This window comes from Aureimonas phyllosphaerae (assembly GCF_047943035.1).
Lineage (GTDB): Bacteria > Pseudomonadota > Alphaproteobacteria > Rhizobiales > Rhizobiaceae > Aureimonas > Aureimonas phyllosphaerae.
The window spans coordinates 2,293,256-2,349,434 of the sequence record NZ_CP181348.1; the positions used below are offsets into that span (position 1 = coordinate 2,293,256).

Consider the following 56,179-nt stretch of genomic DNA (forward strand, 5'->3'; position numbering starts at 1 on the left):
ATGCTGTAAGCATTCAACGGCCTGACACGCGTCGGTCACGTAGCTTCTAAAATCGGTCGATAAGGACGATTTATAGGCTTTCGACGTGGATTTGACGGAGATTGAAACTATCTTCTCCGTAAACTCGACCAACGGGGATCGATAGGAATAGAAAAAGTCTATCCCATGGGTTTGACGCGTGCTGCCTTCCTTCTGGGCGTGCCTAGCAGGGCGCGCGCAATTGATCGTTAGGTTCGATTCAACTGGTGTCCACCCCATAACGTCGAGCAAACGGCGGACAAGTTTTTCGCCCTGTTCGCCTGTTTCCCGAGATTTTTCGCCCATGAAGTTTCCAGCCCATTTGGGGTAATCGGTCGATTCTAACTAAGCTGGATCATTCCGCATATATTTCACCGCACTTTCCTGTGGATGGATGCTGATGCGATCTTCATCGCCCCGGCCGCCCCGTCTTCGCCTTCCTCCTCCCGCGCTTCTTTTCGTCGACCGGGTCCTCGTAGCTCCCCAGCCCGATCTTCTCGCGGCGGATGGGTTTGAGGTCGTCGCCGGGCTTCGGGGGGAGGGGGCCTGAGGCGCGGGGCTTTTCCGTGCGGCCGACGGTCATCTCGTCGAGCGTGTTCTTGCGGAAGAGGGTGCGGTTGGGCGTCGCCGTGTCGGTGCCGGGGCCCATGTCGTCGAGGCTCGGCTTGGCGAAGTAGGAGGCGCCGTCGCCCCGGTCGGATCGGAGCCCTCGCACCTCGCCGATGGCGGCGTGGCCGCGCGCGACGGGCGGCTTGATGCGGGCGGCAAGGGGCTCGCCGTTGGGGCCGAAGCGCGGGTTCTGGTGGTTCGCGCCCTTCTTGCGGCCGCCGCGCGACTTGGCGCTGCCGCCGCCCTCGGAGAACATGTCGACGTCGAGGTCGCGCGCCATCGGGTCGTCGGCGACGGCGAGCTCCGTCGCCTGGAGGCGCTTGATCTCGTCGCGCAGGCGCGCGGCCGTCTCGAAGTCGAGATCGGCGGCGGCGTGCCGCATTTCCTTCTCCAGATGCTCCAGATGGCTCTTGAGGTTGCTGCCGACGAGCGCGCCCTCGGCCGCGTGGGCGCCGGTCGGCATGCGCACGTGGTCCTTCTCGTAGTAGCTGTCGAGAATGTCGGCGATCTTGGCCTTCACCGATTCCGGCGTGATGCCGTGCTCGCGGTTGTAGGCCTCCTGCTTGTCGCGGCGGCGGTTGGTCTCGGCGATGGCGCGCTCCATCGAGCCCGTCACCTGGTCGGCATAGAGGATGACCTTGCCGTCGACGTTGCGCGCCGCGCGGCCGATCGTCTGGATCAGCGAGGTCTCGGAGCGGAGAAAACCCTCCTTGTCGGCATCGAGGATGGCGACGAGGCCGCACTCGGGGATGTCGAGGCCCTCGCGCAGGAGGTTGATGCCGACGAGCACGTCGAAGGCGCCGAGGCGGAGATCCCGGATGATCTCGATGCGCTCGAGCGTGTCGATGTCCGAGTGCATGTAGCGCACGCGCACGCCCTGCTCGTGGAGGTATTCGGTGAGGTCCTCGGCCATGCGCTTGGTGAGCACGGTGACGAGCGCGCGGTAGCCGTTGGCGGCGACCTCGCGGATCTCGCCGAGGAGATCGTCGACCTGGGATTTCGCCGGACGGATGTCGATCGGGGGATCGGTGAGGCCGGTCGGGCGGATGACCTGCTCGGCGAAGACGCCGCCGGCCTCCTCCAGCTCCCACTTGCCGGGCGTCGCCGAGACCGCGACGGTGGGCGGGCGCATGGCGTTCCACTCCTCGAAGCGGAGCGGGCGGTTGTCCATGCAGGAGGGCAGGCGGAAGCCGTATTCGGCCAGCGTCGCCTTGCGGCGGAAGTCGCCCCGGTACATCGCGCCGATCTGCGGGATGGTGACGTGGCTCTCGTCGATGAAGACGAGGGCGTTGTCGGGCAGGTATTCGAAGAGCGTCGGCGGCGGGTGGCCGGGCTGGCGGCCGGTGAGGTAGCGCGAGTAGTTCTCGATGCCGTTGCACGAGCCCGTCGCCTCGATCATCTCGATGTCGAAGGTGACGCGCTGCTCCAGCCGCTGGGCCTCGAGGAGGCGGCCGGCCTTGTTCAGCTCGACGAGGCGGCCTGCCAGCTCAGCCTTGATGGACTTCACCGCCTGCTGCAGCGTCGGGCGCGGCGTGACGTAGTGCGAGTTGGCGTAGATCTTCACCGACTTGAGGTCGTCGGTCTTGGAGCCCGTCAGCGGGTCGAACTCGTGGATCGCCTCGATCTCGTCGCCGAAGAGCGAGATGCGCCAGGCGCGGTCCTCCAGGTGGGCGGGGAAGATTTCGATCGTGTCGCCGCGCACGCGGAAACTGCCGCGCACGAAATCCATGTCGCGGCGCTTGTATTGCTGGGCGACGAGGTCGGCGAGGAGCTGGCGCTGGTCGAGCCGGTCGCCGACGCTCATCTGAAAGGTCATCGCGGTGTAGGTCTCGACCGAGCCGATACCGTAGATGCAGGAGACCGAGGCCACGATGATGACGTCGTCGCGCTCGAGCAGCGCGCGCGTCGCGGCGTGGCGCATGCGGTCGATCTGCTCGTTGATCGAGGATTCCTTCTCGATGAACGTGTCGGAGCGCGGGACGTAGGCTTCCGGCTGATAGTAGTCGTAGTAGGAGACGAAGTACTCGACGGCGTTGTCGGGGAAGAAGTTCTTGAACTCGCCGTAGAGCTGGGCCGCGAGCGTCTTGTTGGGCGCGAGGATCAACGCCGGGCGCTGGGTGCGCTCGATGACGTTGGCAACCGTGAAGGTCTTGCCCGAGCCGGTGACGCCGAGAAGCACCTGCGTCTGGTCGTTCTGCTCGGTGATGCCGGACACGAGGTCGGCGATGGCTGTGGGCTGGTCGCCCTTCGGCTCGTATTCCGAGGCGATGCGGAAGGCATGGCCGCCTTCGGACTTCGAGGGACGCTCGGGCCGGTGGGGGATCCATAGCTCGCCGTTCTTGAACAGCGGGTTGCCGGAGGTGATGAGGTCCTGCAGCGCCTGGACGGTGGCGGTGACGCCGCTCTCGGGGAGGGCGGCCGCGTCCTCGAGGCTGACATTCATTCCGGAGACGGGGTTGAGGCCCGCGCGGGCGCGCTCGGCGGGCGAGGTGGCGACGCCCATCGACGTGCCGCGCGCGGTCTTGCCGGGCTTGGCCTTGGGCGCGTCCGCCGGGGCCGAGGGCTTCTTCGCCTTCTTCGCGGGCGCGGCGGCCTTGCGCTCGGCCTCCTCCTCGAGGTTCTGCGCGATCTGGTCCGCCCAGCCGGCCAACGGGCCGGTCAGCGGCGTGCCGTCGAGTTCGGGCTGCGGCGCCTCACCGAAGCCCGGATGCAGGCGCTCGGAGGCGTCGGAATAATCGAGGAGCGGCGAGCGCTTGGGGGACTTCTTGGGATCGGCCATGCGGCCGAATATGGGCCGGGAGCGGGGCGGAATAAAGGGGGAACGGAGGGGAAGGCGACCCGGCTCGGCGATCGGGCATCGCTAGGCGGAACAGGGGTCGTGAGCTACGCAGGGTATGGGCGAACCTTCCGCTGCGTCATGAGGATCGAGGTCGATGGACTACAGGCTGTTGTTTCTCGATTTCTACGGACGCATCGCGCGGAAACGGTACTGGTATGCGACGTTGATCGCCGCCCTTATCAGCTTCGTGCTCAACTTTCTGATCGGTCTCTTCCAGCAATACGAGACGACCACCGTGACCGTCGTGCGCGATGGCGTGGAGGTTTCGGAGGCCGTCATGGCGACGCCACTTTCCAACCCGGTCAACCTGTCTCTATTCGTGGTCCAACTTCTTTTCGGTCGGGCGTTTCTCTACGCGACATTCGCGATCCAGACGAAGCGTCTGCACGATCGGGGAAAGTCGGGCTGGCGGAACCTGATCGGTTTCGTGCCCGTCGTCGGCGCGATCTGCCTTCTCATCGTCTGCGGTTTCCTGCAAGGCGATGCCGGGCCCAATCGATATGGCTCGGACCCTTTGGTCGATCCTGTCTCGGCGCTGGACGGAAATCCCGTGGTCGAGCTCTAAGAGCCCGTCCGATAAGTCCGCCGGGTCGGCTCGGCGGTGCCTTCCTCCCCCATTTCGTTACCGATCCTCGCCGATGCCACCCGCATCGACTGCGTTCGGCGCATCATGCGTGACAAAAAGGCTCAGCCGATTCTCCGCCGCAGACGCGCCGGACGGTCTTTAAAGCGAATGCCGGCCCGCCCGTTCATCATTCGTTGACCAAGCCGACCCTATCCTCCGTCTTGTCCGCTCGAGTTTCGCGGAACTGAGGGCCAGCCGGATGGTATCGAGTCGAACCGGATGGCGTATCGTCACGCTCGCCGTCGCCGTGTCCGCGGCGGCGAGCGCCGATCGCCCGCTGCGGGCCATGGATTTCAAGCCGGTTCCCCCCGCCGACATTCCGGGCGAACTGCCCGTCGCGCGCGATCCGCAGACCGGCGCGCGCCTCGTCTGGGGCGGGCCGGTGCCGCCGGCGCCGGTGCCGGGCGCCGATCTTCCGGCCTACGCCCCGAGCCCGGCCGCCGTCGATCCCGTGCCCGAGCCCGTCTACGCCGCGCCGGAGCCGAGCGCCGAGCGCGGGCCGGGCGACTACGGACGCACCTATCCCGTCCAGGAGGCGGCGCCGCCGGCGATGGAGGAGGCCGCGCTGCAGCCGCTCGCCGCGCCGCGGGTCATCGACGACGGCGGCGCGCTGCCCGAGGCGGAGCTGCCCGAAAGCGGCTTCGATCCTTGGGAGGGGCTGACGGACCCCGAGGTCGAACCGCCGCCCGAGCCGAAACCCCGGCGGCCGGCGGCGCGTCAGAGCACGGTGCCGAGCTGGGCCTCGCTCGGCGGCGACCGCCCGCTGTCGCCGATCGCCCGCCCGCCGCGCGGCGCGCTGGAGAGCGAGACGCCGAGCGGCTATCGCCCGGTGGCGCGCTCCGAGGCGATGTGCCGGCGCGAGCTCCAGAAGCTCGGCGTGCGCTTCACCGACATCTCGCCTGTGTCCTCCGGGCGCGCCTGCGGGATCGAGGATCCGGTGCGCGTGACCGTGGCGGTGAAGGGCATCGCCATGTCGCCGCCAGCGACGCTCAACTGCCAGACCGCCCTGAATGTCGCGCGCTGGCTGCGGGACGACGTGAAGCCCGCCGCGCGCTGGAAGCTCTGGAAACAGCCGACGGCGCTGATCAACCTCTCGTCCTACCGCTGTTCGCGCATTGCCGGCTCGCGCACGATCTCGGAGCATGCCGGCGGCAACGCGCTCGATGTCGGGGGCTTCCGGTTCGCGGACGGATCGGTGGTGAAGGTCGAACCGAAGGGCGTGTTCGCCTGGCGCGAGAAGCCGTTCCAGACCCAGATCCGCCAGGCGAGCTGCCGGCATTTCGGCACGGTGCTCGGGCCCGGATACAACCGCGCCCATGCCGACCACCTGCATCTCGATTCCAAGACGCGGCTGCGCCCGATCTGCAAGTAGGTGGGAAGCCGGAATTAGTTTCCGCAACGTAATGTCGCGTCGCAGGCAACGAAACACGACGACTCACGTTTCAGCCGGCGTGCGGTATGCCGCCGCACGCCCGGCATAGGACAGGTTGATGCTGAAGCCCTTGACCCTTGTGGCCGTCTTGATGGCCACCACGGCGCCCATGGCGCACGCTCAGGACATGGACGATTACGGCGACCGCTTCGAGCGCGTCGAGCGTGGTGACGACCGTGGCGATCCGCCGATCCGCGACGTGCGCCGCGGCGATCGCTGGGCGATGGATCGAGAAGACCGCGAGGATGACCGCGGTCCGCGCGAGCGCGATCGTGACGAAGATCGCGACCGCAAGAAGGACGATGACAAGGACAAGGGCCGGGACCGCGACCGCGCCGAGATGCGCGACCGTGAGGATCGGGGTCCGCGCGACCGGGACGACCGTGGCCCCCGCATGCGCGGCCCGGATGGTCCGGAAGGCCGCCGTGGCCCGCCGCCCCCGCCGCCGCCGCGCGCCGGGTTCGAGATCAGCCTCGGCGGCGGTCAGACGATCCGCGTCGACTGCGGCGACGAGCCCTTCGCAAGCTGCATTGAGGCGGCGAAGCCGATCATCGATTCCGCGCGCGACATGGCCCGCGGCGGCCCCGCCGCCGGTGGCCCGGAGGCTCCGGTGACGCAGGTTCCTCCGCCGCCGGCCGATCTCGTGACGCCGCCGGCCGGCGAGACCCCGCCGCCGCCCGCGCCGGCCCCCGCAAACTGACCTCGACAGCCTTTCGACAGGACGCCCTCCCTTCGCGGAGGGCGTTTTCGTTCCTGGATCTGCGCGTTGGGCGGGTCAGTCGAGTTCCGGCGGGACCGGGGTCGGCTGCCCCGCCGCGTCGAGTGCCACCATCACGAAGCTGCCTTCGGTGACGAGCTCGCGCCGCTGTGAGAGATAGCGCCGGGCCCAGGCCTCGACATGCAGCGTCACCGACGTGCGGCCGACCTTCTCGATCCGCGCGTAGACGCAGAGCGTGTCGCCGATCTTCACCGGCTTGCGGAAGGCGAGCGACTGGACCGCTGCCGTCACCACGCGACCGCCGACCCGCTCGGCGCCGCGGACGCCGGCCGCAAGATCCATCTGCGACATGACCCAGCCGCCGAAGATATCGCCGGCCGCATTGCTGTCGGCGGGCATGGCCTGAACCCGGATGATCAGGTCGCCGGTCGGCTTGTCGGGCGAATCGGACATCGTGCGGTCGCTCCTCTCGTTTGAACCGACACTACAAAGATCGAGCGGGCTTGCCGACCGCCTTGTCATCGGGCGTGCGGACTGCGCACCCTGCGGCGGGCTCGTCGGGAGGACGCGGATGAGATCGAGACTAAGCTTGCTTGCCTGCGCCGCACTTGGGACCGGCCTCGTGCCGGCCGCCGCCGAGACCGGCGGCACGTTTCGCGACTGGACTGTGACGTGCACGCCGGGGCTCAGCTGCACGGCGACGACCTTCGCGGCCGGTGGCGCCTCGATCTACGGGCTGGGCCTGGAGCGCGCGGCGGCGGCCGATGCGCCGCTCGGTCTCGTCCTGTCGATCCCGTTCGATGCGGCGCTTCGCGGTCCTGTCACGCTCGCCATCGATGGCGGCCGGTCCGTCTCGCTTCCTCAAACCTCGTTCAAGGCCGACGCGGCGGGCCGCATCCGCAGTTCCGATCCAGCCGTCGCCGGCGACCTCCTCGCCGGAATGCGGGATGCCGGATCGGTGCGCGCCTCGGTGGAGACCTCGGCGGGCCGATTGGAGCAGGTGTTCTCGCTGTCGGGCCTCGTAGCCTCGCTCCGCCGGATCGACGAGGACCAGGGACGGATCGGAACGGCAACGGCCCTCACCGATCGCGGCGACAAGCCGTTGCCCGACCGTACCGGCCTGCCTGCCGACATCGCATCGCCGGACGAGCTTCCGGCCCCGGTCCGTACGCTTTGGGAGGCCGCGGGCGACTGCGCCGATCGGGGCGACTTCGCCGACCTCGCCGAACTCGGCTTCTCCATGCCGGCCGGTCCGGGATCGCGGCTCTACGTGATCGCCTGCGGCATGCCGGGTGCCTACAATTTCCCGTCCAGGCTCTATCAGTATTCGGACGACGACAAGCGTGCGGACGCGGTGCCGCTGGTCTGGATGACCACGCAGGGGCCGACCGCCGACCTCTCGATCTGGAACGTCGATTTCGACGGCGGTGTCCTGTCGTCCTTCTTCAAGGGCCGCGGGATCGGCGACTGCGGGCGCTATTCCACGTGGCGCGTGGAGCCCGACACGGGACAGGTCGTGCTCGTCGAAGCCCGCGAGAAGGAGGACTGCGACGGCGAGGCGGGCGACGGGCCCGACACGTGGCCGCTCCTCTGGCCGCGGAGATGACAGGTTCGCGATCGGGTCCCGGGGTGTGGGAACCGATCGCGACGAGCCGCCTTTAGCTGACACGCGCCGGGCCCATGCGGGCTTTGGTCGCAGATATCAGCCAAGAGGTTTGTTCATGAAGTCCTTCGTCCTCGCCGCCGGCGTTGCCACCCTGATGACCGGCACCGCGCTCGCGCAGACCTCCACCACCACGACGACGGGTGGCACGATGGCCCCGGCCGCGACCACCACGACGACGCCCGCGACGGCCGCTGCCGGCGGTCCGTTCTACACGGTGCAGGCGCCGGCCAGCGGCCAGATGGCGATGAGCCACCTCGCCAGCGACCTCGACGACAAGGACGTCTACGGCGCCAACAACGAGAAGATCGGCGAGATCGAGGACTTCGTCATCAACTCGGACGGCACCGTAGCGGCGGCCGTGATCGAGGTCGGTGGCTTCCTCGGCATCGGCGAGAAGGACGTGCTCGTCAACTTCTCCGAACTGCAGATGGCGATGGACGGCAACAACATGCGCATCAGCGCCCCGACGCTGACGCGCGAGGCGCTGACCAGCGCGCCGGACACTGATCTCGACACCGTGTTCCCCGACCACGACTGATCCCCGATCCTCGGATCGAGCGGGCCCGCATCGGAGACGATGCGGGCCTTTTTCGTGCGCGCAAGACCCCGCCGCGCGGAAGACGGTGGGGTTCGGCCTGCACCGCATCCTTTCATCTTGCGCCGCACACGGTGCGCGACTAGGGTCCGCCCGCCTCGGTCGGCAGCGGGTCCGGCCGGGCTCGCGATCCCTTTCCGACCCGCTTCGCCAGTTCAGAACGGAGCCGTTCCATGGCCTTCCTCGCCGCTTCCCTCGACCGCGTGAAGCCTTCCGCCACGATCGCCGTGTCGCAGAAGGCGCGGGAGCTGAAAGCGAAAGGAATGGATGTCATCGGCCTGGGCGCCGGCGAACCGGACTTCGACACGCCCGACAACATCAAGCAGGCGGCCGTCGAGGCCATCGCGCGCGGCGAGACCAAGTACACCCCGATCTCGGGCATCCCGCAGCTGCGCGAGGCGATCTCCCAGAAGTTCAAGCGCGAGAACGGCCTCGACTACAAGCCGGAGCAGACGATCGTCTCGACCGGTGGCAAGCATGTCCTGTTCAACGCCTTCATGGCGACGCTGAACCCGGGCGACGAGGTCATCATCCCCGCGCCCTACTGGGTGAGCTATCCCGAGATGGTGTCGCTGTGCGGCGGCACGCCCGTCATCGTCGAGACGCGCCAGGAGGACGGCTTCAAGCTGACGGCGGAAGCGCTGGAGCGTGCGATCACGCCGAAGACCAAATGGTTCCTGTTCAATTCGCCCTCGAACCCGACGGGCGCGGCCTACACCCATGACGAGCTGAAGCGCCTGACGGACGTCCTCATGCGCCACGAGCATGTGTGGGTGATGACCGACGACATGTACGAGCACCTCGTCTACGGCGACTTCACCTTCGCCACGCCCGCGCAGGTCGAGCCGGCGCTCTACGATCGCACCATCACGATCAACGGCGTCTCGAAGGCCTATGCGATGACCGGCTGGCGCATCGGCTATGCCGGTGGGCCGCTGAAGCTGATCAAGGCGATGGACATGATCCAGGGCCAGCAGACCTCGGGCGCCTGCTCGATCGCGCAGTGGGCGGCGGTCGAGGCGCTGAACGGCACCCAGGATTTCATCCCGAAGAACCGCGTCATGTTCGAGCGCCGCCGCGACCTCGTCGTGTCGATGCTGAACCAGGCAAGCGGCATCGAGTGCCCGTCGCCGGAGGGGGCGTTCTACGTCTATCCGTCGGTCAAGGGCACGATCGGCATGAAGACCAAGGCCGGCAAGGTGATCGAGACCGACGAGGATTTCGTCACCGCGCTTCTGGAGCAGGAGGGCGTCGCGGTCGTCCACGGCACGGCGTTCGGCCTCGGCCCGAACTTCCGCCTGTCTTACGCGACCTCGGACGAGCTGCTCGAGGAAGCCTGCTCGCGCATCCAGCGCTTCTGCGGCAGCCTGCAGCGCTGAGCGCATCGACGACTTGAGTTCGGGAGGGGCGGCGGAGCGATCCGCCGCCCTTTTTCATGCGAGAAACTGGGCGACCAGCGCGGCACCCGCACTTGCCGCGACGACGAGAAGCGGCGGCAGTCGGGCGACATGGAGCGCGGCGAAGGCGAGCGCGACGATCAGCCCGTCCGCGAGGGATGCGATCGTGCCACCGAAGACCAGTCCGACGAGGGCGGCCGCGAGCAGGCCGACCACGGCGGCATTGGCGCCGGCGAGCGCGGCACGGGCGGCCGGCGAGGCGCGAAGCCGGGTCCAGGCGGGCAGGGCCGCGAGGAGAAGCAGGAAGCCCGGCAGAAAGATCGCGGCGAGCGCGACCGCCGCACCGACAGCGGGCGAGGGGGCGGGCGCCGAGAGCGCGCCGAGGAAGGCCGCGACGGTGAAAAGCGGACCCGGCATCGCCTGCGCCGCGCCATAACCGGCAAGAAAGGTGGACATGTCGAGCCAGCCGGGCGCGACAAGCTCGGCTTCCAGAAGCGGCAGGACGACATGGCCACCACCGAACACCAGCGAGCCGCTGCGGAAGAAGGCGTCGAAGAGGTCCAACAACGGATGCCCGCCGTCCGCGGCAAGGAGCGGCGGCACGATCGCGAGCGCGGCAAAGAGCGCGATGGCGACGAAGGCGGCGCGGGGGTGGATGCCGACGTCGCGGGTCGGCGTCGCGGGCGGAAGGGCGGCGGGGTGGCCGAGCAGGCGGTAGGCAAGCGCGCCGAAGGCGATCGCCAGAACCTGTGCGAAGGCGCTTGCGACGAGAAGCACGATCGCCGCGGCGAGGAGCGCGATCACGCGGCGGGGCAGATCGGGTGTCAGCGTCCGCGCCATGCCGAGCACCGCGTCGGCGACGACCGCGACCGCCGCGAGCTTCAACCCGTGGAGGAGCGCCGCGCCGAACGGACCCTCGATGTTGGCTGCGCCGAGCGCGGCGGCGAACATGAGAAGCGCCGACGGGAGCGTGAAGCCGGAGAAGGCGGCGAGCGCGCCAAGCGGGCCGGCGCGAGCGAGGCCGATGGCAAAGCCCACCTGGCTCGACGTCGGCCCCGGCAGGAACTGGCAGAGCGCGACGAGATCGGCATAGGACGCATCGTCCAGCCAGCGTCGCTTCTCGACGAAGGCGCGGCGGAAGTAGCCGAGATGGGCGATCGGGCCGCCGAACGAGGTGAGGCCGAGAACGAGGAACGCGCCGAAGACGGCGCCGACGCTGTTCGGCCGGTCGAGCGTTTGCGTGGTCATGGCGCGGTCTTACGACGGTTCGACGAAAGGCCGGTGACGATCGTGCGATGCTTGGATGCGGGCAAGAAAAAAGCCGGGCTCACGAAGAACCCGGCCGAAAAATAAGGGGCTTTCGAAAAAGCAAACCCTTGGGAGGAAACAGTCGGGAGCGAAGCAGCTTGGGAGGAGGTAAGCCCTCCGCGACCCGACTGATAAGAGTTATAGAGGAGCGATGACGCAGGACCATCGTTCATTCGACATGTCAGGCATGCGGTGAGCGCATGCAACACTTCGAAGCCTTGTGCCTTCACGCGAGCGGACGGCCGGGGCCTGTCAGCCGTCAGTAGGACCAAGTGCGCGCCTTGCCGATCAGGAAGTCGCGGAAGACCTTCAGCTTGGCGGCGTCGCGCAGCTGCTCGGGATAGCAGAGGTAGGTGTCGAAGGACGCGAGATCGAGGTCCGGCAGGACCTGAACCAGCTTGGTGTCCTTGTCGATCATATAGTCGGGCAGAAGCGCGAGGCCGATGCCGCGCTCGATCGCCGACTTCATCGCCATCAGGTTGTTGATCTGCAGGATCGGCGCGCGGCTCTGGCCTTCGGGAAGCCCTGCGGTCTCCAGCGCGTTGAGGTTGCGCAGGTAGTTCGGCGCCGGTTCGCCGAAGGTGATGATCCGGTGCCGGTCGAGATCGTCGCTCGTCTCCGGCGTGCCGTAGCGCGCGAGGTAGCTCGGCGCGGCGTAGACGTGGAGATGCACCGTGAAGAGGCGGCGCTGGATGAGATCGGGCTGCTGCGGCTGGCGCAGGCGGATCGCCGCGTCCGCCTTGCGCATCGTGAGGTCGATCTCCTCGTTGTCGAAGACGAGCTGGAGCTCGAGTTCGGGGTAGAGCTCCAAAAACTCCTGCGCGCGCTGCGTCAGCCAGCCGGAGCCAAGGCCGACCGTCGTGGTGACGCGCAACTTGCCCTGCGGCTTCTCGCGCGTTTCCGTCAGCTGCATGCGCACCGTTTCCAGGCGCTTCAGGACGTCGGTCGCGGTCTGGTAGAGCAGCTCACCCGGCTCGGAGAGGACGAGGCCGCGCGCGTGCCGGTGGAAGAGCGGCGCGCCGATCTCCTGCTCCAGTGCCGCCACCTGACGCGAGATCGCGGACTGCGACAGGTTCAGGACGTTCGCGGCATGGGTGAACGACCCGGCTTCGGCGGCTGCGTGAAAGATCCGCAGCTTGTCCCAGTCGAGCGCCATTGATCCCCAGCCTCCCCCGAAGCCTCAAGAGTTCGTCGTTATTCGGCGGCTTGCCGTGTTTCGGTCACGGCCTGTGCGGTCAGCCAGCGCTCGGCCTCGAGCGCCGCCATGCAGCCGAGCCCGGCCGCGGTGACCGCCTGCCGGAACACGTCGTCCGCGACGTCGCCGGCCGCGAACACGCCCTCGATCGAGGTGCGGGTCGTGCCCGGCTCGACCCAGAGATAGCCGCCGTCCTTCTGGCGGAGCTGGTTGCCGAAGACCTCGGTCGCCGGCGCATGGCCGATGGCGACGAAGACGCCGTCGGTCGCGATGTCGTGCGTTTCCCCCGAAACGCGGTCGCGCAGGCGCACGCCCGTCACCGACTTCATCGGCTTGAGGTTGCCAAGGACCTCGGCGACCTCCGCGTTCCAGACGACCTTGACGTTGTCCTTGGCGAACAGGCGGTTCTGCAGGATGCGCTCGGCACGGAACCCGTCGCGACGGTGCACGACGGTGACGGACCTGGCGATGTTCGAAAGATATAGCGCTTCCTCGACGGCCGTGTTGCCGCCGCCGACCACAACCACGTCCTTGCCGCGATAGAAGAAGCCGTCGCACGTGGCGCAGGCCGAGACGCCGAAGCCCTGGAAGGCGGCTTCCGACTCGAGGCCGAGCCAGCGGGCCTGCGCGCCGGTCGCGATGATGACGGCATCCGCCGTATAGGTCGTGCCGCTGTCGCCCCGGAACGAGAACGGGCGGCGCGACAGGTCGGCCTCGACGATCAGGTCGGACGCCATTTCGGCGCCGACGTTGAGCGCCTGCTGCTTCATCTCCTCCATCAGGAACGGGCCGGCGATCGGGTCGCGATAGCCGGGATAGTTCTCGACGTCGGAGGTGATGGTGAGCTGTCCGCCCTCCTGCAGGCCGGCGACGAGAAGCGGCTTCATCATGGCGCGCGCGGCATAGATTGCGGCCGTGTATCCGGCCGGGCCGGAGCCGATGACGAGAATTTCCGCGTGGCGCTGGGTCATGACGAGACTCTGGCTTCCGTTACCGCGCCGGACATGGGCGCAACCCCTGTCGTCTTCAATAGATCACCGGCGGCAAGCCCACAACACGATCCGTTGCGCCGGCGCAACACATCCCCATCGAACGCCGCGCGGGCTGGACGCGATTCGGCCCCGTCGCTATGGTCCCCGCTCTTTCCGCGACGAACCCGAAGGGAGGGCGCATGAACATCCATCCGTCGATCCTTCGCCCTGCCGGACTGCGACCGCTCCCGCCTCAGGCCTGAGCGCTCCTCCGCCACCCGTCGCGCCGGCTCCGCCGGCCACTTTCTTTCGATCGAACGCCCCGAGGCGCCCTTGATGCGCCGCGTGGGGCAGGGACGGCATCCGTTGCCGTAGTCGAGCCATGTCCGTGACCACCAAGGCCGATCGCGCGGGCGCGATTCGCAGAACGCTATCCTTCACCGTCTCCAACTGGCGGGACGAGTGCCCGCTGGCCTTCTCGGTCGCCGGCTGCATCACGCTGGCGACGCTCGCCGACATCCTCATTCCGTTCTACGCCGGGCGTCTCGTCGATGCGCTGTCGGCGACCGGGGAGACGCGCGAGCTCGGCTCGGCGCTACACGCCTTGGGCGCGATGGCCGCGCTCGGCATCGTCTTCGTCGTCGCCCGCCACTGCGCCTGGGCGAGCGTCGTGCCGATGACGCTGCGCATCATGCGGCGCGTCGGGGAGGGGACGTTCGGCCGAGTGCAGCACTTCTCAGCCAGCTGGCACGCCAACAGCTTCTCCGGCTCGGTGGTGCGGCAGATCACGCGCGGCATGTGGGCGCTCGACCTCCTGCACGACATCCTGCTCCTCGCGCTCCTGCCCTCGATGGTGGTGCTGGTGGGGACCGTCGCGCTTCTCAGCGTGCAGTGGCCGGTGATGGGGCTCGCGATGGGAACCGGCGCCGTCCTCTACGTCGCGATGACCGTCGTCCTGTCGACGCGCTGGGTCGCGCCGATCTCGCGCATCTCCAACCGGCTCGACACGCGGGTCGGCGGCGTCATCGCCGACGCGCTTGCCTGCAACGGCGTCGTCAAGGCGTTCGGCGCGGAGGCGCGCGAGGAGGCGCGGCTCGGCGATGCGCTCGGCGCCTGGGCGATCGGCACGCGTCGCACCTGGATGCGCGGCACCTGGCTCGGCACGCTGCAGACCGTGGTGCTCTGGGGCATCCGAGTCGGCATCGCGGGCGTCGCCGTTCTCCTGTGGTGGCGCGGCGAGGCTTCGCCCGGCGACGTCACCTACATCCTGACGACCTACTTCGTGCTGCACGGCTACCTCCGCGACATCGGCATGCACGTCAACAACCTCCAGCGCTCGGTCAACGAACTGGAGGAGCTGGTCGATCTGAACGACGAACGGCCGGAGGTGCGCGATGCCCCGAACGCGCCCGCCATCGTGCTGGGGCCGGGCGCCATCCGCTTCGAGGACGTGCGCTTCCACTACGGCGCCCACGCGACGCCGCTCTACGACGGGCTGTCGGTCGCGATCCCCGCCGGACAGCGCGTCGGGCTGGTCGGGCCCTCGGGCTCCGGCAAGACGACCTTCGTCAAGCTCATCCAGCGGCTGCACGACGTGGCGGGCGGCCGGGTGCTCGTCGATGGGCAGGACGTGGCCGCGGTCGCTCAGGTCTCGCTGCGGCGGCGGATCGCGGTGGTGCCGCAGGAATCGATTCTGTTTCACCGGACGCTCGCCGAGAACATCGCCTATGCCCGGCCGGAGGCGACGCGCGGCGAGATCGAGGCGGCGGCGCGGCTCGCCCATGCCGACGCCTTCATCGCCCGGATGCCCGATGGCTACGACACGCTGGTCGGCGAACGGGGCGTGAAGCTCTCGGGCGGCGAGCGCCAGCGGATCGCGCTCGCCCGCGCCTTCCTGGCGGATGCGCCGATCCTCGTCCTCGACGAGGCGACCTCGGCGCTGGATTCGCAGTCCGAGCACCTCATCCAGGCGGCGACCGAGCGGCTGATGACCGGGCGAACCGCTTTGGTCATCGCGCATCGGCTGTCGACCGTGCGCTCGCTCGACCGCATCCTGGTCTTCGACCGGGGGCGGATCGTCGAGGACGGCGCGCCGGCCGAGCTGATGCTGCGCTCCGGCGGCCTCTACCGCGCGCTGGTCGAGCAGCAGTCGGCCGGCATGATCGGGGGATGATCGCGGCGGCGCGGGGGGACGGCTTGTCTCCCCCGCGCCCCGACCTCTAGAAGCAGGGAAGGTTCGGCCGGCGGGGCGGCGCGGCCGCTCGTCGGGGAAGCAGGGCCATCGTCAGGACCATCAGCCATGTGGCCGCGATCTTCGGGCTGATCCTGTCGGGAGCGATGCTTCTGCCGGCGCTGGTCGACCTGTCCGACGGCAACCGCGACTGGGTCGTCTTCGTCGGCACCGGCGGGGTCGTCGGTGCGGTCTGTACGCTGATCGCCGTCGCGACGCGGGGCGCGAGCGTGCGCCCGACACCGCGTTTCGGGTTCCTGCTGGTGACGACGATCTGGCTGGTCTCGACCGTCACGGCGTCGCTGCCGCTCTACTTCGCCGAGACGGAACTGTCGTTTGCGGCTGCCGTGTTCGAGGCCATGTCGGGGCTGACCACGACCGGCGCGACGGCGCTGTCCGGCCTCGACGCCCTGCCGCGCGGGCTGCTCCTCTGGCGCTCGCTCCTCAATCTCCTCGGCGGCATCGGGATCATCGGCATGGCGCTCCTGATCCTGCCGTCGCTTCGCGTCGGCGGGATGGCACTCTTCCAGCTGGAAAGTTCCGACCGCTCCGGCAAGCTCCTGCCGCGCGTCAGCCAGCTCGCGTCGGGCATCGTCGCCGTCTACGGCGTGATGACGCTGGTCTGCGCGATGCTCTATTTCGCGCTCGGCATGAGCCTCTTCGACGCGTTCAACCATGCGATGTCGACGCTGGCGACGGGCGGTTTCTCCACCCACGACGAGAGCCTCGGCTTCTTCCAGAGCGACGCGATCCTGATGGTGGCGACGGTGTTCATGATCGCCGGCTCGCTGCCCTTCGTGCTCTACATCCGCATCTTCCTGCCTAGGCGCTTCCAGCGCTGGCGCGATCCGCAGGTGGCGTTGTTCCTCGTCCTGTGCGTGGTCCTGTCGCTGGCGCTGGCGGTGACGCGCGTCGTGATCAACGAGGTGCCGCTCCGTGAGGCGCTTCTGTCGTCCACCTTCAACCTCGTGTCGGTCATCACCACCACCGGCTTCGTGTCGGAGGACTTCACGCTCTGGTCGAACGCGGCGATCGGCATCTTCTTCCTCGCCATGTTCATCGGCGGCTGCGCGGGGTCGACGGCCGGCGGCATCAAGGTCAACCGGATCATCATCCTCTATGCGCTGATGCGGGCGAACTTCGCGCGCGTGATCCGCCCCCATTCCGTCCAGCGGCTGAAATACGGCCACGACGACATCTCGATCGAGACGCTGCAGAGCGTCACGATCTTCATCTTCCTGTTCTTCCTGTCGCTGCTTCTCGGCACCACGGCGCTGTCGATCTGCGGGCTCGAACTCCTGACCGCCTTCTCCGCCTCGCTGACGGCGGTCGGCAATGTCGGACCGGGCTTCGGGCAGGTCGTCGGGCCCGCGGGCAACTTCTCCTCGCTGTCGGCGCCCGCGCTCTGGATCCTGTCGTTCCTGATGCTGATTGGGCGGCTCGAGATCGTCACCGTGCTCGTGATCCTGTCGCCGGGTTTTTGGAGGGACTGATGCGGGCGGTGTTCATCAATCTCGACCGGGCGGTGGAGCGCCGCGCCTTCATGGAGCGCCAGGGGGCGCGGCTCGGCCTCCCGCTGGAGCGTGTGCGGGCGGTGGAGATGGGGGATATCTCCGCCGACGTGGACGCGCGACTGAACGGGCGCTGGGAGCGGCCCCTGAGCGGGCCGGAGCTCGGCTGTTTCCTGTCGCACCACGCGATCTGGGGGGAGGTTGCGCGGGCGAGCGGGCCGGTGTTGGTGCTGGAGGACGACGCGGTGCTGTCGCGACGGATCGGGGCCGCGCTGCCGGTGCTGGCATCGTTCGCGGGCGCGGACTTTCTCAATCTCGAGAGCTTCGACCGCAGGCGCTTCGCCGCGCGGCGGGCGACGGTGCTCGGCGACGGCGTCGCGGTGCGTCGCATGTTCCGCGACAAGTCGGGCTCGGCCGGCTACCTCCTCTGGCCGTCGGGGGCGGTCAAGCTGCTGGATCGAACGGCGCGGCGCGGCGCGGCGCCGGTGGACGCCTTCCTGCACGGCTTCGCGGGGCTCGCCTCCTGGCAGGCGGAGCCGGCGCTCGTCGTGCAGGCGCATATCCTGGAGGCGCGAGGGCTGAAGGCCGGCGTCGATCCGGCGACCTCGATCCAGGCCGGCCGCAAGCGCTCCAGCCTCCGCCGCGAGAACTGGCCGTTTCTCCTGCGCAGGATCGGCACGCAGGTCGGGCTCGCGCGCTATCACATGATGCGGCTGGGCATGGCGCGGTACGAGCGGACGACGTTAGACTGGAACGACTTTGTTTAAGGGCGTGTTGGATCGATGGAGTTGAGGTCGCGGGAGGTCGATATTCTCCCTATTGGAGAGGACACATACCTGATCCAGTTCTTCCGCTCCGAAGGCATTCCGGATCATGTCGAATTCGACCAGTATCGTCATGTGGAATGCCGGATCGACACAAGAAATGGAGTTTCTCACTCCTTAAGGGGAACGATCTACAGGCCAAAGAACAGACGTAATGTCGTGGGCGTTCGGAACGAGAAGCATCTTATGCTGCTGCTGGATGTCGATCTCAGCGCGGAGCAGATGTTGGCAGCCAGGATCGAAGTGAACGCGTTCGGAACGGTTCTCTCGGAGGGCGAGATCCGGGAACGAAACCAGCACGTTCGAAATCAACTGGCGGCCCACAAGCTCTCATAGACGGCGATGATCTCGTCGGCTTCGCGGGCGAGGGCGAACTCGGCGCGGGACTTGGCGAGGGCGGTGTCGGCCGCCTGCGCGCGGCTCGGCTCGTCGTCGAGGAAGGGTTCGATGGCGGCCGCGAGCGCCGGCAGGTCATCCGGCGGAACGATCGTGCCGCAGCCGTCCGTCACGACGTCGGAGAAGACGCCGACATCGGCGGCCACCACCGGCACGCCGCAGGACATGGCCTCCATCGGCGTCAGGCCGAAGCCCTCCCAGCGCTGGGGCGCGACGAAGAGGTCGAGCGCGCGGTACCAGCGCTCGATGTCGCGATGCTCGCCGACGAAGAGGATGCGGTCCGACAGGCCGGCGGCTGCGATTTTGCGCTTCAGTTCGGTCTCGAACGCGACATGTTCCGCGGTCGCTCGGCCGGCGACGACGGCCTGCCAGTCGGGGCGGCGAGGCAGGAGCGCGATCATGGCATCGACGAAGAGATCGGTGCCCTTCTGATGCCGCACGCGGCCGAAGCAGCCGATGGTCTGCCGGGCCGGGTCGAGGCCAAGCTCGCCGCGCGCGCCCGCCCCGCCTTCGGGATAGGGGCTGAAGCGATTGAGGTCGATGCCGTGGTGGATCACGGTATGGGGCACGATGAGATAGGCACCCGACCGCGCCGAGGTCGCGATCACCGCGTCCATCCGGTCGATCAGCCAGCGGGTGTAGCCGGTGTGGCGCCGCTGCGAGGCGGAGGTGAAGACGAGGCGCAGCGGCATGCGTAGAAGGTCGCGCAGAACGATGCCGGGCAGCATCTCGACGTTGCGGCGGGCATGCCAGATGCGGAAGGGCTTATGGGCGGGACGTCGCCAGAGGAGCGGCAGGTCGCGCCAGCGCAGCCTCGGCAGATGGGCAGGCAGGCCAGGGCCGAGCGCTGCGATGGGCAGGCGCTTGGCTTGTTCGGGGACCAGCTGGACGATGGTGGAGGTGACGCCGGACAGACGGCGCTTGAAGTTGGGGGCGACGACGAGGATGTCAGAAGCGCTCACGAGGTCTGGCTCGACGTTCATCCATCCGCCGTTTCTGAGAAGCGGCATCCTCGGCGGACGCAATCGCTTAGGAGAGCTTTTCCGCGATCCAGAGCTTGATGAGATCTTCAGACTTCACGCCGAGCGTTTTCGCCCGACGATCGAGCCCTTCCACCATCCATCGCGGGAATTCAACTTCCAGCCTTTGGGGATCGAGGTTCGGACGATAGCCCGTCGACCAATCGACATAGGCTTCGATGTCGTCACCGTCGTCGAAGGCTCGGTCGAAATCACTGGCCTTCATAGCGTTCCACCTCCAACTTGCGCGACCGCCTTACCGATATAAGGCGTATGCCTCCGTTTCGCGGCGTAAAGATCGCCGACCAATCAAGATCGCCGATCCGTCCGATGCCTATGAGGCGAAGTTCGTTTTCTGTCTGGACCTTGAACACGAACAGACGGGGGTCATCCCAGAGGCGCTTCGCTTCGTCGAAGTCGATCCCATGCTTGGCAAGGTTCGAGATGCTTTTTTCGGGATCGTACTCGAATCGCATCGCGAACGACCCCGTCAGCTCAGACCCAACGCAGTTCGAGGATCTCGTAGGAGCGCGCGCCGCCGGGGGCGGCGACTTCCACGGTGTCGCCTTCGCCCTTGCCGATCAGGGCGCGGGCGATGGGGGAGGAGATCGAGATGCGGCCCTGCTTCACGTCGGCTTCCTGGTCGCCGACGATTTGGTAGACCTTCTCCTCCTCGGTGTCCTCGTCGACGAGCTTGACCGTCGCGCCGAACTTCACCCGGTCGCCCGAAAGCTTGGAGACGTCGATCACCTCGGCGCGGGCCGTCAGGTCCTCGAGTTCGGAAATCCGGCCCTCGTTCAGGCTCTGCGCTTCCTTGGCGGAATGGTACTCGGCGTTCTCCGACAGGTCGCCATGGGCGCGCGCCTCGGAGATGGCCTCGACGATGCGCGGACGCTCCTCCTGCTGACGGCGGCGGAGTTCCTCCTTCAGGGACTCGAAGCCGGCACTCGTCATCGGGACCTTTTCCATGCCCTCAACCCTTACCTGTCGCGGCATCCGGCCTAGAGCCGGACGCTCTCTCGTGAAGACCGACCCGGACGCACGTGCACCGGGCAGGACATAAGAACGGCCGGACCCCAGCGGGGACCAGCCGGAACACATGCATGAGGCCTGAGCCGGAAGGCTGCGGGCCTCCCTGAAATCAGGCTGCCGAGAAGTAGGATTGCAGGGACCGAACTTCAAGGCTGCCGGCCTTCAGGGCCGCGATCGCCTCGGCGGCAGCCTCCATGCCGGCCAGCGTCGTATAGTACGGCACCTTGTGCATGAGGGCGGCGCGACGCAGCGACCGGGAGTCCGACAGAGCCTTGGCGCCCTCCGTCGTGTTGAGCACCACCTGCACCTGCCGGTTGCGGATAGCATCCTCGATATGCGGGCGGCCTTCAAGCACCTTGTTGACCTTCTCGGCCTCGATCCCGTGGCCGGCAAGGAACCTGTGCGTGCCCTCGGTCGCCGAGATGCGGAAGCCGAGTTCGGCCATCCGGCGCACGGTCGGCAGCATCTTCTCCTTGTCGCCGTTGCGCACTGAGACGAACAGCGTGCCGTCGCGCGGCAGGTCGACCGACGCGCCGAGCTGGGACTTGGCAAACGCCAGCGCGTAGCCGCGATCGAGGCCCATGACCTCGCCCGTCGAGCGCATCTCGGGGCCGAGCAGCGTGTCGACGCCGGGGAAGCGCGCGAAGGGAAAGACGGCTTCCTTGACCGCGATGTGTTGCAAGTTCTTTACGTCCGGCTTGCCGCCGTAGGCCGCGAAGGCCGCATCCAGCGTCTCGCCCGCCATGATGCGCGCGGCGATCTTGGCGATCGGCGAACCGACCGTCTTGGCGACGAAGGGCACGGTGCGCGAGGCGCGCGGGTTTACCTCGAGGACGTAGATGTCACCGTCCTTGATGGCGAACTGCACGTTCATCAGGCCGCCGACCTTGAGGGCGAGAGCCATTTCGCGGGTCTGGCGCTCCAGCTCGTCGGTGATCTCCCGGCTGAGCGAGTGGACCGGGAGCGAGCAGGCCGAGTCGCCCGAGTGGATGCCAGCCTCCTCGATATGCTCCATGATGCCGGCGACGAACGTGTCGGTGCCGTCGGAAAGGCAGTCGACGTCGACCTCGGTCGCGTCCGACAGGTAGCTGTCGATCAGCACCGGCGACTTGCCGGAGACGACGACGGCCTCCTTCATGTAGCGCTCGAACTGCGTGTCGCCGCGCACGATCTCCATCGCGCGCCCGCCGAGCACGTAGGACGGGCGGATGACGACGGGATAGCCGATCCGCTCGACGATCGTGCGCGCCTCCTCGACCGAGCGGGCGATGCCGTTGTTGGGCTGGCGCAGGTTCAGGTCGTGCAGGAGCTTCTGGAAGCGGTCGCGGTCCTCGGCAAGGTCGATCGCGTCCGGCGAGGTGCCGAGGATGGGAATGCCGGCCTCTTCGAGCGCTTCCGCGAGCTTCAGCGGCGTCTGGCCGCCGAACTGAACGATGACGCCGTGCAGCGTGCCGCGCGACTTCTCGACGCGCAGGATCTCCAGGACATCCTCGGCCGTCAGCGGCTCGAAGTAGAGGCGGTCCGACGTGTCGTAGTCGGTCGAGACCGTCTCGGGATTGCAGTTGACCATAATGGCTTCGAGGCCGGCGTCGCGCAGCGCGAACGCGGCGTGGCAGCAGCAGTAGTCGAACTCGATGCCCTGACCGATGCGGTTCGGGCCGCCGCCGAGAATGACGACCTTCTTGCGGTCCGACACGCCGGCTTCGGAGCGCACCTCGCCCGCGAAGGGCCGCTCGTAGGTCGAGTACATGTAGGGGGTGGGCGAGGCGAACTCGGCCGCACAGGTGTCGATGCGCTTGAAGACGGGGTGCACGCCCTGCCGCTCGCGCAGCGCCTTCACCTCGGCCTCGGACTGGCCCGACAGCTTGGCAAGGCGCGCGTCGGAGAAGCCCGCCGACTTCAGGAAGCGCAGGTTGTCGACGTCCTGGGGCAGGCCGTGCTCACGGACGCGGGTTTCGAGGTCGATGATCGCCTGGAAGCGGTCGATGAACCACGGATCGATCTTGGAGGAGCGGTGGACCTGCTCCTTGGTCGCGCCTTCGCGCAACGCCTGGGCGACCATGCGCAGCCGGTCCGGCGTCGGGACGCCGAGCGCGGCGCGGATCGCGTTCTTGTCGTCGCCCTCGCCGAGGCCCGGAATCTCGATCTCATCGAGGCCGTCGAGGCCGGTCTCGAGACCGCGCAGCGCCTTCTGCAGAGATTCCTCGAAGGTCCGGCCGATCGCCATCACTTCGCCGACCGACTTCATCGCGGTGGTCAGGACCGGCGAGGCGCCCGGGAACTTCTCGAAGGCGAAGCGCGGGATCTTGGTGACGACGTAGTCGATCGTCGGCTCGAACGAGGCCGGGGTCGCGCCGCCGGTGATGTCGTTCTTCAGTTCGTCCAGCGTATAGCCGACCGCGAGCTTGGCGGCGATCTTGGCGATCGGGAAACCGGTCGCCTTGGAGGCCAGCGCCGACGAGCGCGAGACGCGCGGGTTCATCTCGATGACGACGAGGCGGCCGTTCTCCGGATTCACCGCGAACTGGACGTTGGAGCCGCCCGTCTCGACGCCGATCTCGCGCAGGACCGCGATCGAGGCGTTGCGCATGATCTGGTATTCTTTGTCGGTCAGCGTGAGCGCCGGCGCGACGGTGATCGAGTCGCCCGTGTGGACGCCCATCGGATCGACGTTCTCGATGGAGCAGACGATGATGCAGTTGTCCGCGCGGTCGCGGACGACTTCCATCTCGTATTCCTTCCAGCCGAGCACCGACTCCTCGATCAGCACCTCGGTCGTCGGCGAGGCGTCGAGGCCGCCCTCGATGATCTCGAAGAACTCCGAGCGGTTGTAGGCGATGCCGCCGCCCGTGCCGCCCATCGTGAAGGACGGGCGGATAATGGCGGGCAGGCCAACATGCTCCAGCGCCTCGGCCGCGGCGCCCATCGCGCGCGCCATGTAGCGCTGCTTGCGGTCGGTCTCGCCGAGGTTCCATTCGGTCTCGAGCTGGCTGAGCGCCTCGTCGCGCGCAGGGCCGGCTTCGGTCGAGCGGATCGTCTCGGCGCGCTTCTCCTCGTGCGCGAGGCGGTCGGCCTGCTTGGCCTCCGTCGCGTTGGCGAGATAGCTTTTGGGCGTCTCCAGCCCGATCTTGGCCATCGCCTCGCGGAACAGGGCCCGGTCCTCGGCCTTGTCGATCGCCGTCGCATCGGCGCCGATCATCTCGACATTGTACTTGTCGAGGACACCCATGCGCTTCAGCGACAGCGCGGTGTTGAGCGCGGTCTGGCCGCCCATCGTCGGCAGGATCGCGTCCGGCCGCTCCTTGGCGATGATCTTGGCGACGACGTCGGGCGTGATCGGCTCGATATAGGTGGCGTCGGCGAGATCGGGATCGGTCATGATCGTCGCCGGGTTCGAATTGACCAGGACGATCCGGTAGCCCTCGTCGCGCAGCGCCTTGCAGGCCTGCGTGCCGGAATAGTCGAACTCGCACGCCTGACCGATGATGATCGGACCCGCGCCGATGATGAGGATCGTCTTGAGGTCGTCGCGTTTGGGCATGGCGGTCCGTCTTTGTTTCGTGCGCGCGGATGGCCCCGGCCGCGGGGAGCGGACGAGGGTCTGGGGCGAGGCATTCTTCAGGCTAAGGCCGGCTTATAGGCAAACCCGTCGCGCTGCGAAAGGGTGAACCGTCAGTCGATCGACGCGATTGTGGATGGATCGGCGGCAGGGCGTGCGCGGCCCGCAAGATCGGCGGCGCTCCGGGGCAGGGGGCGGCCGTCGTAATGGCGCACGCCCATCGACAGCGCGAGGCAGGCAAGCTCGACGGTCAGCGGGATCTCCACGCGCTTTCCGTCGCGGTCGCCCTTCTCGTAGTACTGGATGACCCGCTTCTTCAGGCCGAGACGGTCCGCGGCGTCCTTCTGCTTCCAGCCCATGGACCGGCGCCAGTCGCGGAAGCTTTCGGAATCCATCATCGAATCCATTCGATTTCGGCCGTTCAGCCCGGCTTAAACTTCGAAGCGCATGATTCGTCATGCCGGCTCCGACCCGTAACCAGAACAGTCAGACGGCACAAGAAAAATGCACATCGTGCGCCTTTCGCATATTCCAAAAGCGCACAGAGTGCATATCTTAACATCGTGAAGGCCCGTTCGACCTTCGATCAGCGAGGACTGACAACCCGAAAGGAATAGACCCGATGCTTGCCGACCTCATCGTCAGCCGCTCCGCCCTCGGCGCCGACCGCGGCCGCGACGATCTCCACCGCCACGCCACGTTCAGCTGCGGCATCCATGCGATGGTCCGCCGCGTTCTCCACTTGTTCAAGGCTGCATGACGTCCAGCACGAGACCATCGTCCAAGGGGGGCGAAAACGAGTAAGGGCGCCGGATCCACTCCGGCGCCCTTATTCGTTTCTGGCTCTTTGTCTGCGGTCAGGCCGCGGTCTTCGTCCGGTGCCCGTCGATCATCTCGAAGAAGCGGGCGAAGAGGTAGTGCGAGTCCTGCGGGCCCGGCGAGGCTTCCGGGTGATGCTGCACCGAGAACACCGGGGCGTCCTTCATGCGCAGGCCGCAATTGGTGCCGTCGAAGAGCGAGACATGCGTTTCCTCGACGCTGTCGGGCAGCGTGTCCGCCGCGACCGCGAAGCCGTGGTTCATCGACACGATCTCGACCTTGCCGGTCGTGAAGTCCTTCACCGGATGGTTCGCGCCGTGATGGCCCTGGTGCATCTTCTCTGTGCGCCCGCCGAGCGCCAGCGCGAGGAGCTGGTGGCCGAGGCAGATGCCGAACATCGGGATGCCGGACTTGGCGAGTTCCCGGATCACCGGCACGGCGTATTGGCCGGTCGCCGCCGGGTCGCCCGGGCCGTTCGACAGGAAGATGCCGTCCGGCTCGTGCTTCAGGACGTCGGCGGCCGAGGCCGTCGGCGGCACGATCACGACGCGCGCACCGTGGCCCGACATCAGGCGCAGGATGTTGCGCTTGGCGCCGTAGTCGATCGCGACGATCGTGTAGGCCGGCTCGCGGCCCGCATCGTAGCCCCGGTTCCACGACCAGGGACCCTCGACCCAGGCGTCCTCCTGCTTCGATCCGGCGTCCTGCGCGAGGTCGAGGCCAACGAGCCCGCTCCAGGCGGCGGCCTTGGCGCGCAGCGCCTCGATGTCGAAGACGCCGTCCGGGTTGTGCGCAATCACGGCGTTGGGCATGCCCTTGTCGCGGATGAGCGCAGTGAGCGCGCGCGTGTCGACGCCCGACAGCGCGACGACGCCGCGCTTCTTCAGCCAAGCGTCGAGGCCGCCGGCCGAGCGATAGTTCGACGGCGCCGACACCTCGGCCCGGAAGATCGCGCCGACCGCGCCGATCGTGTTGTCGGGCACGAGGTCTTCGATGTCCTCGTCGTTGGCGCCGACATTGCCGATGTGGGGGAAGGTGAAGGTGACGATCTGCTTGGCGTAGGAGGGATCGGTGAGGATCTCCTGGTAGCCGGTGAGCGACGTGTTGAAGCAGACCTCGCCGAGCGCCTCGCCCACCGCGCCGATGCCGTCGCCCTCGACCACCGTGCCGTCGGCCAGCACGAGCAGGGCCGTGGGCTTCCTCTGCGTCCAGGCGTCGCTCATCGTCTCTACTCCTTGAGGTCCTTCGGGGGCCATCGGCGCATGGAGCGCGGGCGCACCCTTCCGGAGCGTCCATATCGCGCCATCGGCCTTCGGGCGCAACCCTTCCCGTCGCCGGAAGGTGCCTCCAAGCATGACTGTGGAGCATGGCACGCATGCGCTTGCCAAAGCCCGCAGCCGTCATTAATCCTTCATCAACCTTGATCGCGGCGGCCGGCAGAGCCGCGCGATGATCGGTGAACGGCTCGAGTTATCCACGGGATTCAACAGGCGCCAAGGCTGCGGACCGCTTCCGGTCATCCGAAAACACACCATTTTCCCACAAGCTGACACGATCATTCTCGTCCGTCTCGGACGGGAGGGGATCGATCCGCGCAGGAGAGCGCCGCAAAGGCGCCCGCGTGGACGAACAGGACGAGTTGGAATGCGCGACCAGATCGCAGACGCATTGCAGGCGGCCATGACCAGCGGCGACAAACGCCGCATCGCGACGCTTCGGCTGGTCGCGGCTGGTCTCAAGGACAAGGAGGCCGCGTTCCGCGAGGCCGGCAAGGGCCGCCCCGAGGACGCCGACATCGTGGGCTTCCTCCACTGCATGATCCGCCACCGCGAGAGCGCCGAGACGACGCTGCGCGAGGCGGGGCGGATCGACGAGGCCAATGCCGAACAGGCCACCGCCGCGATGATCCGCAGCCTGCTTCCGGCGCCCGTGCCGAGCGGCGAGATCGAGGCGGCGTGTCGGCAGATCGTGTCCGACACCGGCTCCAAGGGGCTGCGCGACGTCGGCCGCTGCATGAACGCCCTGAAGGAGCGCTATCAGGACAAGCTGAACCTCATCGAGGCCGGCAGCGTGATGCGCGGGCTCCTCAGCTAGCCGCGCGCCGCGAGCACCTTTTCCCAGTCCGCCTTCGCGAGCCGATGGCACTGCCAGTCCGTCGGCTGGCCCGACAGGTCGAGCCGCGCGTCGTAGGCGTGCACCGCCCCGAGCTTGGCGGTCGCCTTCTGCGAGCGGATGTTGCTCGGCGCGATGTGGAACCAGACCTCGCCGAAATGCCGGAAGGCGTGGGTCAGCATCAGCGTCTTCAGCTCGAAGTTCGCCGGGCCGCCCCAATGGCTGCGGTCGAGGAAGGTAAAGCCGATCGCGATCGAGCCGGGCTGGTCGGGCGGCACGTAAAACCGCGATCCGCCGACGATCCGGCCCTCCTGGCGGTCCTCCACCGCGACCGCGCCGCCGAGCGCGACGAGCGTCGCGAAGAACGGCTCGAACACCTCGCGCTTCCAGCGGTCCTTTGCGGGATGTCCCGCCCAGATTTCGGGATCGGACGCTGCCGCGTGGAGGCCGTCGAGGTCGCCCGGCACGAGCTTTCGCACGGTCAGGTGCGGCCCGGTGAGCGTCGCACCGGGGTCGAAGGTCTCGGCGCTCATACCGCGGACTTCTCCGCAAGTTCTCGCGCCGCCGCCTCGTGGTAGCGGATCACCTCGCGCACCACGAAGGCGAGGTACTTCTCGGCGAAATCCGGGTCGAGCTGGGCCGAGGCCGCAAGCTCGCGCAGCCGCGCCACCTGCCGCTTCTCGCGCGCCGGGTCGGCCGGCGGCAGGTCGTTTTCCGCCTTCAGGACGCCGACGCGCTGGGTGCAGCGGAAGCGCTCGGCCAGCATGTGGACGATCGCCGCGTCGATGTTGTCGATCGAGTTCCGCAGCGACTGCAGCTCGGGCAGGATGGCGGGGGTCTGGTCCATGGGCTCTGGTGTCCGGCGTTTCTCTCCGGCCTCTGGATTAAGCGCCCGGCCACGATCCGTCAAAGCCGGACGGCGCCTGTGGAACGAGGTGGACAAGCGGCGGATCACGCGAAACCTATGGCATTCGGCGCCGCGTGAGCCGATATGAACCCCATGCGCTTTCCGCCCCCGTTCCTCGACGAGATCCGTGCCCGCATTCCGATCTCGGACGTGATCGGCCGGCGCGTCGTCTGGGATCGCCGCAAGACGCAGTCATCGAAGGGCGACTGGTGGGCGTGCTGCCCCTTCCACGGCGAAAAGTCGCCCTCGTTCCACTGCGAGGACGTCAAGGGGCGCTACCACTGCTTCGGCTGCGGCGTGTCGGGCGACCATTTCCGCTTTCTCACCGAACTCGAGGGCATGAGCTTCCCCGAGGCCGTCGAGCGGCTGGCCGGCGAGGCGGGCCTGCCGATGCCCGCGCGCGATCGCGAGGAGGAGAAGCGCCAGGACGCCCAGGCGACGCTTCTCGACGCGCTGCGCCTGTCGGCCGAGTTCTTCCGGCAGACGCTTCAGGAGGCGGACGGCGCCAAGGCGCGCGCCTACCTGCGCGACCGGGGTCTCAATCCGGTCGTCCAAAAGACGTTCGGCATCGGTTACGCGCCCGACAGCCGCAACCGGCTGAAGGAGTTCCTCGCGGGCCGGGGCGTCGGCAAGGCCGAGATCGAGGGCGCCGGCATGGTGGTGCACGGCGAGGGGATCGCGGTCTCTTATGACCGGTTCCGCGATCGCGTGATGTTTCCGATCCTCGACGTCCGCGAGCGGCCAATCGCCTTCGGGGGGCGGGCGCTGGCCGCCGGCGTTCCCGCCAAGTACCTCAACTCGCCGGAGACCGACGTCTTTCACAAGGGGCAGGTGCTCTACAACCTCGCCTCCGCCCGGCGGGCGTCCAAGGGTTCGAACACGCTGATCGTGGCCGAAGGCTACATGGACGTGATCGCGTTGCACCAGGGCGGCTTCGAGAACGCGGTCGCCCCGCTCGGCACGGCACTGACCGAGCGCCAGCTCGACCTTCTCTGGCGCACGGTGCCCGAGCCGATCCTCTGCTTCGACGGCGACGCGGCGGGCCTGAAGGCGGCCAACCGCGCGGCGGAACTGGCGCTGCCTCTCCTGCGTCCCGGCCGCTCCCTGCGCTTCGCGCTTCTGCCGGAGGGCAAGGATCCCGACGATCTCCTGCGCGCATCGGGCCCGGAAGCGATGCGCGAGGTGCTCGACCGCGCCCGACCGCTCGCCGACCTCGTCTGGATGCGCGAGACCGGGGGCGGCAGCTTCGACACGCCCGAGCGCCGCGCCGAGCTGGAAGGCCGCCTGAAGGCGATGATGCGCCAGATCGGCGACGAGAGCGTGCGTCGCCATTACCTGCAGGACGTCGAGGAGCGTCTGGCCGGTTTCTTCGGCCCCGCGCCATCGCGCGGCGGCGGCGGGCGAGGGGACTGGAACAACCGGCGGCGCGAGGACGGACGCGGCGGCGGGGGTGGGGGCGCGCGCCGGAGCGCGGCGCCCGGGGCCGGTCGCCGGTCGCCGGTGTCGGACCGTCTGGCGCGCAGCGCGCTGCTCGGTGGCGGCGCGCGGGCGAGCGCCGCGCCGATGCGCGAGATGTCGATCCTCGTCGGCTTCGTGAACCACCCGCTACTCCTGCGCGAGGCGTTCGACTATTTCGCCGACCTCGAACTCACGAGCCCGGAGCTCGAGCGGCTTCGCTCGGCGGTGATCGACGTCTATGCCGACGGCCAGCCGCATTCGCGCGACGAAATCCTCGCCGAACTCGACCGGCGCATGCTGCTGGAGCCGTTCCAGGCCTGCGAGGCGAAGCTTCAGGCGGTGCGGCTGTGGAGTTTCCTGCCGCAGGCGGCACTGGAGGATGCGCGCGAGGCGGTGCGCCAGGCGCTGCACTTGCAGCACCGATACCTGTCACTACATAGGGAGCTCCGGGCGGCCGAGGCCGCGCTGGCGACCGACGGGGACGAGCTCGCGCATGCGCAGCTCGTCGAGATCCATCGGGAAATCAATAATTTGGCGGGAACCGAGGCGCTGATAGACGGGTTTGGACTGCTGTCTGGCCGGCCGGCCAAGGGTATCTGAAGTCCCGTCGGCGACCCCCGCGAGGTTGGGGCGCCGGCTCCACGAATTCATCCGCGATGCTTCAAACCCTTGACTTCGCGGCGGGAAAGACGAAACACGCATCGGCCGGACGCCGGCGCCCGTCGGATGCGGGCCCGGCCCATCCGCCGGTTGGACATGGTTTGGACCGATCGATCGGCCGCGCCCTTTCAGGGGTCATGGTTAATCGATCATTCACGGCCGGCGGTTAAGGCTGGCGGGAATGGGCGCGGGAGGCGCCGCTTTCCGCAAGCGACCGCGCCAGATGGAGACGAATGCACATGGCGACGAAAGTCAAGGAAGGCGAGGCCGCCGTCGAGGAGCGTCAGGAGACGCCTGACAGTCCTCTGCTGGACCTGTCGGACGACGCCGTCAAGAAGATGATCAAGGCCGCGAAGAAGCGCGGCTTCGTGTCGATGGACAAGCTGAACTCGGTTCTGTCCGCCGAGGACGTGACCTCCGAGCAGATCGAAGACCTCATGTCGATGCTGTCCGACATGGGCATCAACGTCGTCGAGGACGAGGAAGGCGAGAACGAGGAGGAGAAGGAGTCCGAGGAGTCTGGCTCGACCGAGGTCGCCGAAGCCACGACGGGCGCCGTCGCCACAACGACCAAGAAGGAAAGCTCGGACCGGACCGACGACCCGGTGCGCATGTACCTGCGCGAGATGGGCTCGGTCGAGCTTCTGTCCCGCGAGGGCGAGATCGCCATCGCCAAGCGCATCGAGGCCGGCCGCGAGACGATGATCGCGGGCCTCTGCGAGAGCCCGCTGACCTTCCAGGCCATCATCATCTGGCGCGAGGAACTCAACGAAGGCAACATCATGCTCCGCGAGGTCGTCGACCTCGAGGCGACCTATGCCGGACCGGAGGCCAAGATGCCGTCCGCGCCGGTCGAGGGCACCGAGGCGGGCGGCGTGCCGGCGCCGAACGGCGAGCTGCGTCCGGGCGAGGAGGAAGAGGACGACGAGGACGACCTCGAGAACTCGCTCTCGCTCGCCGCGATGGAGGCCGAGATCCGTCCGCAGGTCATGGAGACCTTCGACGCGATCGCCGAGAACTACAAGCGCCTGCGCAAGCTGCAGGACCAGCAGGTCGAGAACCGCCTCGCGGCTCAGGGCACGCTGTCGTCCTCGCAGGAGCGCTCCTATCGCAAGCTGAAGGAAGACCTCGTCGCCGCGGTGAAGGGCCTGTCCCTCAACCAGAACCGCATCGACGCGCTGGTCGCCCAGCTCTACGACATCAACAAGCGGCTCGTCGGCAACGAGGGTAAGCTCCTGCGCCTCGCGGAGAGCCATGGCGTGAAGCGCGACGAGTTCCTGCAGACCTACCAGGGGTCAGAGCTCGACCCGAACTGGACGCAGTCGATCGCCAACCTCTCGGGCAAGGGCTGGCTGAAGTTCGTCCAGAACGAGAAGGACGGCATCCGCAACCTCCGCCAGGAGATTCAGAACCTCGCCACCGAGACGGGCCTCGAGATCACCGAGTTCCGCCGCATCGTCCACATGGTGCAGAAGGGCGAGCGCGAGGCCCGGCAGGCCAAGAAGGAGATGGTCGAGGCGAACCTGCGCCTCGTGATCTCGATCGCCAAGAAGTACACCAACCGCGGCCTGCAGTTCCTGGACCTGATCCAGGAGGGCAACATCGGCCTGATGAAGGCCGTCGACAAGTTCGAGTACCGCCGCGGCTACAAGTTCTCGACCTATGCGACGTGGTGGATCCGGCAGGCCATCACCCGCTCGATCGCCGATCAGGCGCGCACGATCCGCATTCCGGTGCACATGATCGAGACGATCAACAAGATCGTGCGCACCTCGCGCCAGATGCTGCACGAGATCGGCCGCGAGCCGACTCCGGAAGAGCTGGCCGAGAAGCTGGCGATGCCGCTGGAGAAGGTCCGCAAGGTCCTCAAGATCGCCAAGGAGCCGATCTCGCTCGAAACGCCGGTGGGCGACGAGGAGGACTCGCACCTCGGCGACTTCATCGAGGACAAGAACGCGATCCTGCCGATCGACGCGGCAATCCAGGCGAACCTGCGCGAGACGACGACGCGCGTGCTCGCCTCGCTGACGCCCCGTGAGGAGCGCGTGCTGCGCATGCGCTTCGGCATCGGCATGAACACCGACCACACTCTGGAAGAGGTCGGCCAGCAGTTCTCGGTGACGCGCGAGCGTATCCGCCAGATCGAGGCCAAGGCGCTGCGCAAGCTCAAGCACCCCAGCCGCTCGCGCAAGCTGCGCTCGTTCCTCGATAGCTGAGCCGATCCGTATCGCGGGTTGGAGATTAGGGGCGCCTTCGGGCGCCCTTTTTCGTGTCCGGCGTCAGGCGGGGAGGGCGCCGTGGCTGGAGGCGACGCGGTCGGCCCGCGTGCGCCGCGACAGGAGCGCCGCCACCATCATCGCGCCGATCACCGTGACATGCTCGGTCGCGGTGTGGAAATGACCCACCGCCTCCGGTCCGGTCATGTTCCAGAAGTCGTGGACGAGGAGGATCGTCAGGCCTGTGAACGTCGCGAGCATGCCGGCGCCGAGCCAGGCCGCGCGATCGAGGACAACGAGTGCGGAGCCGAGAAGCTGAACGACGATCACGAGGACCGCGACCAGCGCCGGCGGCGAGAAGCCGAAATAGGCCATCTCGGCGGTCCCCGCCTCGAAGTCGGCCAGCTTCGCAAGGCCGCTGCCCCAGAAGCAGAAGGTCAGGATCAGCCGTGCGAGCGGCGGGAACCAGCGTGTGTCGAGAAGCCTTGCGATAGCGGTGGGCATGGGGTCGTGTCCCGGTCGGGCCGGCTCAACGGGGCCGGATCGCCACAGATCATAACAACCCCAGGTTTCAAGCGCACTGCCTGATTTCGTGGTCGAAGAAGCGCAGGAGATCCGCCTTCGGCATGGGCTTGGCGAGGTGGTAGCCCTGAAAGAGGGTGCAGCCGGCGGCCCGCGCCAGCAGCATCTGTCGCTCGGTCTCGATGCCTTCGGCAACGACCGACAGTCTCATCGAGTTCGCTAGGCTGGCGAGTGCCGAGACGAAGACGTTGTCGGTCTCGCTGTCGCCGAGGCGCGCGATGTAGCTCCGGTCGATCTTGATGCAGTCGACCGGCAGGTGGCGGAGGTAGTCGAAGCCGCTGAAGCCCGTGCCGAAATCGTCGAGCGCAATGCGGATGCCCATGTCGCGCAGGGCCTGCAGGCGGCGACAGATGTCCGGTGTCGTCTGGATTGCCGCCGACTCGGTGAGTTCGAGCGTCAGGCGGCTCGGCGCATGGCCGGTCTCGGCCAGCACCCGCGCCACCATATCGACGACGTCGTCGCGCTTCAGCTGGTTGGCCGAGACGTTGACGGAGATGCGCAGGTCGGGAAGCTCGCGCGCGTCCGACAGCGCTCGCCGCAGAACCCATTCGCCGAGTTGGTCGATCAGCGCGGTGCTTTCCGCGATCGGGATGAAACGGGCGGGCGAGATGTTGCCGCGCGACGGGCTCTGCCAGCGCAGAAGGGCTTCCACCGCGACGAGATTGCCGTCGAGGCCGCTGATCGGCTGGTAGTGGACGTCGAGTTCGTTGAGGAGGATCGCCGCCCGCAACTCGCGCTCGATCAGGCGACGATGCTTCAGCTCGGCCAGCATGTCGGCGTCGAAGACGGCGGTCTTGTTGCGCCCGGCGCTCTTGGCGGCGTAGAGCGCGACGTCGGCGAACTGCATGGCCTCCGACAGGTAGACCGTGCGCTCGGGCACCATCACGACGCCGAGGCTCGCCGACAGCGACAAGCGCCGCCCGCCTGCCATCACAGGCGTGTTGAGGGTCTGGCCGAACCGCTCGCCGAACGCCAGCGCCTCAGCCTCGTCGGCGCAGGGCAGCACGAAGGCGAACTCGTCGCCGCCGAGCCGTCCGGCGGTCACGCGCGGCGCGAGGCGCTTCAGCGTCGTCGCGATGTGGGACAGCGCGAAGTCGCCGGCGCGGTGGCCGAAGCTGTCGTTCAGGACCTTGAGGTTGTCCATGTCGAGCGCGAAGAAGGCGAGCGACGTGCCGCCGTCGCGGGCTTTCAACGCCTCGCCAGCCGCTTCGAGGAACGCCCGGCGCGTGAGGAGGCCGGTGATCTCGTCGATCACGTGGCGTTCGACCAAGGCTTCCTGCTCGCCGCGCACGCGTTCGAGTTCGAGATGCGTTCGATGGAGGTCGCGCCGCACGCGCCCGAGGACCAGAAAGGTCGCGATGCAGGCGACCAGCGAGATCGGGGCGATCCAAGGCGAGGTGAGGAGCAGGATCGCGCTGACGGCAAGCCAAACGGCAGCGAAGGCCGCGTGGGTGCGTTCGAGTTCGCGGACGACGGTGACCTGCTCGACCCAGAACGACTTGCTCATCTGCATACCGACTGCACCTGTAACCCTGGCGTACGGTATGGGATGTCCGTGAACGTATTGCGTCCGGCAATGGTGCGTTGCGGCGAAAAGCGCTCGTTCTCGCCGTATGCTGAATGCCGGATGAACACGCCGGACGGCGGCAATTCAGGAAGGCCGACTTATCTTGTCGGGCATGACGCGCCACGGAGCGCGCCCTATTCGACAGGAGACCTTTCCATGCTGTCCAGCTTCATCCGTTCCACCCTCGTCGCTGCGACGGTTCTCGGTTCGCTCGGCGCGGCCAGCGCTGCAAGCGCCGCGCCGCGCGATGCGGCCGGCGTGACGCTCGTCGACTATCGCGGCGAGCGGCACGACCGTTGGGAGCATCGCGGCCCGCGCCATGGCGAGCGCTGGGGCGACCGGGGCCCGCATCGGGGAGAGCGCTGGGGTGATCGCGGACCGCGCCGCGGCGAGTGCTCGCCGCGTCTTGCCCTGCGCAAGGCGCGCGACATGGGCGTGCGCGGCGCCGACGTGGTGCGGGTCAACAACCGCGCGGTGGTCGTCGCCGGCTACAAGCGCGGCTACCCGACCTCGCTGCGCTTCGCGCAGGACCGCGGCTGCCCGGTGATCGGTTACCGCTGACATCCGAAGGCTTCAAATGAAGAAGGGGCGGCTCTCGCGAGCCGCCCCTTCCTTATGTCCGGGGATGATCAGGGCTGGAGTTCGTAGACGATCCGGACCTGCGCCGAGATCGTGTTCTCGCCCGCCTCGACAGGAACCTTGGCGGCGCTGCTCGCCATCATCCGCATCTCGCCCATCGGCATGGGCGGGGGAAGAGGCACGAAGCCGGCCGCCGTGTCCTCGATCGAGACCACGCGGCCGAGCTTGAGCCCCGCGGCCTCCGCGAGCGCGGTGGCGCTGGAGCGCGCGCGGACGACGGCGTCGCGCCGGGCAGCATCGCGCAGCGACGCGTCATCCTCGATCTGGAAGGAGATCGAGCCACCCTCGTTGACGCCGAGCTGAACGGCGCGGTCGAGGAGTTCGCCGAGCTTGGCGATATCGCGCACCTTGACCGACAACGTGTTGCGCACCTCGTATCCAGTGAGGACGGGGGGCGCCTGCGTGCCGTCGGAACGGTTGTCGTAGCGATACTGCGGCGAAATCTGGAAGCCTGAGGTCTGCAGGTCGCGGGACTCGACGCCGAACGAGGGCATCGCGGCGCGCACGGCGTCCATCGCCGTGTTGACCTGCCCCAGCGCATCCGCGGCCGTCGCGGCCGAGCGCATGACGGTCAGCTGCGTGACCGCGAGGTCGGGCGCGCCCCTGGCCAGTCCTTCGCCGGAAACGCTGACGCGCGCGGGCGGCGGGGCCGGGGGCGGCGGCGCATCCTGTGCCAGGACGGGCGAGGCGAATGCGAGGGCGGCGCCCAGCGCAAGAGGGGCGAACAGGCGGACTGCGGACAAGGCCGATTCTCCGTTGGATGTCTGACGCTCGTCTTGTGGGGCGCGAATGCGGCGAAAGGCCAGCCGTTCAGGCTTCGACCGGCCACTGCCGCAGTTCGGTCCGGCCGTCGTTGGCCGCGAAGGCGTTGAGGAGTGCGGTGTGGCGATAGAGCGGGTTGCCGGTGACCTCGCGTCCCACCCAATCGGGGATCGAGAAGACCTCGTCGGGATCGCCGAGCTCGACTTCGGCCCAGACGAGGCCGGCCAACGGACCGCGGAAGACGTCGACCTCCCAGAGATGCCCCTCGTGAGGAACCTCGAAACGGTCCTTCTCGATGATCTGGCCGGTGCAGACCCCACCCAACATCTCTTCGGCATCGGCGACCGGGATCTCGTACTCGAACTCGCTGCGGCAGATGCCCGAGCGCGCGCCCTTCACCGTCAGCCATGCCGTCTCGCCGTCGCGGCGCACCCGGACCTTGCCGTTGGCGCCCTGGCTGACCAGTCCGTCCCGAAGGGTCCTGACGCGCACCGCGCGGCCGCGCCAGGCATTGCCGATCACAAGAAACTTGCGCTCGATTTCGACGGCCATGAAGCCTCTTCACGCGATGCGGGACGCCCGTCGGCGGCCCGCAGATTCCGACCGGCGGCTCCCATGTCACCAAACGGGGCGGAAAGCAATTGTCCGCGTTATCGACCGGGGCAGCCCGACCCGAAGGTTCACGCGCCCCAGCCGACGACCCCCTTGATCTCCAGGAACTCGTCCAGCCCGAACTCGGCATATTCGCGTCCGTTCCCGGACTGCTTGTATCCGCCGAACGGCGCGCCCGCGTCCCAGGCGGGATAGTTGAGGTAGACGTTGCCGGTGCGCATGCGCCGCGCGAAGGCGCGCGCCCGCTCCGGGTCGGCCGACTGGACGTAGGACGCGAGCCCGTAGACCGTGTCGTTGGCAAGCTCGGCCGCTTCGTCCTCGGTCTCGTAGGAGAGGATCGACAGGACCGGGCCGAAGATCTCCTCGTGGGCGATGGTCATGTCGGGCCTGACGTCCGCGAAGACGGTCGGGCGCACGAAGTAGCCGCGATTGAGGCCGTCGGGCCGGCCGGGACCGCCGGCCACGAGCCGCGCACCCTCCCGGATGCCCGTCTCGATGAGCCCTTGAATCTTGTCGTACTGGACCTGGCTGACGACCGGGCCGAGCTGGGTCGAAGCGGCGTCGGCCGGGCCCACCTTGAACGCGTCGGCCGCCCGCGCAGCGATCGCGGCCGCCTCATCGTGACGATCGGCGGGTACGAACATGCGCGTCGGCGCGTTGCAGCTCTGGCCGGAATTGCCGAAGCAGCCCTGCACGCCCTTGGCGACGGCGGTCTCGAGGTCGACGTCGGGCAGGAGGACGTTGGCCGACTTGCCGCCGAGCTCCTGATGGACCCGCTTGATCGTGTCGGCGGCGCCTTTGGCGACCAAGATGCCGGCCCGCGTCGAGCCGGTGAAGGACATCATGTCGATGCCGGGATGGCGCGACATGGCTTCGCCGACCCCCGGCCCGTCGCCGTTGACGAGGTTGAAGACGCCCCGCGGCAGGCCGGCCTCGTCGCAGATCTCGGCGAAGAGGAGGCCGCTCATCGGCGCGATCTCTGACGGCTTCAGCACCATCGTGCAGCCGGCGGCGAGCGCCGGCGCGACCTTGCACATGATCTGGTTCATCGGCCAGTTCCACGGCGTGATCATGCCGACGACGCCGATCGGCTCGCGCGCGATCAGCGTCGTGCCGCGCATCTCCTCGAAGTGGTAGGTCTCCAGCGTCTCGATCATCTTGGCGAGATGGGCGGTGCCGATCCCGGCCTGACTGTTGAGCGCGAAGGGCAGGGGCGCGCCCATCTCGCGGCTGATCGCCTCGGCCATCTCCGGAAGGCGCGCCTTGTAGACCTCGAGAAGGTGGCGCATCAGGGCGAGGCGTTCCTCGCGGGTGGTCTGCGAATAGGACCGGAACGCGCGGCGGGCGGCCGCCACCGCACGGTCGACGTCCGCAGCACCGCCCAGTGCGATCTCGGCGAAGGCTTCCTCGGTGGACGGGTCGATCACCGGGAGGCGGGCGTCGGTCGCGGGCGCCACCCAGGCACCGTCGATGTAGAACTGCAGGGCGTGGTTCATCTCGGTCCCTCCCGAACGCGCGTCGGTAAAGGTGTAGAACCCCGCACGCTCCATGGTCCAGCCGGCTGCGGCGGCGGAACGCGGAAATCCTCGCCCGGGCTTCGGCCCGGACGGGGAGAGGGGACGCCGAGAGAATAGGGTTCAGCGGCGATGGCGGCGGGCGAGATCCACGAGGATCGCGATGAGCACCACGAGGCCGACGATCACGCGCTGCCAGAAGCCGGACACATTGAGAAGGACGGTGCCGTTGGCAAGCATCGCCAGAAGCAGGGCACCGAGCGCCGTGCCGACGATCGTGCCCTGGCCGCCGCGAAGGCTCGTGCCGCCGATGATCGCGGCCGTGATCGCCTGCAGCATCCAACCTTCACCGACGGACGGCTGGCCGGCATCCATGCGGCTCGCATAGAGCATGCCGGCCATGGCGGCGAACATGCCGGCGAGGCCGTAGACGAGGAGCTCGACCCGGCGGATGCGGATGCCGACCAGCACCGCGGCGTCGCGATTGCCGCCGATCGCGAAGATGTTGCGGCCGAACTTGGTGTTGCGCAGCACCCAGATCAGGATCGCCGCCGAGACGAGGAAGAACCAGACCGGCACCGGCAGGCCGAGAAGCTCGCCCTGACCGAAGACGCGGAAGCCGGCCCCGAGCGGGCGGATCGGGTAACCCTCGGTGATGACGAGCGTCATGCCCGCGAAGATCTCGCCCGACGCCAGCGTCACGATGAACGGGTTGAGCTTGAGATAGGCGATGAAGAAGCCGTTCACGAGACCGAGGCAGAGGCCGAACAGGCAGGCGAGCGGGATCACCAGCCAGGGATGGACGCCGAGCGAGGTCAGCATCAGCGAGCCGACGATCGCCGAGAGACCGGCGGCCGCGCCGACCGACAGGTCGATGCCGCCAAGAAGGAGCACCAGCGTCTGGCCGAGCGCCACGAGGCCGACGAAGGCGGCGGCGCGCGCCACGACCGTCAGGTTGTAGGCCGACAGGAAGTTCGGCGCGGCGATCGACAGGATGATGGCAAACAGCCCCAGCGCGATCAGGATGCCGCTCGCCTCCCAGCCCTTGAAGCGGGACCAGAGGGAGGGGGCGGCGGCGGAGCGGGCCCGCGCGGGAGACCCAAGAGCGGTGTTGGTCATGGCTCGGGTTGCCTTTCGGTCGGGAGACGGGCGGTCGACAAGCGGCGCTGGCGTCGCGCCTTCAGCTCATGGCGAGACGCAGCAGCGATTCCTGCGTCATGTCCTCGGTGCGCGGGGTGCCCTTCACGCGGCCCTCGTGCATGACGAGGATGCGGTCGGAGACGTTCAGCACCTCCTCCAGCTCGGAGGAGATGTAGACGATCGACAGGCCCGCCGCCGTCAGGCTGTCGAGGACGCCCTGGATCTCGGATTTCGCGGCGACGTCGATGCCGCGCGTCGGCTCGTCGAGGATCAGGATCTTCGCGTTCTTGGCGAGCCAGCGGCCGAGAATGACCTTCTGCTGGTTGCCGCCCGACAGGGAAGTGATCGGGTCCGACGCCGATCCGATCTTGATGCGCAGGCGGTCGACGTAATCGTCGACCGTGCGCGCCATGCCGCGGAAGTCCATCCAGGCCGGACCACGGAAGCGGTCGAGCGTCGCGATCGTCAGGTTCTCGGCGATCGAGAGGAGCGGGAAGATACCCTCCTGCTTGCGCTCCTCCGGCAGATAGACGAGGCCGCGCTGGATGGCGTCGGCGGGGTCCGTCACCGGGCGCGCGTCGCCGAAGATCTCGACCGATCCGGCCTTTGCCCGCGTCAGACCGAAGATGCACTTGGCCACCTCGGTGCGCCCGGCTCCGACGAGGCCGGAGACGCCCAGCACCTCGCCCTCGTGAAGCTCGAACGACACGTCCTCGAACTCGCCGGGGCGGGACAGGCCCGACACTCTCAGGACCACCGGACGGTCCTCCAAGCGACGCGGCGCATGCGTGGACAAAGCGACCTCGCGGCCCGCCATCAGCGCGACCATCTCGTGCTTGGACGTGCGCTTCGGGTCGAGCTCGCCGACATAGGCCCCGTCGCGCAGGACCGAGACGCGGTCGGACAGGTCGAGGATCTCGTCGAGGCGGTGCGAGATGTAGAAGGCCGAGCCGCCGGTCTCGCGGAAGCGTCGGATGAAGGCATAGAGCTTTTCGGTCTCGCGCGTCGTCAGCGCAGCGGTCGGCTCGTCGAAGATCAGGATGCGCGCCTTGGTGGCGACGGCGCGGGCGATCTGCACCAGCTGCTGCTGCGCCTTGGACAATTCGCCCGCGCGGGCGTCGCCTGCGATCGTGTCGTCGACGGCATGGAGGTGCGTGAGGGCTTCCTCGCGCGTCGCTCGCCAATCGATCGCCGGCCCGCGCGTGATCTCGGCGCCGAGCATGATGTTCTCGGTGACGGTAAGGGCCGGAACGAGATTGATCTCCTGCGGCGCGATGGCGATGCCCGCGCTTTGCGCCTCGCCGGGCGAATGGAACTGCACCGCGGCGCCGCCGACGAGAAGCTCGCCGGCGGTCGGGCGGAGCCGGCCGCAGATGATGTTCATCAGCGTCGACTTGCCAGCGCCGTTCTCGCCGATGATCGCGTGGACCTCGCCGGGGCGGATCGAGACGGAAACGCCCCTCAGGGCATGCACGACGCCGAAGCTCTTCGATACGTTTCTCGCCTCGAAGGCGGTGGCCATCGCGTCCATGTCAGCCTCTCCCTCGACCGGAACGAAAGGGGAGCCGGCGGACCGGCTCCCCGACCTCGCCTTTAGAGCTGGTCCTTGGTGATGAAGCGCGAGCCCGTGTTGTGGTCCATCGGGATCGTGTGGTTCTGGTTCATCGCGACCATGTACTTCACGGCCCAGTAGCCGATGTCCCACTGGCGCTGCGCCTTCAGCGCCGTGATGACGCCTTCCTTCACGAAGTCGACGGCCTCCGGCAGGTCGTCCATGCCGACCACCGCCACCGTGCCCGCCTTGCCGGCGTTCTGGACGGCGCGGGCGATGCCGATCGGGTTCGAGGCGTTGCAGCCGAAGAAGCCCTTGATGTTGGGATGGGCCTGGAGCGCGTTCTCGGTGAGCGAGACGGCTTCCTCCAGCACGTCGTTGTCGGGCTGCTCGAAGACGATCTTGACGTTCGGATAGGCTTCCAGCGCTTTCTTGAAGCCCTTGATGCGCTCGACGTGGTCGGTCGCGGTCAGGGAGCCGGAAAGGATGCCCACCTCGCCCTCGCCGCCGATGTGGTCGGCGAGATACTTGCCGAGGTCGAAGCCGTCGCCGTAGCTGTCCTTCTGGCCGACGAAGGCGAAGTCGGGCGAGCAGAAGGAGTTGAAGGTGATCGTGTTGACGCCGGCTTCCTTGGCTTCGGTCAGGAGCTGGACATTGGTCGCCTGATCGAGACAGGCGACGGCCAGACCATCGGGCGCGCGGCCGATATTGGCCTCGATGCGCTGGTTCTGGTCGGCGACGTCAGCCTGCGGGGGCTGGTCCCAGATCATGTTGATCTTGATGCCCTGCTTGGCGAACTCGTCCACCGCGTACTGGCCACCCTGGCGCACCACGTCGTACCACGGGTGGATCACCTTCGGGATGAAGACGAAGGTCAGTTCCTTGTCGATCGGCTTGATGAGGTCTTCCTGCCCCTCGGCCGAGGCCGGCAGGACCGCGCCCATCAGCGCGGAGCCGAGAACGAGGGCGGACCAGAATCCCTTGCGCATGTCGTCTTCCTCCCGAAAGGGGCGCCTCCCGCCCCGGACCCCAGCGGCTGAGAGCCGCCGGACGCGCCGTCTTCCCCGGCGCGCCTATCCCTTTCGATCTCGCGCACTTTCCGCCAACCGTCAATACATTTGATCTTCATAAAATCATTTTGTGCAACGCGTCGTCGAAATCGGAGGGGCTAGTTTATCAGAAGCAGCTCCCTGTGGTGGTGGAGGCCTTTCCTTCCAGCGCCACGTCCGCGCCAATCACTCCAAGCCATAGACATTTGCACTTTACAAAAAACAAAGTTGCACGATACACCTTACCAGAGGCGCAAGGAATGCGCCGTTTCCCAAGCTCGGATGGATCGTGATGAAAGCTGCCCTCCTGCGCGCTCCCAACGACGTCCTGTTCGGTGATGTCGCGGATCCGACCCCCGAGCGCGGTGATCTCGTTCTCAAGGTTCGCGCCGCCACGATCTGCGGCACCGACATCCGCATCGTCTCGGGCCGCAAGACCATGGGCGTGCGCTACCCCTCGGTGCTCGGCCACGAGTTCTCCGGGGAGATCGTCGACGCCGGGGGCTCGTCGCGCTTCCGGGCGGGGGACGCCGTCTGCGTCGATCCGGCGATCGCCTGCGGACACTGCGCCTACTGCAAGCGCGGGCTCGAGAACGTCTGCGAGAACCTGACCGCGATCGGCTACGAGGTCGACGGCGCCTTCGCCGAATACATCCGCATCCCCGGCCGGGCGCTGGAGACGGGCAATGTCTTCGCGATGCCCGACGGCGTCTCGTTCGAGGAGGCGGCGCTCGCCGAGCCGCTCGCCTGCGTCATCAACGGTCAGGAGAAGGTCGGCGTCGAGCGCGGCGACGTGGTGGCCATCCTTGGCTCCGGCCCGATCGGTCTCCTCCACGTCAAGGTCGCGCGGCTGTCCGGCGCGCGGCGCATCATCGTGTCAGAGCCGAACCCGGCGCGCCGCGAGGCGGCGCTGCGGGCGGGCGCCGACGTCGTGGTCGATCCGGTCAACGAGGACCTGAAGGCGATCGTGCGGGGCGAATCGGGCGGCATCGGCGCCGACGTCGTGATCGTGGCGATTGGCGTGCCCTCGCTCGCCAACGACGCGCTCAGTCTCGCCCGCCTGCGCGGACGCGTCTCGCTGTTCGCCGGCTTCAACAAGGGCGAGATGGCGCCGCTCGACGTCAACGCCATCCACTACAACGAGCTGATCGTGACCGGCTCCTTCGGCCTGACGCGCCTTCAGTTCGAGAAGTCGCTGAACCTCATCGCGTCGGGACAGCTTGATACCAAGCCGTTCCTGACGCATCGTTTCGCCCTACCGGCGATCGGCGAGGCGCTGGAGACCGCCGCCCGAGGCGATGCCATCAAGGTCGCCATCGTATCCTGATCATGAGCACTGCTACCTCCCCCGCACGCCACTTCCCGGTCGTCATCATCGGCGCGGGGATCAACGGCATCGGCACGTTCCGCGACCTCAGCCTGCAGGGGGTCGACTGCCTGCTGATCGATCGCGGCGACTTCTGCTCGGGTGCGAGCGAATCGTCCTCGCGCCTGATGCACGGGGGCCTGAAGTATCTGGAGACGGGCGAGTTCCGGCTGGTGCGACAGTCGGCGGAGGAGCGCAACATCCTCCTGCGCAACGCGCCGCATTTCGTGACGCCGCTGGAGACCGCGCTTCCCGTGCGCTCCTGGTTCGGCGGCATCGTGCCCTCGATCAAACGCTTCCTTGGCCTCAAGGCCAAGCTCAACGATCGCGGCGCCATCATCACCAAGCTCGGCCTGACGATGTACGACGCGTTCGGCCGGCGCTTCCGCACCATGCCGGTGCATCGCTTCATTGGCGGACGCCGCGCCCGCGCCGAACTGAAGGGCCTCGATCCTGCGATCACCGCGGTCGGCCTCTACTACGAGGCCCGGCTCGACCATGCCGAACGGCTTGGCCTCGAACTCGTGCTCGATGCCCTGAAGGACAATCCGGGCAGCGAAGCGCGCAGCTACACGAAGGTGCGCTCGGCGGCCGGCGGCGCGATCGAGATCGAGGACGTCCTGACCGGCGCGCGCGAGTGGGTTCGCGGCGACGTCGTGGTGAATGCCGGGGGCGCGTGGATCGACGGCGTCAACGCGGCGCTGGGCCTCAACACGCGCCACATGGGCGGCACCAAGGGTAGCCACGTCGTGGTGGATCACCCCGAGCTTCTGGCCGCGCTCGGCGGCCGCATGGTCTATTTCGGCTCGGCCGACGGCCGGGTGAACCTCCTCTATCCCTTCAAGGGACGCGTCCTGATCGGCTCGACCGACATTCCCGTCGCCCATCCGGACGAGGCGAGGGTGAGCGAGGAAGAGATCGCCTACATGATCGGCGTCGTCGCCGAGGTGTTCCCCAAGATCGTCATCCGGCGCGACGACGTCGTCTACGCCTTCTGCGGGGTGCGCCCGCTTCCCAATGCCGATGTCGACGATCCCGGCGCGATCAGCCGCGACCACTCGATCGCCGAGGAGCGGTTGCCGGGCACCGACGTGCCGGTTCTCTCGCTGATCGGCGGCAAGTGGACGACCTATCGCGGGTTTTCCGAGGAGGTCACGGACCGCATCCTGCCGCGCCTCGGGCGAGCGCGCCGGGCCTCGACGGCGGCGCTTCCGATCGGCGGCGGCACGGCGTTCCCGAAGGACGCGGCCGGACGCCAGCGGCTCGTGCGCGAACTCGCCGAGACGGCGGGCGGGCCGGAGGCGGTCGGGGAACGTCTCCTTCGCCGTTACGGCACGCGGGCCCGCCCGATCGCCGAGGCGATCCGCGCGTCGGACGGACGCACGCTCAACGCCGCGCCCGATCACCACGTCGCCGAGATCGCCTGGATCGCGGCGAACGAGCAGGTCCGCACCGCGGACGACATCCTGCGCCGGCGCACCGACCTCGCCCTGTCGGGCCGGGTGACGCCGGTCCTCAGCGACGAGGTCGAGGCGATCCGCCTCGCCGCGGCCTGACATTCACACGCCCCGCCGGATCGGGAAGGGGTCCGTCATCTTCTGGGAGGAACGCGCGATGCGCTACGACTACGCTTCGATCGGCTTCTACACGTTCGACTGCCTCGGCCGCCCCGTGGGTGCCATCCCGCCGGGCGGCGGCACGCAGTTCATCGAGGAGATCGATCTGGCCGTTTCCGGCGCGGCGGGCGCGGCGGTGATCGCGGCGGCCAAGCACGGGCTGAACTGCCTTGCGGTCGGCGCGGTCGGCGACGACCTGATGGCCGGTTGGGTAATGGACCGGCTCACGAGCTTCGGCGTCGACATCTCGACGATGCAGCGGCTCAAGGGCGTGGGCACCTCGACCTCGATCGTCCTGACGCGCGCCGACGGATCGCGTCCGGCGCTTCACATGAAGGGCGCGACCGGTGCCTTCGTGATCACGCCCGACATGTGGGACAAGGTGCTCGACGCCACGGTCGTCCATCTCGGCGGCGTCGGGCTGATGGACCGCATGGACGGGGCCCCAAGCGCCGAACTCTTTGCCGAGGCGAAGCGCCGCGGCGCAATCACGACGGTCGACGTCTTCGCGGCAGCCGAGAAGGATCTCGATAACGTCGTCGGCCTCCTGCCTCACACGGACTATTTCCTGCCCTCGATCGAGGAGGCGCGCGTGCTGTCGGGGCTGGAGGACGTCGAGGACGTCGCGCGCTTCTTCCTCGACAAGGGCGTGACCTGCTGCATCCTGACGCTCGGCGAGAACGGCGCCTACTATCGCCATTCCAACGGCGACCGCTTCCTGATGCCGGCCTTCGATATCGAGATGATCTGCTCCTGCGGCTGCGGCGACGCGTTCAACGCCGGCATCGCGACCGGCCTCGTGCGGGGCATGGACCCCGAATCCATGGTACGGTTCGCGCAGGCGACCTCGGCGCAGAACGCGCTCGGGCTCGGCAGCCAGGCGGGCGTCACCTCCTTCGACCAGACGCTGGCCTTCACGAGGCGCGCGACGCGCCCCCCGACGATCGCGGTGCACGGCGCCGCCCGGACGGCGGCGTGAGCCGCCCGGTCGCCCGCGTCTCCGACCTCGAGCGCTGAGCGATGGCCTGGCGCGCGCGCGGTGGCCCGGCGGGACTGTCCGGACCCGCCGGCGAAGGGCTAAACCCGAGGGAGACGATTTCCTCGGGCGAAAGGCTGGCCGTGTCCTCCACCGACAGCGACGACATCAGGGCGCGGGCCGCCTGGCTCTACTACATGGAAGGGCTGACGCAGGATCAGGTCGCCAAGATCCTCGGGCTGACCCGCACGCGCGTCCTGCGCATGCTGGCGGCCGCGCGCGAGGACGGCACGGTCCAGATCCGCGTGACCTCGCCGATCGCCCGATGCGCACGGCTCGAGCGCGAGGTGCGCGCCCGCTTCGACATGGAGCGCGTCGTGGTCGTGCCGGACCCGCAGGACGAGGCGCAGCTGCCCTCGATGATCGGCGCGGCGCTCGGCCAGCTCCTGCCCGATCTTCTGGCCGACGGCATGACGATCGGCCTCGGCTGGGGGCGCACGCTCTCCTCGTCGCTCCCCTTCGTCGAGCCGCTGGTCTACGCCCGGTCCACCACGATCTCGATGCTTGGCGGCCTGACCCATGTCAGCCTGTCCAATCCGTCGGAATTCGCCTGGCGCTTCGCCGACCGGATCGGCGGCGATTGCTACATGCTGGCTTGCCCGGTCTTCGCGCCGGACGGGGCGACGCGAGATGCGCTCCTCAACCACCGCGGGATCGCCGAGGTGTTCCGGCGGACCGATCGTCTCGACCTTGCAATCCTGTCGGTCGGCGACTTCACGCGCGACTCGATCTTCGTCCGCTACGGCCTTCTGGAGCGCGCCGACCTCGACAGTCTGGAGCGGGCCGGGGCTGTCGGCGACGTCCTGTGCCGCTTCATTGACGCCGAGGGGCGGGTGCTCGACCATTCCGTCAACGACCGGGTGCTCGCCGTCGATCCGCGCCGCCTCGCGGATGCCCGGCGCACGGTCCTGGCGAGCGGCGGCTGGTCGAAGTTTCCCGCGATCCGCGCGGCCATGACGCTTCTGTCGCCCGAAATCCTCGTGACCGACGAGCGCACGGCCGAGCGGCTGCTCGACGGCTGAAAAATGCGCTCCGGGCCATCTATGAACTCTTGTCTTCATGAGAAGACAAATGTACCTATGCTTCCCAAGGGAGGAACAGCGATGACGATTCTTCAGGTTGGCCTCGCGGCCGAACTCCAGGCCTACGCCGACAAGAACGGTCCGGTGACCGTCGGCCTCGCCGGTTCGGGCCAGATGGGCACCGACATGGTGGTGCAGCTGACCCTGATGCCGGGCGTTCGGCTGGGGGCCCTGTCGGAGCTGAACATCACGGGCGCGGAAGCCGCACTGCGCATGGCGGGCACCGACTTCGTCCACGCCGCCGGCACCAGCGACATCGACCGCGCGATCGAGGGCGGCAAGGTCGCGCTGACCGAGGACTACAAGGCGCTCTGCTCGTCCGGCCATATCGACGTCATCATCGACGCCACCGGCAATCCGAACGTCGGCACGCTGATCGCGCTGGAGGCCTTCCGCAACGGCAAGCATGTCGTCATGCTGAACGTCGAGGCCGACATTACGATCGGCCGCTTCCTGCGCGAGGAGGCCGCCAAGGCCGGCGTCGTCTACACCGGCGCGGCAGGCGACGAGCCGGCCGCCACGGTCGAGATCATCGGCTTCGCCCAGTCGCTCGGCTTCGACATCGTCTGCGCCGGCAAGGGCAAGAACAATCCCTTAAAGTTCGACGCGACGCCGGACGCCTACGAGGAGGAGGCCCGGCAGCGCAACATGAACGCGCGCATGCTGGTCGAGTTCGTGGACGGCTCCAAGACCATGATCGAGATGGTCGCCGTCGCCAACGCCACGGGGCTCGTGCCGGACGTTCCGGGCATGCACGGGCCCGCAGCCACGCGCGACGAACTGGCCTCGGTGCTCTGCACCAAGGAGGACGGCGGCGTCCTGTCGGGCACCGGCAAGGTCGACTACTCCATCGGCAAGGGCGTCGCGCCCGGCGTCTTCTGCATCGTGAAGCCCCGCCACGACCGCGTGCTGGAGCGCATGAGCGATCTGAAGATGGGCCCCGGCCCGAACTACACGATCTTCCGCCCCTATCACCTGACCTCGCTCGAAGTGCCGCTGTCGGCCGTGCGTGCGGTGGTGAAGGGCGCGCCGGACCTCATCCCGGCCGACCGTCCGGTCGCCGAGTGCGTGACGCTCGCCAAGCGCGATCTGAACCCCGGCGATACGCTCGGCAAGATCGGCGAGTACGACTACCGCGGCTTCGCCATGACCTGGGAAGGCGCGCGCAACGAGGGCGCCCTGCCGCTCGGCCTTGCGGAGCGGGCTCGCGTCATCAAGCCGATCAGGGCCGGCGAGAAGCTGACCTATGCCAACTGCGAGCCGGACGACAGCCTGGTGATCACCCAGATCCGCCGTCGTCTCGACCAGGCCGACGGGCGCTTCGCCGCCGCGGCCGAGTAACCGGATCAGGAGAGACAGGCCATGTCCGCCATGCCCGAGGTTTCCGAGGTCGCCGACGCGGCGGCTCCGTCGCAGGGCCCGCGCGAGGGGGACAACCGTCCCTTCGCGTTCCGCCACTTCGAGCCGGCGGTGCTCCGGGATGCGCTGCGCCAGATGCATCTCATCCGCCGCTTCGAGGAAGGGGCGGAGGAGAGCTACATGCGCGGCCTCATCCACGGCACGATGCACCTGTCCATCGGACAGGAAGCCTCGGCGGTCGGCACGTGCCTCGCCCTGACCGATACCGACCAGATCACCTCCACCCACCGCGGTCACGGTCATTGCATCGCCAAGGGTGCCGAGGTCGGCCGGATGTTCGCCGAGTTCTTCGGCAAGGAAACCGGCTACTGCCGCGGTCGCGGCGGCTCCATGCACATCGCCGACGTCACCAAGGGGAACCTCGGCGCCAACGGCATCGTCGGCGGCGGCTTGCCGATCGCGGTCGGCGCAGCGCTGTCCATGAAGATGCAGAAGCGCGCCGACGTCGTCGTTTCCTTCTTCGGCGACGGCGCCAACAACGAGGGCGCCTTCCACGAAGCGCTCAACATGGCCTCGATCTGGAAGCTGCCGGTCGTGTTCGTGTGCGAGAACAACAAGTACGGCATGTCGGTCTCGACCGAGCGCTCGACCGCCGTGAAGAACATCGCCGAGCGCGCCGTGGCCTATTCCATGCCGGGCGTCACGGTCGACGGCAACTCGCTGTCCGACGTCGCGGAGGCTTCCGTCGCCGCGATCGAGCGGGCGCGCCGGGGCGAGGGGCCGACCCTCATCGAGTGCAAGACCTACCGTCATCGCGGCCATTCCAAGAGCGACCGCAACCGCTACCGCACCAAGGAGGAGATCGACGACTGGATCTCCAAGGACCCGATCGGCCGCTTCGAGGCTGAGCTGATCCAGTACGGCATCGTGTCGGAAGGCGACGTGGAAGAGATCCGCGCCGGCGTCGAGCGCGATATCGCCGAGGGCATCGAGTTTGCAAAGAACTCGCCGTCGCCCGACCCGTCCGACGCGACGCGTTTCGTCTACACGGCCTGAACGGCTGAAGCAGCCGACCCCGAGGATTGTTCCGATGAGCGAACTTGCGAACGCGGCTGGCGGCCGCGAGCTTTCCTATGCCCAGGCGATCCAGGAAGCGATCGCCATCGCCATGGAGGAGGACCCCCGCGTCTTCATCATGGGCGAGGACATCGGCGTCTACGGCGGCGCCTTCCAGGTGACGGGCGACCTCGTTCACCGCTTCGGCGCCGATCGCGTGATCGACACGCCGATCGCCGAACTCGGCGGCGCGGGCGTCGCGGTCGGCGCGGCGCTCACCGGCATGAAGCCGATCTACGAGTTCCAGTTCTCGGACTTCGCGACGCTCGCGATGGAGCAGATCGTCAACCAGGCGGCCAAGCTCCGCTTCATGCTCGGCGGCAACGTCTCGGTGCCGCTGGTCATGCGCTTTCCCGCGGGCTCCGGCACGGGCGCGGCGGCCCAGCACTCCCAGAGCCTCGAGGCTTGGCTCGGCCACGTGCCCGGCCTGAAGGTCCTGCAGCCCTCGACCCCGCACGACGCCAAGGGCATGCTGCTGGCCGCGATCGACGATCCCGATCCGGTGATGATCTTCGAGCACAAGATCCTCTACAAGTCCAAGGGCATCGTGCCGGAAGGCCGCTACACCGTGCCGATCGGCAAGGCGGCGGTGGTGCGTGAAGGTAAGGATCTTACGATCGTCGCCTCGGCTATCATGGTCCACAAGGCGCTGTCGGCGGCCGAGGAACTGGCCAAGGACGGCATCGATGTCGAGGTCGTCGACCTTCGCACCGTGCGCCCGATGGACCGCGAGACCATCATGAAGAGCGTGATGAAGACCGGGCGCCTCGTCTGCGTCTACGAGGGCGTGAAAACGCTCGGCGTCGGCGCCGAGATCGCCGCGATGATCGCCGAGAGCGATGCGTTCGACTATCTCGATGCGCCGATCGTGCGCCTCGGCGGCGCGGAGTCGCCGATCCCCTACAATCCCGAGCTGGAAAAGGCGGTCGTGCCGCAGGTTCCCGACATCGTCTCGGCCGTGCGCGCACTCCACAAGAGGGAGCGTTGAGGCCATGCCGACCGAAGTGATCCTGCCCAAGGTCGACATGGACATGGCGACCGGCCAGATCTCGCGCTGGTTCTACAAGGAAGGCGACGCGATCAAGAAGGGCGAGCCGCTCTTCGAGATCGAGACCGACAAGGCGGCCATGGAAGTGGACGCGCCGGCGAGCGGGACGCTGCGCAACGTGACCGGCGCGGAAGGCGTCGACATCGCGGTCGGCGCGCCCGTCGCCTGGATCTACGCCGAGGGCGAGGCCTATGACGCCGCCGCGGCCGGCGGCTCGGTCGAGACCAAGGTCGAGCCCGATCCCGACGTCGAAACCGATTCCAAGCCCGCACCGGCCGAGGCGGTCCCCGCGGTCGCGCAGGCTGCACGGCCCGAGGACGCGAAACAGGGGGCCGAGGGCGAGCGCCGCGGCGTGCGTGCGACGCCGCTTGCCCGCCGGATCGCGCGCGAACGCGGGATCGATCTTGCGACCGTGACCGGCAGCGGGCCGCTCGGTCGCATCGGGCGCGACGACGTGGAAGCGGCGGCTGCCGCCAGGTCCGAGGTCAAGGCGCCGCAGCCTGCGGTCGCCGCGTCGAAGCCCGACGGCGTCGGAACGGCACAGCCGGCATTTTCCTGCACCCCGAAGACAGCCCCTGCCGCACGGGCCCCGGCGCCGGCGAACGATACGGCCACCCCGCTCGCCGTCACGCGTCTGCGCGAGGGTGAGGGCGTTCCCATCGTCCTCATCCACGGGTTCGGATCGGAGACGGCAAGCTGGCGTCCGCTGCTCGGCGAGATGACCGGGGGCAACCCGGTGCTCGGCATCGACCTGCCCGGTCACGGCGCGTCGCTCGACCAGGAGGCGGACGGGTTCGACGCGCTGGTGTCGGGCGTCGAGGAGACGCTGATCGCGTTGGGGGTGACGAGCTGCCATCTCGTCGGCCATTCGCTCGGCGGCGCCGTCGCCACCTCGGTTGCCAGCGGCACGGCGACCGACGTGCGCTCGCTGATGCTCCTGTCGCCGGCCGGCTTCGGCCCCGACATCGACACCGGCTTCACCGAAGGCTTCGCCCGCGCGACCGCCGAGGCACCGGTGCGCACCTGGCTGCGCCATCTCGTCGCCGACGCGGGTGCCATCTCCGACGGTTTCGTGCGGGCGACCGCGCGCGGACGGGCAGATGGCCGGCAGGCGGACGCGCAGACCCGGCTCGGCACGCACCTGTTCTCGAACGGCGCGCAGCATGTCTCGGTGCGCGACCTCCTCCCGCATCTCGCCATGCCGGTGAAGATCGTCGCCGGCACCGAGGACCGCGTAGTCCCGGTGCGCCATTTCGCCGGGCTGCCGGGGCGGATCGCCTTGCATGTTTTCCCAAGGACGGGACATATGCCGCAGATCGAGCAGAAGGGCGAAGTCGCCCGCCTGCTTCACGAGCTGACACGCTAGTCCGTCGTCCGGCCGGCTTTCAATCGCCGCGCCGGGCCATAGGCGCGAAGGTGTCGCAAGGCCGCTCCGGTCCGCCGGGGCGGCCTTGCGCGTCCCGCGTTCGGGCGGCGAAAAGGGGAGACCATCCATGGCCGAGTTCGACGGCATCATCTTCGACTGCGACGGCGTGCTGGTCGACAGCGAGGTCCTCGCCCGCCGCGCGATGCAGTCGGTCTATCGGCAGGCCGGCATCGAGGTCACGGCCGACATGGTCAATGCCGTGGTCGGAATGAAGATGGCCGACATCCTGAAGGGCATCGAGGAGAAGACCGGCCGCGCCCTGGATCAGGAATACCATCCGCGCTTCTGGACCGAGACCAAGGCCCTGTTCACGCAGGAACTCAGCCCCACGCCCGGCATCGTCGAGTTTCTCGAGCGCTCGGACCTGCCGCGCTGCGTCGCGTCCTCCTCCGACCACGAGCGCATCCGCCACAGCCTGAAGGTTACCGGCCTCGATCGGTTCTTCTCGCCCGACGCAATCTTCTCCTCGCACGACGTGAAGCGCGGCAAACCCGAGCCCGATCTCGTCCTTCATGCCGCGAGCCGCATGGGCTTCGACCCCGCCCGCTCGCTGGTGATCGAGGATTCGCGCTTCGGCATCATGGGCGCCAAGGCCGCCGGCATGGTCGCCTACGGCTTCCTCGGCGGCGCGCATCTCCTCGCCAACACCGGCGACGCCTTGCGCGATGCCGGCGCCGACTTCGTTGCTCGCACCTACGACGAGATCGCGGCCGAGATGGCGCACTGAGGGTTCGCTGACCTGGCAAGCGGCGTGGCTGCTTTTCCGATGCGGGCCGATCGTTCGAAGCCCTTCCTCCATGCTATCGTGAGCGCGCGCAAGCGCCGTCGCGCTTGAACGGGGAGACGCGGGATGACTGCCGAGCAGATCGTCGTGGAAACCGAAGTGCCGGTCTCGCAGGCGGAAGCCTAGGTATTTGATCCCAGGGTTTGATGGTGTGATCCTCTCCATGGAATGGAAGGAGGCCCTATGGGACAGGTTCGTCACGGCAGCGCCACGACCACGCACGCCATCCGAGCAGCAATACAGCGATCGCAAGCTTCGCTCGCGACGCTGAGCCGGGAGCTCGGCATCAATCCGAAGACGGTGGCCAAGTGGCGCAAACGCCAGACCCTGGAGGATATGAAGACCGGGCCGAAGGAGCCGCGATCGACGACACTGAGCGAGGCCGAGGAGGCGATGGTCGTCGCGTTTCGACGACACACGCTGCTGCCGTTGGATGACTGCCTCTACGCGCTACAGCCGACGATCCCACATCTGACCCGGTCAGCGCTGCACCGATGTCTTCAGCGGCATGGCATATCCAGATTGCCGGATGTGGAAGGCGACAAGCCGAAGCGGCAGCAGTTCAAACGTTATCCGACTGGCTTCTTCCACCTTGACATTGCCGAGGTGCAGACCGGCGAAGGCAAGCTCTTCCTGTTCGTGGCCATTGATCGGACAAGCAAATTCGCCGTCACCCAGCTAGTCGACAAGGCGGACAGGAAAACGGCCTGGGAGTTCCTGGAGCGGCTGCTGCAAGCCGTGCCGTATCGGATCCACACCATCCTGACGGACAACGGCATCCAGTTCGCCGAGCAGCCGCGCAACCGTAACACCGCCTGGTCCCGGCAGATACGCTTCGACATGATCTGCGAGGAAAACGGTATCGAGCATCGGCTGACCAAGCCGAACCATCCGTGGACGAACGGTCAGGTCGAGCGGATGAACCGCACGATCAAGGATGCCACTGTCAAACGCTTCCACTACGAGAGCCACGATCAGCTTCGAACGCATCTCGCCGACTTCATGGCGGCCTACAACTTCGGCCGTCGGCTCAAGACACTCGGCGGTCTCACACCCTACGAATACATCGCCAAAATCTGGACCTCGGAGCCAGACCGGTTCATCGTCAATCCAATCCACCAGATGCCGGGACTGAACATCTAGGACGCCTACACCAATCCTGAGCGCATCCGACAGTGGAACTTCGCATATAACGATTGGCACTGCCCGGCGGCGAGCGTGGACCTACGCGAGGGCGGCCGATTTTCCTCGCGAATGGAAGCGAAGGACGGCAGCATCGGCTTCGATTTCGCGGTGACCTACACAACGATCGTGCCGTATGAACGGATCGAATACGAGTTCGGCGGTCGCCGGGCGAGCATCCGTTTCACGCCACATGGCGACCAGACTCATGTGCGTGTGGCGTTCGATCCCGAGACGGAGCATTCCCTCGACCAGCAGCGGAGCGGCTGGCAGGCCATTCTGACCAACTTCGGCCGGCATCTCGGTGCGGCGGAAGCGTAGGACACATCGGCGAGGAGCGACCGGGACGTCCGAAGTGCCGTGATCCGCAGTTTCTCTTTCGACGGGTAGTCTTTAAATCTCCGTCACGCACTTCTTGGCGCGGGGGATGGAAGCGGCGCTCATGGAGAGCTCAGTCACGCCGTTCTGAACGAAGAAGGGGATGAGGTCGGGGCGGGCGGCGGCTTCGCCGCAGACGCCGATCCAGATGCCGGCGTCGCGCGCGGCCCGTGCGGCCATGCCGATCGCCGCCAGCACCGCCGGGTGCTCGGTCCGGTTGAGCTTGGCGACACGAGGGTTCAGCCGGTCGGCGGCCATGACGTATTGCGTGAGATCGTTGGTGCCGACGGAGAAGAAGTCGACCTCGGCCGCGATCTCGGCGGCGACGAAGACGGCCGCCGGCGTCTCGATCATGACGCCGAGCTCGAACGCGCCGTGAGCGTGGCCGGCTGCATCGAGTTCTGCGCGGCACTCGTCGAGAAGGGCGCGCACGGCACGCACCTCGCCGACGTCGGCGATCATCGGAAGCAGGATTTTCACGTTGCCGACGACGCTGGCGCGCAGAAGCGCGCGCAGCTGGGGCTTGAAGACGTCCGGCCGCTCCAGGCACATGCGCACGCCGCGCCAGCCGAGGAACGGATTGTCCTCGTGCTCGAAGTCGATGCCGGCCACCGGCTTGTCGCCGCCGATGTCGAGCGTGCGGATCACGACCGGGTGGGGCGCGAAGGCTTGCGCGAGCGTGGTGTAAGTTTCGGCCTGCTCGTCCTCGCCCGGCAGGGCGCGCCGCTCCATGAACAGGAACTCGGTGCGGAAGAGACCGACGCCCATCGCGCCGGCTTGTCTCGCCGCGTCGATCTCGGCGAGCGAGCCGAGATTGGCGGCGATCTCGATGCGTCGCCCGTCGCGTGTCTGCGGCTCCACCGTGCGGTAGGCGTCGAGCGCGGAGCGTTCCTCAGCCTCGCGCGCGATGGCACCGGTGAAGCATGCCGTGGTTTCGGCATCGGGGTCGATCGCGACCTCGCCGCTCGATCCGTCGAGGGCGATCGTCTTCGCGGATTTCAGCCGCGTCTCGTCCGCGGGAAAGCCGAGGACCGCCGGGATGCCGTGTGCGCGCGCCATGATGGCGACATGGCTCGTCGCCGCGCCCTTGCGGCAGACTATGCCGCCGATGTCGGCGAGCGTGGCCTTGGCGAGATCGAGCGCCGCGATCTCGTCGGCGACGATCACGGCGCCCTTCGGAAGGTCCGCCAGCGTCATGTCGCGCCGACCGAGAAGCGACAGGATGATCGCGCGCGCCACCGAGCGGATGTCCTCGGCGCGGGCGCGCAGGTACGGGTCGGTCAGAGCTTCGAAGCTTGCTGCGATCGAACGCCCGGCCTCCTCGACGGCGCTCGGCGCATCCCGTCCCGCGCCGATCGCGCCGTCCACGGCGGCGATGAAATCGGAGTCCTCGGCGACCTCGACCAGTGCGTCGATGATCGCCGCGTCGTCGCGGCGCAGGCCCGGGCGTGTTCGCGCCTCGCGGAAGGAGGCGACAGTGGCGGCGAGGGCGGTGCGGTAGCGCGCCTGTTCGGGCGCGATCTCCTCCGGGCCGAGGTGACGCGGCTGAATGTCGAGGCCCGCGGGAAAGAAGGCGAAGGCTGGGCCGATCGCGGTGCCCTCGCTGGCCGGCACGCCGCGATCGGCGGAGGTGGCCTGCGGAGCGGGCGAGACCGGCGCCGACGCGGCGGCCGGTTTGGCGGCAGCCGTCAGATCGATGTCGCCGGCGTCGGGCGTCTGCAGGAAGGTCGCGAGCGCGGCAACGGCGTCGGGGGCGTCCTCACCCTCGGCCCTCAAGGTCGCCTCGTCGTTCTCCTTCACGCCGAGCAACATCAGCTTGACGGCGCTCTTGGTGCTGGCACCCCGGCCGTTGCAGCGGATCTCGACGTCGCAGGCGAAGCTCTTAGCGAGCTTCACGAACTGCGTGGCCGGGCGTGCATGGAGACCGTCGTGGACGCGCACGACGACGGAGCGCTCGATCATGGCTCGAAATCCGATGGTGAGGGCAGGGAGGCTCAGTCGCCGATGACGATCTCGGCGCCGGGCTGGAGGGCGGCCGCAAGCTCGCCGCCATCGACCGCGCTCGCCGTCAGTTCGCCCGGACGCTCCGGCGCGGCGAGGCCGTTGAAGTTGATGACGACGTGGCCGATGTCGCGCACCTTGGCCCACGCGAGATCGCCGATGCCGGTCAGACGGGCTTCGACCGCACCGACGCGGATGGGAACACCGGCGACCGGCGCCTCGACGGTCGGCTCGCCGACCACCGAATGCAGG

General features: G+C 67.9%; 49 protein-coding genes and 1 pseudogene (1 of these 50 only partly in view). 26 read left to right on the forward strand and 24 right to left on the reverse strand.

The annotated features are described in order from the left end of the window. Positions 1 to 427: 427 nt before the first annotated feature. Positions 428 to 3,406 (reverse strand): excinuclease ABC subunit UvrB, encoded by a 2,979-nt coding sequence (gene uvrB / locus ACLNGM_RS10825; RefSeq protein ID WP_416358340.1) that lies wholly within the window; start codon positions 3,404 to 3,406, stop codon positions 428 to 430. Positions 3,407 to 3,560: 154 nt separating this feature from the next. Between uvrB and ACLNGM_RS10830 the strand changes: the two genes are divergently transcribed. The 3 genes from ACLNGM_RS10830 (at position 3,561) to ACLNGM_RS10840 (ending at position 6,223) form a co-directional block, all read left to right on the forward strand. Next, positions 3,561 to 4,031: a DUF805 domain-containing protein gene (locus tag ACLNGM_RS10830; RefSeq protein ID WP_416358341.1), complete on the forward strand. Its 471-nt coding sequence runs from the start codon at positions 3,561 to 3,563 to the stop codon at positions 4,029 to 4,031. A gap of 259 nt (positions 4,032 to 4,290) precedes the next feature. Continuing rightward, positions 4,291 to 5,463 carry an extensin family protein gene (locus ACLNGM_RS10835; RefSeq protein ID WP_416358342.1) on the forward strand — a complete coding sequence of 391 codons (1,173 nt, stop codon included), beginning with the start codon at positions 4,291 to 4,293 and terminating at the stop codon, positions 5,461 to 5,463. Positions 5,464 to 5,581: 118 nt separating this feature from the next. Next, positions 5,582 to 6,223 carry a hypothetical protein gene (locus ACLNGM_RS10840; protein ID WP_416358343.1) on the forward strand — a complete coding sequence of 214 codons (642 nt, stop codon included), beginning with the start codon at positions 5,582 to 5,584 and terminating at the stop codon, positions 6,221 to 6,223. A gap of 75 nt (positions 6,224 to 6,298) precedes the next feature. Here ACLNGM_RS10840 and ACLNGM_RS10845 read toward each other — a convergent pair whose 3' ends face one another. Further along, on the reverse strand, positions 6,299 to 6,694 hold the full coding sequence (locus tag ACLNGM_RS10845) for an acyl-CoA thioesterase (protein WP_090960978.1): 396 nt from the start codon (positions 6,692 to 6,694) through the stop codon (positions 6,299 to 6,301). Positions 6,695 to 6,830: 136 nt separating this feature from the next. On the opposite strand from ACLNGM_RS10845, the gene ACLNGM_RS10850 reads away from it, so the two are divergent. The 3 genes from ACLNGM_RS10850 (at position 6,831) to ACLNGM_RS10860 (ending at position 9,881) form a co-directional block, all read left to right on the forward strand. Further along, on the forward strand, positions 6,831 to 7,847 hold the full coding sequence (locus ACLNGM_RS10850; protein WP_416358344.1) for a DUF1176 domain-containing protein: 1,017 nt from the start codon (positions 6,831 to 6,833) through the stop codon (positions 7,845 to 7,847). 115 nt (positions 7,848 to 7,962) lie between these two features. Further along, positions 7,963 to 8,445 carry a PRC-barrel domain-containing protein gene (locus tag ACLNGM_RS10855; RefSeq protein ID WP_416358345.1) on the forward strand — a complete coding sequence of 161 codons (483 nt, stop codon included), beginning with the start codon at positions 7,963 to 7,965 and terminating at the stop codon, positions 8,443 to 8,445. A gap of 230 nt (positions 8,446 to 8,675) precedes the next feature. Further along, positions 8,676 to 9,881 (forward strand): pyridoxal phosphate-dependent aminotransferase, encoded by a 1,206-nt coding sequence (locus tag ACLNGM_RS10860; RefSeq protein WP_416358346.1) that lies wholly within the window; start codon positions 8,676 to 8,678, stop codon positions 9,879 to 9,881. 54 nt (positions 9,882 to 9,935) lie between these two features. On the opposite strand, the gene chrA is transcribed toward ACLNGM_RS10860, so the two are convergent. The 3 genes from chrA to trxB form a co-directional block, all read right to left on the reverse strand. Beyond that, positions 9,936 to 11,147 (reverse strand): chromate efflux transporter, encoded by a 1,212-nt coding sequence (gene chrA, locus ACLNGM_RS10865; RefSeq protein ID WP_416358347.1) that lies wholly within the window; start codon positions 11,145 to 11,147, stop codon positions 9,936 to 9,938. Between the two features lie 319 nt (positions 11,148 to 11,466). After that, positions 11,467 to 12,363 (reverse strand): LysR family transcriptional regulator, encoded by an 897-nt coding sequence (locus ACLNGM_RS10870; protein ID WP_294641645.1) that lies wholly within the window; start codon positions 12,361 to 12,363, stop codon positions 11,467 to 11,469. Between the two features lie 38 nt (positions 12,364 to 12,401). Next, positions 12,402 to 13,373, reverse strand: a complete 972-nt coding sequence (trxB, locus tag ACLNGM_RS10875; RefSeq protein ID WP_416358348.1) for a thioredoxin-disulfide reductase — start codon at positions 13,371 to 13,373, stop codon at positions 12,402 to 12,404. Positions 13,374 to 13,755: 382 nt separating this feature from the next. On the opposite strand from trxB, the gene ACLNGM_RS10880 reads away from it, so the two are divergent. From ACLNGM_RS10880 to ACLNGM_RS10895, 4 genes are all read left to right on the forward strand, one after another. Further along, positions 13,756 to 15,546, forward strand: coding sequence for an ABC transporter ATP-binding protein (locus ACLNGM_RS10880; protein WP_416358349.1), 1,791 nt, complete (start codon positions 13,756 to 13,758; stop codon positions 15,544 to 15,546). A 152-nt stretch (positions 15,547 to 15,698) separates the two neighbouring features. Next, positions 15,699 to 17,096: a TrkH family potassium uptake protein gene (locus ACLNGM_RS10885; RefSeq protein WP_416358428.1), complete on the forward strand. Its 1,398-nt coding sequence runs from the start codon at positions 15,699 to 15,701 to the stop codon at positions 17,094 to 17,096. After that, positions 17,096 to 17,881: a glycosyltransferase family 25 protein gene (locus tag ACLNGM_RS10890; RefSeq protein ID WP_416358350.1), complete on the forward strand. Its 786-nt coding sequence runs from the start codon at positions 17,096 to 17,098 to the stop codon at positions 17,879 to 17,881. Before ACLNGM_RS10885 ends, ACLNGM_RS10890 begins: the two co-directional genes overlap by 1 nt. Before the next feature lie 15 nt (positions 17,882 to 17,896). Next, complete coding sequence (locus tag ACLNGM_RS10895; RefSeq protein WP_416358351.1) at positions 17,897 to 18,274, forward strand: hypothetical protein; 378 nt, start codon at positions 17,897 to 17,899, stop codon at positions 18,272 to 18,274. Here the strand turns inward: ACLNGM_RS10895 and ACLNGM_RS10900 are convergent. The 6 genes from ACLNGM_RS10900 to ACLNGM_RS10925 form a co-directional block, all read right to left on the reverse strand. Beyond that, on the reverse strand, positions 18,247 to 19,317 hold the full coding sequence (locus tag ACLNGM_RS10900; RefSeq protein WP_416358352.1) for a glycosyltransferase family 4 protein: 1,071 nt from the start codon (positions 19,315 to 19,317) through the stop codon (positions 18,247 to 18,249). The two genes, ACLNGM_RS10895 and ACLNGM_RS10900, sit on opposite strands and share 28 nt — an antisense overlap. Positions 19,318 to 19,363: 46 nt before the next feature. Next, positions 19,364 to 19,579 carry a type II toxin-antitoxin system BrnA family antitoxin gene (gene brnA / locus ACLNGM_RS10905; protein WP_416358353.1) on the reverse strand — a complete coding sequence of 72 codons (216 nt, stop codon included), beginning with the start codon at positions 19,577 to 19,579 and terminating at the stop codon, positions 19,364 to 19,366. Continuing rightward, positions 19,566 to 19,829: a BrnT family toxin gene (locus ACLNGM_RS10910; RefSeq protein WP_416358354.1), complete on the reverse strand. Its 264-nt coding sequence runs from the start codon at positions 19,827 to 19,829 to the stop codon at positions 19,566 to 19,568. The genes brnA and ACLNGM_RS10910 overlap by 14 nt, the downstream gene beginning before the upstream one ends. Positions 19,830 to 19,848: 19 nt before the next feature. Further along, complete coding sequence (gene greA / locus ACLNGM_RS10915) at positions 19,849 to 20,322, reverse strand: transcription elongation factor GreA (RefSeq protein ID WP_090960944.1); 474 nt, start codon at positions 20,320 to 20,322, stop codon at positions 19,849 to 19,851. Positions 20,323 to 20,494: 172 nt separating this feature from the next. After that, the gene (carB, locus tag ACLNGM_RS10920; protein WP_416358355.1) at positions 20,495 to 23,926 is read right to left on the reverse strand and encodes a carbamoyl-phosphate synthase large subunit; all 3,432 of its coding nucleotides are present in this window, start codon (positions 23,924 to 23,926) and stop codon (positions 20,495 to 20,497) included. A 131-nt stretch (positions 23,927 to 24,057) separates the two neighbouring features. Continuing rightward, the gene (locus ACLNGM_RS10925) at positions 24,058 to 24,342 is read right to left on the reverse strand and encodes a helix-turn-helix domain-containing protein (RefSeq protein WP_416358356.1); all 285 of its coding nucleotides are present in this window, start codon (positions 24,340 to 24,342) and stop codon (positions 24,058 to 24,060) included. A gap of 224 nt (positions 24,343 to 24,566) precedes the next feature. Here ACLNGM_RS10925 and ACLNGM_RS10930 point away from each other — a divergent pair, with 224 nt between their 5' ends. Continuing rightward, positions 24,567 to 24,704, forward strand: coding sequence for a hypothetical protein (locus tag ACLNGM_RS10930; protein WP_156369312.1), 138 nt, complete (start codon positions 24,567 to 24,569; stop codon positions 24,702 to 24,704). A gap of 97 nt (positions 24,705 to 24,801) precedes the next feature. Here ACLNGM_RS10930 and carA read toward each other — a convergent pair whose 3' ends face one another. Next, on the reverse strand, positions 24,802 to 25,986 hold the full coding sequence (gene carA / locus ACLNGM_RS10935; protein ID WP_416358357.1) for a glutamine-hydrolyzing carbamoyl-phosphate synthase small subunit: 1,185 nt from the start codon (positions 25,984 to 25,986) through the stop codon (positions 24,802 to 24,804). A 421-nt stretch (positions 25,987 to 26,407) separates the two neighbouring features. Here carA and ACLNGM_RS10940 point away from each other — a divergent pair, with 421 nt between their 5' ends. After that, positions 26,408 to 26,857: a GatB/YqeY domain-containing protein gene (locus tag ACLNGM_RS10940; RefSeq protein WP_416358358.1), complete on the forward strand. Its 450-nt coding sequence runs from the start codon at positions 26,408 to 26,410 to the stop codon at positions 26,855 to 26,857. Here ACLNGM_RS10940 and ACLNGM_RS10945 read toward each other — a convergent pair. Together ACLNGM_RS10945 and ACLNGM_RS10950 are read right to left on the reverse strand one after the other, a co-directional pair. Beyond that, a complete protein-coding gene (locus ACLNGM_RS10945; protein ID WP_416358359.1) occupies positions 26,854 to 27,408 on the reverse strand; it encodes a GNAT family N-acetyltransferase in 555 nt (184 codons plus the stop codon). The genes ACLNGM_RS10940 and ACLNGM_RS10945 overlap by 4 nt on opposite strands. Beyond that, positions 27,405 to 27,722, reverse strand: coding sequence for a chorismate mutase (locus tag ACLNGM_RS10950; RefSeq protein ID WP_416358360.1), 318 nt, complete (start codon positions 27,720 to 27,722; stop codon positions 27,405 to 27,407). Before ACLNGM_RS10950 ends, ACLNGM_RS10945 begins: the two co-directional genes overlap by 4 nt. A gap of 153 nt (positions 27,723 to 27,875) precedes the next feature. Here ACLNGM_RS10950 and dnaG point away from each other — a divergent pair, with 153 nt between their 5' ends. Together dnaG and rpoD are read left to right on the forward strand one after the other, a co-directional pair. Beyond that, a complete protein-coding gene (gene dnaG, locus ACLNGM_RS10955; RefSeq protein ID WP_416358361.1) occupies positions 27,876 to 29,840 on the forward strand; it encodes a DNA primase in 1,965 nt (654 codons plus the stop codon). 299 nt (positions 29,841 to 30,139) lie between these two features. After that, positions 30,140 to 32,116, forward strand: a complete 1,977-nt coding sequence (rpoD, locus tag ACLNGM_RS10960) for an RNA polymerase sigma factor RpoD (protein WP_416358362.1) — start codon at positions 30,140 to 30,142, stop codon at positions 32,114 to 32,116. Between the two features lie 63 nt (positions 32,117 to 32,179). Here rpoD and ACLNGM_RS10965 read toward each other — a convergent pair whose 3' ends face one another. Together ACLNGM_RS10965 and ACLNGM_RS10970 are read right to left on the reverse strand one after the other, a co-directional pair. After that, positions 32,180 to 32,620 (reverse strand): DoxX family protein, encoded by a 441-nt coding sequence (locus ACLNGM_RS10965; protein ID WP_416358363.1) that lies wholly within the window; start codon positions 32,618 to 32,620, stop codon positions 32,180 to 32,182. A 67-nt stretch (positions 32,621 to 32,687) separates the two neighbouring features. After that, positions 32,688 to 34,205, reverse strand: a complete 1,518-nt coding sequence (locus tag ACLNGM_RS10970; protein WP_416358364.1) for a putative bifunctional diguanylate cyclase/phosphodiesterase — start codon at positions 34,203 to 34,205, stop codon at positions 32,688 to 32,690. A 216-nt stretch (positions 34,206 to 34,421) separates the two neighbouring features. Between ACLNGM_RS10970 and ACLNGM_RS10975 the strand changes: the two genes are divergently transcribed. Beyond that, positions 34,422 to 34,826: a hypothetical protein gene (locus tag ACLNGM_RS10975; protein WP_090960921.1), complete on the forward strand. Its 405-nt coding sequence runs from the start codon at positions 34,422 to 34,424 to the stop codon at positions 34,824 to 34,826. Positions 34,827 to 34,894: 68 nt separating this feature from the next. On the opposite strand, the gene ACLNGM_RS10980 is transcribed toward ACLNGM_RS10975, so the two are convergent. From ACLNGM_RS10980 to ACLNGM_RS11005, 6 genes are all read right to left on the reverse strand, one after another. Continuing rightward, positions 34,895 to 35,647, reverse strand: a complete 753-nt coding sequence (locus ACLNGM_RS10980) for an SIMPL domain-containing protein (protein WP_416358365.1) — start codon at positions 35,645 to 35,647, stop codon at positions 34,895 to 34,897. Positions 35,648 to 35,714: 67 nt separating this feature from the next. Then, entirely contained in the window at positions 35,715 to 36,218 is a 504-nt protein-coding gene (locus tag ACLNGM_RS10985) for a CYTH domain-containing protein (protein ID WP_090960917.1), read from the reverse strand. Between the two features lie 128 nt (positions 36,219 to 36,346). After that, positions 36,347 to 37,774: an aldehyde dehydrogenase family protein gene (locus ACLNGM_RS10990; protein ID WP_416358366.1), complete on the reverse strand. Its 1,428-nt coding sequence runs from the start codon at positions 37,772 to 37,774 to the stop codon at positions 36,347 to 36,349. A gap of 141 nt (positions 37,775 to 37,915) precedes the next feature. Continuing rightward, complete coding sequence (locus ACLNGM_RS10995; protein ID WP_090960911.1) at positions 37,916 to 38,911, reverse strand: ABC transporter permease; 996 nt, start codon at positions 38,909 to 38,911, stop codon at positions 37,916 to 37,918. Positions 38,912 to 38,972: 61 nt separating this feature from the next. Further along, positions 38,973 to 40,463: a sugar ABC transporter ATP-binding protein gene (locus tag ACLNGM_RS11000; RefSeq protein WP_416358367.1), complete on the reverse strand. Its 1,491-nt coding sequence runs from the start codon at positions 40,461 to 40,463 to the stop codon at positions 38,973 to 38,975. Positions 40,464 to 40,525: 62 nt separating this feature from the next. Then, positions 40,526 to 41,473, reverse strand: a complete 948-nt coding sequence (locus ACLNGM_RS11005; protein ID WP_416358368.1) for a substrate-binding domain-containing protein — start codon at positions 41,471 to 41,473, stop codon at positions 40,526 to 40,528. Between the two features lie 352 nt (positions 41,474 to 41,825). On the opposite strand from ACLNGM_RS11005, the gene ACLNGM_RS11010 reads away from it, so the two are divergent. The 11 genes and pseudogenes from ACLNGM_RS11010 to ACLNGM_RS11060 all read left to right on the forward strand — a co-directional run. Further along, positions 41,826 to 42,860: a zinc-dependent dehydrogenase gene (locus ACLNGM_RS11010; RefSeq protein WP_416358369.1), complete on the forward strand. Its 1,035-nt coding sequence runs from the start codon at positions 41,826 to 41,828 to the stop codon at positions 42,858 to 42,860. A 2-nt stretch (positions 42,861 to 42,862) separates the two neighbouring features. Further along, positions 42,863 to 44,455 (forward strand): glycerol-3-phosphate dehydrogenase/oxidase, encoded by a 1,593-nt coding sequence (locus tag ACLNGM_RS11015; protein WP_416358370.1) that lies wholly within the window; start codon positions 42,863 to 42,865, stop codon positions 44,453 to 44,455. Between the two features lie 58 nt (positions 44,456 to 44,513). Further along, positions 44,514 to 45,494: a carbohydrate kinase family protein gene (locus tag ACLNGM_RS11020; protein WP_416358371.1), complete on the forward strand. Its 981-nt coding sequence runs from the start codon at positions 44,514 to 44,516 to the stop codon at positions 45,492 to 45,494. Positions 45,495 to 45,634: 140 nt separating this feature from the next. Further along, on the forward strand, positions 45,635 to 46,573 hold the full coding sequence (locus ACLNGM_RS11025; protein WP_416358372.1) for a sugar-binding transcriptional regulator: 939 nt from the start codon (positions 45,635 to 45,637) through the stop codon (positions 46,571 to 46,573). A gap of 81 nt (positions 46,574 to 46,654) precedes the next feature. Next, the gene (locus ACLNGM_RS11030) at positions 46,655 to 47,974 is read left to right on the forward strand and encodes an NAD(P)H-dependent oxidoreductase (RefSeq protein WP_416354947.1); all 1,320 of its coding nucleotides are present in this window, start codon (positions 46,655 to 46,657) and stop codon (positions 47,972 to 47,974) included. Between the two features lie 30 nt (positions 47,975 to 48,004). Next, complete coding sequence (locus ACLNGM_RS11035; protein WP_416358429.1) at positions 48,005 to 49,048, forward strand: thiamine pyrophosphate-dependent dehydrogenase E1 component subunit alpha; 1,044 nt, start codon at positions 48,005 to 48,007, stop codon at positions 49,046 to 49,048. Between the two features lie 34 nt (positions 49,049 to 49,082). After that, complete coding sequence (locus ACLNGM_RS11040; RefSeq protein ID WP_416354948.1) at positions 49,083 to 50,096, forward strand: alpha-ketoacid dehydrogenase subunit beta; 1,014 nt, start codon at positions 49,083 to 49,085, stop codon at positions 50,094 to 50,096. A 4-nt stretch (positions 50,097 to 50,100) separates the two neighbouring features. Beyond that, entirely contained in the window at positions 50,101 to 51,522 is a 1,422-nt protein-coding gene (locus tag ACLNGM_RS11045) for an acetoin dehydrogenase dihydrolipoyllysine-residue acetyltransferase subunit (RefSeq protein ID WP_416354949.1), read from the forward strand. Positions 51,523 to 51,649: 127 nt separating this feature from the next. Continuing rightward, complete coding sequence (locus tag ACLNGM_RS11050; RefSeq protein ID WP_416354950.1) at positions 51,650 to 52,309, forward strand: HAD family hydrolase; 660 nt, start codon at positions 51,650 to 51,652, stop codon at positions 52,307 to 52,309. 240 nt (positions 52,310 to 52,549) lie between these two features. Further along, entirely contained in the window at positions 52,550 to 53,509 is a 960-nt protein-coding gene (locus ACLNGM_RS11055; RefSeq protein ID WP_416354951.1) for an IS481 family transposase, read from the forward strand. Positions 53,510 to 53,512: 3 nt separating this feature from the next. Next, positions 53,513 to 53,869 (forward strand): annotated as a pseudogene (locus tag ACLNGM_RS11060) (SRPBCC domain-containing protein); the annotation flags it as partial. 72 nt (positions 53,870 to 53,941) lie between these two features. Here ACLNGM_RS11060 and ptsP read toward each other — a convergent pair. Further along, on the reverse strand, positions 53,942 to 55,888 hold the full coding sequence (ptsP, locus tag ACLNGM_RS11065) for a phosphoenolpyruvate--protein phosphotransferase (RefSeq protein WP_416354952.1): 1,947 nt from the start codon (positions 55,886 to 55,888) through the stop codon (positions 53,942 to 53,944). Between the two features lie 32 nt (positions 55,889 to 55,920). Next, a protein-coding gene (locus ACLNGM_RS11070; RefSeq protein ID WP_416354953.1) for a PTS glucitol/sorbitol transporter subunit IIA crosses the window boundary here: on the reverse strand, positions 55,921 to 56,179 show its 3' portion. 122 nt of this gene lie beyond the right edge of the window; the window shows 259 of its 381 coding nt (coding positions 123–381); its start codon lies beyond the right edge, outside the window; the stop codon is at positions 55,921 to 55,923.

Excerpts from the sequence above, each read along its gene's own strand:
- ACLNGM_RS10835 (WP_416358342.1), top strand. The coding sequence starts at position 4,291 with ATGGTATCGAGTCGAACCGGATGGCGTATCGTCACGCTCGCCGTCGCC.
- ACLNGM_RS10830 (WP_416358341.1), top strand. The coding sequence starts at position 3,561 with ATGGACTACAGGCTGTTGTTTCTCGATTTCTACGGACGCATCGCGCGG.
- ACLNGM_RS10940 (WP_416358358.1), top strand. The coding sequence starts at position 26,408 with ATGCGCGACCAGATCGCAGACGCATTGCAGGCGGCCATGACCAGCGGC.
- ACLNGM_RS11045 (WP_416354949.1), top strand. The coding sequence starts at position 50,101 with ATGCCGACCGAAGTGATCCTGCCCAAGGTCGACATGGACATGGCGACC.
- ACLNGM_RS10880 (WP_416358349.1), top strand. The coding sequence starts at position 13,756 with ATGTCCGTGACCACCAAGGCCGATCGCGCGGGCGCGATTCGCAGAACG.
- ACLNGM_RS10985 (WP_090960917.1), bottom strand. The coding sequence starts at position 36,218 with ATGGCCGTCGAAATCGAGCGCAAGTTTCTTGTGATCGGCAATGCCTGG.
- trxB (WP_416358348.1), bottom strand. The coding sequence starts at position 13,373 with ATGACCCAGCGCCACGCGGAAATTCTCGTCATCGGCTCCGGCCCGGCC.
- ptsP (WP_416354952.1), bottom strand. The coding sequence starts at position 55,888 with ATGATCGAGCGCTCCGTCGTCGTGCGCGTCCACGACGGTCTCCATGCA.
- ACLNGM_RS10855 (WP_416358345.1), top strand. The coding sequence starts at position 7,963 with ATGAAGTCCTTCGTCCTCGCCGCCGGCGTTGCCACCCTGATGACCGGC.
- ACLNGM_RS11030 (WP_416354947.1), top strand. The coding sequence starts at position 46,655 with ATGACGATTCTTCAGGTTGGCCTCGCGGCCGAACTCCAGGCCTACGCC.
- ACLNGM_RS10965 (WP_416358363.1), bottom strand. The coding sequence starts at position 32,620 with ATGCCCACCGCTATCGCAAGGCTTCTCGACACACGCTGGTTCCCGCCG.
- ACLNGM_RS10845 (WP_090960978.1), bottom strand. The coding sequence starts at position 6,694 with ATGTCCGATTCGCCCGACAAGCCGACCGGCGACCTGATCATCCGGGTT.
- uvrB (WP_416358340.1), bottom strand. The coding sequence starts at position 3,406 with ATGGCCGATCCCAAGAAGTCCCCCAAGCGCTCGCCGCTCCTCGATTAT.
- ACLNGM_RS11035 (WP_416358429.1), top strand. The coding sequence starts at position 48,005 with ATGCCCGAGGTTTCCGAGGTCGCCGACGCGGCGGCTCCGTCGCAGGGC.
- ACLNGM_RS10860 (WP_416358346.1), top strand. The coding sequence starts at position 8,676 with ATGGCCTTCCTCGCCGCTTCCCTCGACCGCGTGAAGCCTTCCGCCACG.
- greA (WP_090960944.1), bottom strand. The coding sequence starts at position 20,322 with ATGGAAAAGGTCCCGATGACGAGTGCCGGCTTCGAGTCCCTGAAGGAG.
- carA (WP_416358357.1), bottom strand. The coding sequence starts at position 25,986 with ATGAGCGACGCCTGGACGCAGAGGAAGCCCACGGCCCTGCTCGTGCTG.
- ACLNGM_RS11005 (WP_416358368.1), bottom strand. The coding sequence starts at position 41,473 with ATGCGCAAGGGATTCTGGTCCGCCCTCGTTCTCGGCTCCGCGCTGATG.
- ACLNGM_RS10990 (WP_416358366.1), bottom strand. The coding sequence starts at position 37,774 with ATGAACCACGCCCTGCAGTTCTACATCGACGGTGCCTGGGTGGCGCCC.
- ACLNGM_RS11000 (WP_416358367.1), bottom strand. The coding sequence starts at position 40,463 with ATGGACGCGATGGCCACCGCCTTCGAGGCGAGAAACGTATCGAAGAGC.
- ACLNGM_RS11015 (WP_416358370.1), top strand. The coding sequence starts at position 42,863 with ATGAGCACTGCTACCTCCCCCGCACGCCACTTCCCGGTCGTCATCATC.
- carB (WP_416358355.1), bottom strand. The coding sequence starts at position 23,926 with ATGCCCAAACGCGACGACCTCAAGACGATCCTCATCATCGGCGCGGGT.
- ACLNGM_RS10910 (WP_416358354.1), bottom strand. The coding sequence starts at position 19,829 with ATGCGATTCGAGTACGATCCCGAAAAAAGCATCTCGAACCTTGCCAAG.
- ACLNGM_RS10870 (WP_294641645.1), bottom strand. The coding sequence starts at position 12,363 with ATGGCGCTCGACTGGGACAAGCTGCGGATCTTTCACGCAGCCGCCGAA.
- dnaG (WP_416358361.1), top strand. The coding sequence starts at position 27,876 with ATGCGCTTTCCGCCCCCGTTCCTCGACGAGATCCGTGCCCGCATTCCG.
- ACLNGM_RS10995 (WP_090960911.1), bottom strand. The coding sequence starts at position 38,911 with ATGACCAACACCGCTCTTGGGTCTCCCGCGCGGGCCCGCTCCGCCGCC.
- chrA (WP_416358347.1), bottom strand. The coding sequence starts at position 11,147 with ATGACCACGCAAACGCTCGACCGGCCGAACAGCGTCGGCGCCGTCTTC.
- ACLNGM_RS11040 (WP_416354948.1), top strand. The coding sequence starts at position 49,083 with ATGAGCGAACTTGCGAACGCGGCTGGCGGCCGCGAGCTTTCCTATGCC.
- ACLNGM_RS10895 (WP_416358351.1), top strand. The coding sequence starts at position 17,897 with ATGGAGTTGAGGTCGCGGGAGGTCGATATTCTCCCTATTGGAGAGGAC.
- ACLNGM_RS10950 (WP_416358360.1), bottom strand. The coding sequence starts at position 27,722 with ATGGACCAGACCCCCGCCATCCTGCCCGAGCTGCAGTCGCTGCGGAAC.
- ACLNGM_RS10840 (WP_416358343.1), top strand. The coding sequence starts at position 5,582 with ATGCTGAAGCCCTTGACCCTTGTGGCCGTCTTGATGGCCACCACGGCG.
- ACLNGM_RS10945 (WP_416358359.1), bottom strand. The coding sequence starts at position 27,408 with ATGAGCGCCGAGACCTTCGACCCCGGTGCGACGCTCACCGGGCCGCAC.
- ACLNGM_RS11010 (WP_416358369.1), top strand. The coding sequence starts at position 41,826 with ATGAAAGCTGCCCTCCTGCGCGCTCCCAACGACGTCCTGTTCGGTGAT.
- ACLNGM_RS10975 (WP_090960921.1), top strand. The coding sequence starts at position 34,422 with ATGCTGTCCAGCTTCATCCGTTCCACCCTCGTCGCTGCGACGGTTCTC.
- brnA (WP_416358353.1), bottom strand. The coding sequence starts at position 19,579 with ATGAAGGCCAGTGATTTCGACCGAGCCTTCGACGACGGTGACGACATC.
- rpoD (WP_416358362.1), top strand. The coding sequence starts at position 30,140 with ATGGCGACGAAAGTCAAGGAAGGCGAGGCCGCCGTCGAGGAGCGTCAG.
- ACLNGM_RS10925 (WP_416358356.1), bottom strand. The coding sequence starts at position 24,342 with ATGATGGATTCCGAAAGCTTCCGCGACTGGCGCCGGTCCATGGGCTGG.
- ACLNGM_RS11050 (WP_416354950.1), top strand. The coding sequence starts at position 51,650 with ATGGCCGAGTTCGACGGCATCATCTTCGACTGCGACGGCGTGCTGGTC.
- ACLNGM_RS10970 (WP_416358364.1), bottom strand. The coding sequence starts at position 34,205 with ATGAGCAAGTCGTTCTGGGTCGAGCAGGTCACCGTCGTCCGCGAACTC.
- ACLNGM_RS10930 (WP_156369312.1), top strand. The coding sequence starts at position 24,567 with ATGCTTGCCGACCTCATCGTCAGCCGCTCCGCCCTCGGCGCCGACCGC.
- ACLNGM_RS11055 (WP_416354951.1), top strand. The coding sequence starts at position 52,550 with ATGGGACAGGTTCGTCACGGCAGCGCCACGACCACGCACGCCATCCGA.
- ACLNGM_RS11020 (WP_416358371.1), top strand. The coding sequence starts at position 44,514 with ATGCGCTACGACTACGCTTCGATCGGCTTCTACACGTTCGACTGCCTC.
- ACLNGM_RS10900 (WP_416358352.1), bottom strand. The coding sequence starts at position 19,317 with ATGAACGTCGAGCCAGACCTCGTGAGCGCTTCTGACATCCTCGTCGTC.
- ACLNGM_RS10890 (WP_416358350.1), top strand. The coding sequence starts at position 17,096 with ATGCGGGCGGTGTTCATCAATCTCGACCGGGCGGTGGAGCGCCGCGCC.